Below are 57,671 nucleotides of genomic sequence, written 5' to 3' on the forward strand. Positions count from 1 at the left end.
TCAGTTACCGGGGGATGGAAATATTCCCACGCAGCAGGTGTGGAAACACAAATACTGATTAATACCAGTAATACTATAATACCGGTTCTTTCCTGTTTGGAAAAGTTGAAGTATTCCTTCCATAACGTCTGCTTCATGGGTCAACAGTTAAAGGGCGGCAAGTTATGGCATAAATAAAAAATATGGGGTTAATAAGGCGTTAAAGAATATCAGGCTTTCCTGTGGTCGTTATGGCAGCTCTACTTCCAGTCCGTCATAAGCCAGGGCCATTCCGGGCGGCAGTTCTGCCATTACTTCGTCGTGCAGACCAAGCTGGTGGCTGATATGTGTAAAGTATACCTGGGGAATGTCCAGTTCCTGTGCCAGTGCAATAGCTTCTCCTAATGTAAAATGGGAGATATGTTTTTCCATGCGCAGGGCGTTCAGTACCAGCACTTTGGAACCCCGGATCTTATCCTTTTCCTCTTCGGAGATGAAATTGGCATCCGTGATATAGGTGAAGTCACCAAAACGGAAGCCCAGTACAGGCATCTTATGGTGCATCACCGTTACAGGCATGATGGTAAACCCGTTTACTTCAAAGGGATCACTATCAATTGTTTTAAGGTTTATTTCCGGAATGCCCGGGTATTTATTTTCTGCGAATGCGTAGGCAAACTCCCGCATAATTATTTCCTGGGAGAATTCACTGGCGTATATATCTATGGATTGCTGCTGGAAATAGTTGAATGCACGGATATCGTCCATACCAGCGATATGATCTTTATGAGAGTGGGTGATCAGTACTGCTTCCAGGTGTTTGACCTTTGCTCTCAGCATCTGGTAGCGAAAGTCGGGGGTAGTATCTACCACAATGTTCCCGGCTATTGTTCCGGTAACCATAATACTGCTGCGCAGGCGATTGTCCTTTGTATTTGCAGAAGTACAAACCCTGCAGCCACAGGCAATTACCGGTACACCCTGAGAAGTACCTGTTCCAAGAAAAGTTATTTTCAATTCTCTGATGGTTGTGCTGGTGATGGGTTTTCCTCTTCAGAAGTGCTATCTGAAGGAGATTTTTCTGCTTCTGTGGAGGCTTGTGCTGCTTCAGCGGTTTTGACAGCTTCAGCAGCGGCCGCTTCGGCCTCTGCCACTTCTTCTGCTGCCTCTGCGGCCTGCAATGCATTCCTGTTTTCCACTATCTGCTTGTATAACTTCAGTGATTCAGGTGTCAGCAGCGTATCATCCAGTTGCATGGTAGATAAGATATCCAGCAGGCTGTTGATACGTCCTTCCAAATTCAGGAATTTATTGATCACCACCACTTTCTTGTGTTCCAGAACACAATAGCCAGAGTTGAATGTGCCTTTTTCAAAACGCAATTCATACTTGATTTCGCTGAAAATTTTTTCCAGACGTGTCAGGTTATTGGGTGTGACTTTAAAGTTCATTCCGCAAAAATACTACTTACTCTTCAATAGTACCTACTTGCTCACCATCCTTGCTATAGGTACGATTATTTCTTCCAGGGAAATCCCACCATGCTGGAAGGTATTCCGGTAGAAATTAGCAAAGTAGTTGTAGTTATTCGGATAACAGAGATATCCGTCTTCCTTGGCAAAGATGTAAGAAGAGTTGACGTTCGGCCGGGGCAACCCTGCCTCACGGGGATCGCGGAAAGCCACTACGTCCTTGGCATCGTAGTTCAGGTTACGGCCATGTTTGTAGCGCAGGTTGGTAGTTGTCTGCTTATCCCCTATCACCTTTATTGGTGTTTTCACACGTACATTGCCATGATCGGTGGCCAGTACTATATTAATTTTCTTATCGGCAATACGTTTTAACGCCTGATGTAAAGGAGAGTGTTCGAACCAGCTGGCGGTGATAGAACGGTAAGAGGCTTCATCTCCTGCCAGCTCTTTCAATACTTCCATTTCTGTGCGGGCATGACTCAGCATATCCACAAAGTTGTACACGATCACATTGATCGGATAAGCCATCAGGTTATGGATATTGTTCACCAGGTGTTGTCCGTCACTATGGGTAGTCACTTTTGTATATGAAAAGCGGGTATCCATTTTAAGCCGGTACAGCTGATCTGCAAAGAATGCTTCCTCATGCAGGTTTTTCCCGCCGTCCTCATCATCATTCTTCCATTCCTCCGGGAAATCGTGTTCTATATCTATTGGCAGCATGCCTGCAAAGATGGCATTACGGCTGTACTGAGTGGAAGTAGGTAATATGCTGTAGAAAGTATCTTCATTCACCAGCCTGAAGGATTCCAGGAAGATAGGCATGATCGCCTTCCACTGGTCCAGGCGCAGGTTATCTATGATAATGAAGAAATTGGGGACCTCCGGGTCCAGGTTAGGGACTACCTTCTCCTGGAAGACGGTATGAGACATGACCGGCGCGTCTTTGCTCTTGGGGCCTACCCAGCTGGCATAGTTACGACCTATGTATTTGGCAAACTCGGTATTAGCCTCTGCCTTCTGCATATTCAGGACTTCCAGCATTTCAGGACTGTTCGTCTTGGCCATCTCCATTTCCCAATACACCAGTTTTTTATAGATGTCCATCCATTCGTTATGGTCGGGATTGGAACTAAGCGCCATGAACAGGGTGCGGAACTCCTGCTGATAAGCGGTAGTTGTCTTTTCTGCTACCAGGCGTTTGTTGTCGATGATCCTTTTCAGGGATAATAGTACCTGATTAGGGTTTACCGGTTTTATAAGATAATCGGTGATCTGAGAGCCTATCGCCTCGTCCATCACGTTCTCTGCTTCATTTTTAGTGATCATCACCACGGGAATCTGCTGATCGATCTCTTTGATCTTGGCCAATGTCTCCAGTCCGGTTATCCCCGGCATAGACTCATCCAGCAGTACTACATCTACAACTATCGACTTCTCCTTCAGAAATTCAAGTGCATCATAGCCATTGGTCAGCGCAGACACTTTATATCCCTTGTTTTCGAGGAACATGATCTGTGATTTCAAAGACTCTATTTCATCATCTACCCAGAGTATATTTATCTGACTCATGCAACTTATATGTTTTGATATGGTAAATTTTCAGCTCAATCAGCCCAAGTTAGCATTCTATTCTGTCAAAAACCGTACTCCATAGCCAATTGAGACACAATTAATTGTTAAAAAGTACCCGGTTTCTTTTATAATATTCAAATATTAGTATTTTTAATCATAAAATTACAAAAACGTTAAAAATGGGGAGATATATAGGGGAAGTTTCATCCTCCATCGTCTATACATTAGAAAAAGTTACAGATAATAAATCCTTAACGTAGCTTTGTCTAAGCTAAAGGAGAACGGTAAATGGCAGAACGCAAGCGCAAAATTGTAAATGATCCGGTATATGGCTTTATAACGATAGACCATCCACTGATCTTTACCCTTATTTCTCACCCTTACTACCAGCGTTTACGCAGGATTCATCAAATGGCGTTAGCTCATCTGGTCTATCCCGGCGCTATGCACACCCGTTTTCATCATAGTATGGGCGCTTACCACCTGATGAGTTGCGCGCTGGCGGAATTAAAAAGTAAGGGGGTAGAGATTACGGAAGAGGAAGATATAGCGGCAAGAATGGCCATTCTCCTACACGATATTGGCCATGGGCCCTATTCTCATGCATTGGAAAATGGGATTATAGAGGGCGTATCCCATGAAAAGATCAGTCAATGGCTGATGGAAGAGCTGAACAAGGAGATGGGCGGGGCCCTCAGTTTAACAATAGATATCTTTAACGGGCGTTATCATAAAACCTTTTTGCATCAGCTCGTTTCAAGCCAGCTGGATGTGGACAGGATGGATTACCTGAACAGAGATAGTTTTTATACCGGGGTTTCTGAAGGAGTGATAGGCTACGACCGTATTATAAAGATGCTCACCGTGCATAACGGCGAGCTGATGGTGGAAGAAAAAGGCATTTATTCTATAGAAAAATTCATTGTCGCACGGCGTTTGATGTATTGGCAGGTATACCTTCATAAAACCGTACTGAGTGCGGAAAATATGCTGGTAAATATCCTGCGCAGAGCGAAAGAGCTGGCATCAAAGGGAGTATCACTTTTTGCTTCTCCTGCCCTGCACTACTTTTTATACAATACGATCACCGCTGCCAATTTTGAGGAAGAACCTACCTGTTTACAGAAGTTCTGCCTGCTGGATGACTACGATATCATGGGCGCCATTAAGGTTTGGGTACAACACGAGGACAAAGTGCTGTCTTTACTTTGCAACTGGCTTATAAACAGGCATTTATTGAAATGCACCCTTAGTGATGACGACTTCGATGCAACAAGGATTCAAAGATTTAAACAACTTGTGGAAGAGGAATATGGCATTATCGGAAAGGACCTGGATTACTTCGTTTTTACGGGTACGGCCAGTCTGAGCGCATATAACATGAACACAGAGAAGATCAATATTCTTTTTAAAGACGGAACTGTAAAAGACATTTCCTCTATTGAGAATGCGCTGGTAAGCCATACACTGGCTATACCCGTAAAAAAATTCTACATTTGTCATCCTAAAATCTAAGCGCCGTTAAAGACAAGGCTTAGATAACTATATTAATTAATAACTATGCAGTTTAGCGCATTACAATTGGCTACCATGCTGGATGGTAAGCTGGAAGGCAACCCGGAGGTAAAAGTGAGCAACATCGCCAAGATTGAAGAGGCCGGTGAAGGAATGCTCAGCTTCATTGCTAATCCTAAATACGAAGAGTTCATCTATACCACCAATGCTTCCATACTAATCGTAAATGAGAGTCTGGTAATTGAACGGCCGATAAAATCAACCCTGATAAGGGTAAAGGATGCCTACAGCAGTTTTGCTCTGCTGCTTGAGACATACAAGCAGATGACCAGTAACAAAAGCGGTATACAACAACCGTCTCATATTCCTGCCACTGTTAAAACAGGTCAGAACGTCTTCATTGGCGCTTTTGCATACCTGGGAGAAAATGTGGTGCTGGGAAATAATGTAAAGATATACCCTGGTGTATACCTGGGCGATAATGTGACTGTAAATGATGACAGCACATTGTTCCCTGGTGTAAAGGTGTATGATAACTGTGTGCTCGGCAAACGTGTGATCCTGCATGCAGGTTGCGTGATTGGTGGCGATGGCTTTGGTTTTGCGCCTCAGCCGGACGGTACTTATAAAAAAGTACCCCAGATCGGTAATGTTATTATTCATGATGATGTTGAGATAGGGGCCAATACCACTATAGACCGCGCTACAATGGGTTCTACCATTATCCGCCAGGGCGTTAAACTGGATAACCTGATACAGGTGGCACACAACGTAGATGTAGACACCAATACCGTTATAGCAGCACAGACCGGTGTATCCGGCAGTACTAAAATCGGTAAGAATTGCGTGATTGGCGGCCAGGTTGGCCTTGTAGGCCATATCCATCTGGCAGATGGCACTAAGATTAATGCACAGAGCGGTTTATCCAAATCTGTACCGGAACCTAATACTTCTTTAATGGGTTCACCCGCATTTGATTACAAAAGTTCGTTGAAAAGTCAGGCAATTTTTAGAAATTTGCCCGATCTCGAAAAACGTGTGAAGGAATTGGAGGATATGATAAAACAGCTGCTTTCCGTGCGGGAAGGTGTTTGAAAGGATTTTGTAGGATAAACAGTTATATAAAAATATGGAGAATCAACAGTCGCCAAGTCAACATACGATAAAAGCCCCTGTCACTATATCGGGTGTAGGCTTGCACACAGGAGCCCATGTAAACATGACCCTTAAGCCGGCTCCTCCCGGTTCCGGTATAAAGTTCCAGCGCATAGATATGCCTGATCAGCCTATAGTGAAAGCCGATGTGGATTACGTAGTAGATACCGCCCGTGGTACTACACTGGAACACAATGGCGCACGCGTCAGTACTATTGAACACGTAATGGCTGCCCTTGTAGGTACCGGCGTAGACAACGTGCTGATCGAGATCAACGGCCCTGAAATCCCTATCATGGATGGTAGTTCACAGCCTTTCGTTACAATTATCGACGAAGTGGGTGTGGCCATGCAGGACGCCAAGAAAGTATATTATTCTATAGATACGAATATCAGTTTCTATGATGATAAGAAGAATGTGGAAATGGTAGCATTACCTGCTATTGATTACCGCATTACTACTTTGATTGATTTTAATTCTCCGGTACTGGGTACGCAACATGCGAACCTGAACAGTATACAGGATTTCAAAAAGGAAGTGGCTTCCTGCCGTACCTTCGTATTCCTGCATGAGCTGGAATACCTGATCTCCAATAACCTGATCAAAGGTGGTGATATCAACAATGCCATCGTGATCGTGGATAAACCGGTAAGTGAAGAAGAGCTGAAACGCCTGGCTAAAGTATTTGAACGCGAACATATCAGCGTTGAACAGCGTGAAGGCATCCTCAATAACATCCAACTGCGTTTCCCTAATGAACCGGCCCGTCACAAACTGCTGGACGTTATCGGAGACCTGGCACTGGTAGGCTACCCTATTAAGGCGCATATCATAGCCAACCGCCCGGGACATGCTTCCAACGTGGAGTTTGCCCGTAAGATCAAGCAATATATCAGGAAGAACAAGCACATCAAAGATGTGCCTGTATATGATCCTAACAAACCGCCGATCTTTGATCTGCCACGTATTGAAAGGACCCTGCCTCACCGCTACCCTATGCTGCTGGTAGATAAGATCATTGATCTGAATGACACCACTGTAATCGGTATTAAGAACGTAACCTTCAACGAAGGCTTTTTTCAGGGTCACTTCCCTAACAATCCGGTGATGCCCGGTGTTCTACAGGTAGAAGCCCTCGCACAATGCGGCGGTATCCTGGCACTGAATACAGTACCTGATCCGGAAAATTATGACACCTACTTCATAAAGATTGACAATTGTAAGTTCAAGCAAAAAGTCTTTCCGGGAGATACAATGATCCTGAAGATGGAATTGCTGAACCCTATACGGAGAGGAATAGTAGAAATGCGCGGAACTGTATTTGTAGGGAACAAGGTAGTTACAGAAGGTGACCTGACAGCTCAAATCATTAAAACAAGAGAAGCTAAACAATAGCAATGATCCATCCGCTAACTTACATTCACCCTGACGCCAAAGTGGCGCCCAATGTAAAAATCGATCCGTTTACAGTAATTCACAAAAATGTTGAGATCGGAGATGGCACCTGGATTGGTTCCAATGTAACCATCATGGATGGTGCCCGGATAGGTAAAAATTGCCGCATATTTCCAGGCTCTGTAATATCTGCTATTCCACAGGATCTTAAGTTTGCAGGAGAAGATACTCTTACCATCATAGGCGATAACACGACTATCAGAGAGTATGTAACCGTGAACAGAGGTACGAAAGACAAACAGAAAACAGTGATCGGCAATAACTGCCTGATCATGGCTTACAGTCACATTGCACACGATTGTGAAGTAGGCAACTACTGCGTATTTTCCAACAATACCACACTGGCAGGACATATCACCGTGGGCGACTACGTTGTACTTGCCGGCATGGTAGCCGTTCAGCAATTCTGTAAAATAGGCGCTCACGCCTTTGTTACAGGTGGCTCCCTGGTAAGAAAAGACGTTCCTCCTTATGTTAAGGCTGCACGTGAACCACTGTCTTATGTAGGCGTGAATTCCGTAGGTCTGAAAAGAAGAGGTTTCTCCCTGGAGAAAATCAATCACATACTGGACATCTACCGCGTGATCTTTGTAAAAGGGTACAAGCTGTCTAAAGCGATCAGTATTATTGAAGCAGAATATCCTGCCACAGATGAAAGAGATGAAATATTGTCCTTCATCCGTGAATCAGGACGCGGCATCATGAGAGGATATACCTCTCTATCAAACGACGAATGAAGATTATTCTTGAACAGACAGGTAAGCGTTTCAACTACGACTGGATCTTCCGTCGTGTAACCGCCACCTTCAATGAGGGCGAACGCTATGCTATACTCGGTCCCAATGGTTCAGGGAAATCTACCTTATTACAGGTAATCAGCGGGCATCTTCATCACAATGAAGGGACCATCTCCTATAGCACACCGGAAAAGCTGCTCTCTCCTGATCAGTTTTTCCGGCATTGTGCCATTGCCGCTCCCTATCTTGAACTGGTAGAGGAGTTTACTCTCGCAGAATCCCTGCAATTCCATTTACAGTTTAAACAATTCATCCCTGCGGTGAAACCGAAAGATGCGGTAGGACTGGTTGGACTGGAAAAGTCCATGCATAAGCAGATCCGCTATTTCTCTTCCGGTATGAAACAACGCCTTAAACTGGCCCTGGCCATCTTCTCCGATGTGCCGGTATTGTTACTGGACGAGCCCTGCACCAACCTCGATGCTGCCGGTACCTCCCTTTATCAGCAGCTGATTACCGAATATTGCGGTAACCGCATGGTGATCGTCAGCTCTAACGATGAACAGGAATATTTCATGTGTCCCAACCGTATCAGCATTCAGGATTATAAAAATGCATAACGGCTAAAATTGTATATTCATCCCCAATTAAAGATGCATATGCAAACTGCCAGCAAAAAAGTAATTAATGGTTGGGCTATGTATGACTGGGCTAACTCAGTATACAATCTTGTTATCACCACCACTTTTTTCCCTATTTATTTCCTCAGTTCTACCAAAGCTCATTTCAACAGCGAACGTATTCCCTTCTTCGGAAAATTCTTTGTAAGCTCAGCATTGTATGACTATGCCATGGCTGCTGCGTTCCTTGTTGCGGCAATCTTCTCTCCTATCTTATCTTCTATTGCAGATACAAGAGGGAATAAGAAAAGATACCTGATGATGTTCACCTGGCTGGGTGGGATCAGTTGTAGCGCCCTGTATTTTTTTAATGGCGCAAACGTAGAATTCGGAGTGATCTTTTTCATCCTGGCTACGCTGGGTTATTGCGGAGGACTTGTATTCTATAACTCCTATCTCCCCGAAATAGCCACCCTTGAAGACCGTGACCGTGTGAGTGCCAGGGGCTTCTCCCTTGGTTATATAGGAAGTGTGTTAATGCAACTAATCGGCTTTGCGCTGGTGGTTGTAAAACCATTTGGTATCAGTGACGGACAGGCTGTACTGATTACCTTTTTATTGGTAGGCGTATGGTGGATAGGATTTGCACAGATCACTTTCTTCCGCCTGCCGGCCTCTGTTCCGGCTGTTGAACAGCACAAGGGCAGCGCCTTAACAGAAGGCTTCTCTGAGCTGCGTAAAGTATACGCTCAGGTGAAACAAATGCCGGTGTTAAAAATGTACCTGAGGGGTTTCTTCTTCTATAGCATGGGTGTACAGACTGTGATGATGGCGGCTACCATTTTTGGCAGCGATGAACTACACTTATCTGCCACGCTGCTCATTGTCACCGTGGTGGTCATACAACTTGTGGGTGTGCTTGGTGCATGGGGAATTGCACGTTTATCTGATAAATTCGGCAACTTACCAGTGCTGATTGCTGTTGTTATTCTATGGATAGGGATCTGCATCGCTGGTTACCGTGTTACAACGGCCAACGAGTTTTATGTACTGGCAGCAGGAGTAGGTCTGGTAATGGGTGGGGTACAGTCTCTCAGCCGTTCTACTTACGCCAAACTGATGCCGGAAACAAAAGATACTGCTTCGTTCTTTAGTTATTATGATGTAACGGAGAAGATCTCCATTGTAATAGGCATGAGTACGTTCGGGTTTATTCATGAACAAACGGGAAGCATGCGTAACTCAGTGCTGGCACTGACCGCTTTCTTCATCCTTGGACTGATATGCCTGCTGTTTGCTTTCAAAAAAAATGCAACACTGAAAAATGAAACTATACACAATTGATACGGGCTTTTTTAAATTAGATGGCGGGGCTATGTATGGCGTAGTTCCCAAAAGCATCTGGCAAAAACTGAACCCGGCAGATGAGAACAATATGTGTACCTGGGCCATGCGTTGCCTGCTCATAGAAGATGGCAATAAGTTAATCCTGGTGGATAACGGCATCGGCAATAAACAGGATGAAAAATTCTTCCGGCATTATTACCTGCATGGGGATGCTACCCTGGATAGCTCCCTGGCTAAACATGGTTTTCACCGGGATGATATTACAGATGTATTCTTAACACATCTCCATTTTGATCATTGCGGAGGCAGCATTATCCGTGAAGGTGACAAACTGGTGCCTGCCTTCAAAAATGCTACCTACTGGAGCAATCCGCAACACTGGCAATGGGCTACCCAGCCTAATGACCGGGAAAAGGCCTCCTTTTTAAAGGAAAATATCCTGCCAATACAGGAAAGCGGTCAGTTGAAGTTCATTGAGCAACGGGAAAATATCGCCTTCTGCCCAAATTTCCAGGTGCGTTTTGTACATGGGCATACGGATGCCATGATGCTGCCGCAACTGCGCTACAAAGACAGGACCATCCTGTATATGGCCGATCTTTTGCCCAGTACAGGGCATATACCGATCCCATATGTAATGGCGTATGATATGTTCCCCCTGACCACTTTAGGCGAGAAAAAGCGCTTTTTCCAGGAAGCGGCAGACAATAACTATGTGCTGTTCCTGGAACATGATCCGCTGATAGAATGTTGCACCTTACAGGTGACTGAAAAGGGCATCCGGGCAGGAGACCTGTTTAAACTATCTGAAATATAATAGTGCCATAATGTCATTACAAGGCTGTGCTGCACACATTTTGCACTACCCCCGGCATGGCAATACACTTAACACAAGATAATAAATTGAAGAAGCTGATCGTCGTCGGAGACCGTGTACTGATAAAACCCACTACGCCCAATGAGCGTACGGATAGTGGCCTCTATCTGCCTCCCGGACTGCAGGAGAGGGAAAAGATCCAGCAGGGATATATTATCAAAGCAGGACCGGGATATGCTATTCCCGTACCTTCTGAAGAGACTGAATCCTGGAAACAAGAGGAAGAAAAGGTAAAATACGTGCCTCTGCAGGCGAAAGAAGGGGATCTGGCTATATTCCTGGTGAGCGGGTCTACAGAAGTCATGTACCAGGGCGAAAAATACTTTATAGTACCACAGGGCGCTATCCTGATGCTGGAACGGGAAGAAGATCTATGATTAATTTTTTATCTTCATAAAAAATTAGCATCATGGCAACAAAAGAAGCATTCCTGGAGAGTATTCAGAATGGCTATACTTTTAAAGGAGAGCATTTTAAACTGGGATGTGCCATGCTGGATGGCGAGGTTATAAGTGGTGCGGACATCGTTCTTCCGTTAAAGACATTAAACCGTCATGGATTGATTGCCGGCGCTACCGGTACAGGTAAAACCAAAACATTACAGGTAATAGCGGAAGGCCTCAGCGATGCCAGTGTTCCCGTATTACTCATGGATATTAAAGGGGACCTCAGCGGGATAGCTGCTGCAGGTGTTTCCAATGCCAAAATAGATGAACGCTATCAGAAGATAGGCGGCAGCTGGACACCCTCCGCTTACCCTGTTGAATTATTCTCCCTCAGTAAAGAAAAAGGAGCCCGTTTACGCGCAACAGTTAGTGAGTTCGGTCCAATCCTTCTTTCTAAAATACTTGAATTAAATGATACCCAGGAAGGCCTGGTATCCATGATCTTCAAGTATTGTGATGATAATAAACTCCCCCTCCTCGATCTTAAGGATTTCAAGAAAGTATTACAGTTCGTTAGTGACGAAGGTAAAACTGAGATTGAAAAAGAGTACGGTAAAATCTCTACTACATCTGCAGGTACTATTCTGCGTAAAGTGATAGGATTAGAGCAACAGGGTGCTGATCTCTTTTTCGGTGAAACATCTTTCCAGGTGGAAGATCTGCTGCGTATCAGCGATGATGGTCGTGGTATGATCTCTATTGTGCGTGTAGCGGATTTACAGGACCGTCCTAAGTTATTCTCCACTTTCATGTTAAGCCTGCTGGCTGAGTTATATGCCACTTTACCTGAAGAAGGAGATCTCGATAAACCTAAGCTGGTATTGTTTATAGATGAAGCACATCTTATTTTCCAGGAAGCCAGTTCTGCACTTTTACAACAGATAGAAACGATTATAAAACTGATCCGCTCCAAAGGAGTCGGGATATTCTTCTGTACACAAAACCCGATGGATGTACCTCCGGCGGTATTAGGACAGTTAGGTCTTAAAGTACAGCATGCGCTGCGTGCATTTACTGCGAATGACCGTAAAACTATTAAGCAGACGGCGGAAAATTATCCCCTGTCTGATTTTTATAAAACAGATGATCTGCTTACACAGATAGGTATCGGCGAAGCACTGATAACCTGTCTGAATGAGAAAGGAGTACCTACACCACTGGCAGCGACAATGCTGGTATCTCCACGTTCACGTATGGATATTCTTTCTGCAGAAGAAATGGATAACATCGTAAATTCATCTAAAATGGTGAAGAAATATAACCAGGAGATTGATAACGAAAGTGCTTATGAGATCTTAAATGCCAAACTGAATGAAGCTGCGGAAAAGACTGCTGCTGCTGCCCCTGCGCCTAAAGCCGGTAAACAGGAGAAGAGCATGCTGGAAGAAGTGCTGAGTAGTCCTGTTGCTAAACAGGTAGGACGCACTGCGGCGAACATGATTACACGTAGTTTGTTAGGTGCATTAGGACTTGGTGGAAGAAGCAGTAAAAAAAGCAGCTGGTTTTAATATTCAAATACATTATTTATGGATAAGATTATCAAAGCAGGGATTTGTTCCTATGGCATGTCCGGCAGTATTTTTCATGCACCTTTTATTCATGTGCATCCGGGATTTTCGTTTTCTGCGGTAGTGGAAAGAAGTAAACATACTGCACAGGAACGTTATCCTGATGTAAAAGTATATGCCAGTGTGGAAGAAATGTTGCAGGATGCTTCACTTGATCTCATCATTGTGAACACACCTAACTACACGCATTATGATTACACGAAAGCGGCGTTGAATGCGGGTAAGAATGTGATTGTCGAAAAGCCATTCACGGTACATAACAGCGAAGGACAGGAGTTAATTGAATTAGCTGCTTCCAAAAACCTGTTATTAACTGTTTATCATAACCGCCGCTATGATGGTGATTTTAAAATAGTGAAACAGGTAATTCAAAGCGGCGATCTTGGAGAGGTATTAGAAGCTGAGATCCACTATGATCGTTATCGTGAAGAGCTGAGTTATAAGAAACATAAAGAGGCTGCTTTACCTGGTACAGGTGCCTTGTATGACCTGGGTTCTCACCTGGTGGACCAGGCGCTGATGTTATTTGGTTTGCCGGAATCTGTATGGGCAGATATCCGTATTATCCGTAAAGATTCTTTAGTGGATGATTACTTTGAACTGGTATTGTTCTACGCTAATTTACGTGTGCGTTTAAAAAGCAATTACATTGTAAGAGAGCCATTGCCTTCTTACCAGTTCCACGGACGTAAAGGCTCCTTTATCAAGACCAAAGCGGATATGCAGGAGACAATGCTGCAACAGGGATTGATGCCCGGTGCTCCCGGATGGGGTGTGGAAGCGATTGGTGAATGGGGGTTGCTGCATACAGAGAAAGACGGTCAGGTAATAAAGCAGTATCTGCCTACACCTAAAGGCAACTACCTTGATTTTTACGATGATGTGTATAATGCCCTGACGAAAGGTACGCCAAACCCGGTACTGCCTTCAGATGGATTGAACGTGATAAAGATTATTGAAACAGCGTTTGAAAGTAGTAAATCAGGGAGGGTCATTCCTTTTAAGAAATAATCTCTTCGACCCGCTCCGTCAGGAGCTCCGTGTTTGTAGGAATACCAGGCCCGGACTCCGTTAGGAGTCCCCTGTTATTAGCAATTTTAGGGAATTCCTAAGGGAGTCAGATTAAATTGTTTAATAGGATTTCTATAAACACGGGGCTCATAACGGAGCCTTAATTATAAAACCAGATATACTTTCCCATCTTCATCTCTTCCTGCTTTGCCTTCGGCAATCAGAAACTGGATCACTTCTTTTAGTCTGTCTTCCTTTATATGGGATAAGCGCTGATATAGCAGGTTCCATTCTTCAGGTTCCGGTTGCAGTTGCAATAACAGTTCTGTGGAGAGCTGTTTAAAATCCTGACTGCTAAGAGGCTTTACTTTCTTTTGTAAACAGATATCACAGACACCGCATTCCGTAGCGTCCTTTTCTCCAAAGTAAGTAGCTATCACCTGTGTGCGACAGATACTTTTATTGTTGATGTAGTTTAACAGCGCATCCAGTCTTTCCTTGTAGGTTTTCATACGTTCCCGGATACGGGCCGTATCTACATACAAACGGTCTGCGGATACCCTGTCCTCTACAAAACAAAGTTGCGGTTCGTTCTTGCGTTGGCGATAGTGTATAATTCCACGCTGGTGCAGTTGTATCAGTCCCTTGACGATCTGTTCTTCTGTGAGCCGTAACAGGCGCGCCAGTTGTTTCTCGTAGACAGGAACAGGATTGTCGAAGATACCTTCGTACGTACGTAAGAGTCTTTTTATCAAAGGCTCAAGCGCAGGTTGTGCATCTTCAAATGCGTAGAGTGTTTCTTTATTGGTAACGAATTCTACCATGGAAGGCAGGAATACGCTTTCGCTTAATTGTAATACCCCTTCCTGTTCCAGGATCCGCAGCGCGCTGTAAGTCATGGTGATATTTAACTCAAAGCGACGTGCAAAATCGTTGATATCAAAATCAAAGTATACTCCTTCCGCACTGCCAACTGCTACCTGTAAATAGTTTACAAGGCACTGGAAGACTTCTTTGATCTTTGATAGTTCAGGGAATGAGAGGGCGATATTATCAACCATATGATCCAGTTCCTCTGTATTGTAGAGAAGTACAGCGTATGCTTTCTGTTCATCTCTCCCGGCCCTTCCCGCTTCCTGGTAATATGCTTCCAGGCTGTCCGGGGCATCGTAGTGGATCACGACTCTTACATCCGGTTTATCTATTCCCATACCAAAGGCGTTAGTACAGACCATCACCCTGATATGGTTCTTTAACCATAATTCCTGCCTGGCACTACGTTCATCTCCTGTTAAACCCGCGTGGTAATAACTGGCGGAAACACCCTGTAATTCCAGCTGGTCAGCGATTTCCCGGCATCTTTTACGACTGCGGCAGTATATGATTGCGCTGCCGGTCACCCTTCCCAGTATATATGCAAGTTTTACCTGTTTCTCTTCTTCCTGCATAACGCTGTAGGAAAGGTTGGAACGGGCAAAGCTCTTCGTAAAGATCTGTGGTGTTTTCATCAGCAGCCTGTCGCAGATGTCTTTCTGGACTTTAGGCGTGGCAGATGCGGTTAATGCCAGTACCGGTATACCCGGGAAGTATTCACGGATAGCGGCGATTTCCAGATATGCCGGACGGAAATCATACCCCCATTGAGAGATACAGTGCGCTTCATCTACGGCTATCAGGTTCAGCGGCATACCATCGCAATATTCCAGGAAACGCTTGCTTTGTAAACGCTCCGGTGATACGTAAAGGAATTTGAAAAGTCCCCTGCGGGCATCTTCCAGCAGACGTTCTACATCCTGATAGTACATACCGGCATAGATAGCAGCGGCAGGGATGTTACGCTTTTGCAGGTTGGCTACCTGGTCTTTCATTAAGGCGATCAACGGGGTAACCACCAGGCATACTCCTTTTCTCATTAATGCAGGCACCTGAAAGCAAACGGATTTCCCCCCACCTGTTGGCATTAAAGCGAGTGTATCCTGCCCCTTTAAAATGGACTGGACAATATCTTCCTGCAATGGCCGGAAGTGGGCATAGCCCCAGTATTTTTGAAGTATATCAGCGGGGGTAGACATAATAAAGTGCAACTGCAAAAGTAGTGAAAAGCAGCGGACGCAGGTCAGATCACTTTTTTATATCTCAGCCTTACAGAGTTCACTGCCAGCACTATATCTGAAAGTGCCATCACACCTGCTCCTGAAATAGGGCTTAATACCCCGAAAGCTGCAAAAGGAATAGCCACTATATTATAAATGAACGCCCAGAAGAGGTTCTGTTTGATGGTCATATAGGTATGCCGGCCCAGCCCTAGTGCCAGTGGTAAAGAAGATAAATGGTTACTCAGCAGGATCACATTGGCGCTCTGCATAGCCACATGGGTGGCATCACTTAAAGAGATGCCGATGCTGGCCCTTGCCAGTGCAGGCGCATCGTTGATGCCATCTCCCACCATTGCTACAGGCGCTTCTTTCATCAGGGCATCTATCTTCTGCAGTTTCTGTTCCGGTGTCTGTCCGGCGAATACTTCCGTGATACCAGCCAAATCAGCTATCTCCCGGCATTTGCGTTCTGTATCTCCGCTCAACAGAACAGGAGTAATGCCACGCTTTTTTAACTGAATTACCATCGCCGCTGCATCCGGGCGCAGTTCATCGATGAAGTCTATCCATCCTGCCAGTTGCCCGTTTTTCAACAGATAAATGTTATGACTATCATCCTGGGTAGCCTGCTGTGCCATGATAAAAGAGCCTAACTGCCATTCATTCCCCTGTTTATCATTTGCCTGCATCCCCTTCGCTTTTATCTCCCTTACCTGCTGCAAAGGAAATTCTCCTTCCCCTTTCCAGATAGTTGTAAGGGAACGGGCGATAGGATGTGAGGAATACTTCTCCAGACTGTAGATAACGGATTTAAACTCCTGCTCCGTCATCCCTTTAAAATAATATTTACTCAGCTTTAATTTGCCGGTAGTAAGGGTTCCGGTTTTATCCAGCACCACATATTTAATGTGTTTGAATGCTTCTAATGTATTAGCCCCTTTTATCAGGATACCATTGCGGGCAGCGCGCCCTAACCCCACCATTACAGCAGCAGGAGTTGCTAATCCCATTGCACAGGGACAGGCAATCACCAGCACGGCAATACTGCGCATGATGGATTCGCGTGCTGTTACATGTCCAAAAATGAACCAGCCCAGGAAGGTAAATATAGCGATACCCAATACCAGTGGGACAAAGATGGCGCTGATACGATCAGCCAGTTTCTGCATAGCCGGTTTGTGCGACTGTGCCTGTTTTACGAGGTCTATAATATAAGAGAGAACGGTATCTTTCCCTGTAGCGGTGATAAACATTTTGATACTGCCATCTTCCATGATCGTTCCGCCGATGGCTTTGTCTTTTTCCCTTTTGGCAACCGGTTCACTCTCACCGGTGATCATCGCCTCATTGATATGTCCGCTACCCCAGTAGATCGTACCGTCCATCGGGATTTTATCCCCGGTGTTCACCAGTACACGGTCGCCCGGTTTCAGGACCTGGTTATTCACTTCATGGATATGTTCATGGTCGCCATGGGTCTCTATGAGGCGGGCAGTCGTTACCTGCATCTTAGCCAGCGCAGTGATGGCAGTAGTGGTTTGTTTGACAGAACGCTCTTCCAGCAGATTACCCAGGAATACCAGGGTGATGATCGCTGCCGCTGTTTCGTAGAACATATAATCATGACCCAGGTGCAGGATAGTACCTGTAAGGCTGTACCCATAGGCAGCGGTAGCACCCAGGGTGATCAGCACGTCCATATTGGCCATTTTATTTACCAGTGAGCGCCAGGCACTACACCCGAAATGCCACAGCCCCAGCAGGTATACCGGTGTGGACAGTGCCAGCTGAACAAGCGGGTTGTGCAGCCAGGCCCATTGTACCCACATATGCAGGAGTAAAGGCGCTGTAAATATTGCGCAAAAAATGAATTTGAATGCTAATGTATTGAGAAAGGCAGTTTTGGATACCGGCTGATCCGGTAATATTACCTGGTAACCCATCTGACCAATGCCTGTCAGCACCTCATTCACAGCATGTCCTTCCGGTAATATAAAGCTCAGATCATCTGTGGCAAAGTTCACATTTACATCCTGCATGCCTTTCTGTTCAAGGTATTTGGATACCGTGAGCGCACAGTTGGTGCAATGCATGCCTTTTACTTTCCAGCTAATCGTTTCCATACCCTAACAAAGTTACCCTACCTCCTTTTATGTGAATAAAATATTAATGCAACGGAGTAGCAATGCATTATTTAAATTTACGCTATGGAATGGATCTTTTCTGAAGAAGAATTGCCGGCGACTGCCCTCAGTTTCTGGCAATATTACAGGGAACAACATGTATTTACACTGGAAGGGGCTATGGGAGCGGGTAAAACCACTTTAGTGAAGGCCCTGTGCGCCGTTAAAGGAGTAGCAGATGCTACTGCCAGTCCTACTTTTTCTATCATCAACCAATATATCTCTGCCGATCAGCAGCCCATTTTCCACCTGGACCTGTACCGTCTGCGGGATGAGGAAGAGGCTATTGCTGCCGGTGTAGAGGATACAATTTACCAGCCCGGGGCAATCTGCTTTATAGAATGGCCGGATATCATCGCTTCTTTACTGCCACCAGACACGGTCCGGCTGCAGTTAACCGTTTTACCGGACAAAAAAAGGCTTTTACGTGCCGGATAATTGCTGTGAACAAATATTGTATCTTTGGTGATAAGGTAATAATCACCCGGATCAATCTTGATACTAATATGGAGCAAAGGCAAAAACCTGTTGTGAGTGCTGGCTTTACATATTCACCGTTGGAAGAAACGCTGGATATTCCTCAAAAAAACTCCCGTTTATTTATAGGCATACCAAAAGAAACCTCCTTCCAGGAGAACCGCATCGCGTTGACTCCCGATGCTGTTGGTGTACTGGCTAATAATGGGCATCATATCGTAGTAGAACATAAGGCCGGCGACGGTTCTCACTTCTACGATACCGACTTTTCAGAAGCCGGTGCAGAGATCCTGTATGATAAGAAGGAAGTATTCAAGGCGGAAATCATTGTAAAATCGGCTCCGCTGAGCGATGAGGAAATTGAGTTGCTACGCCCTCACCAGATCGTCATCTCCCCTATTCACCTGGCTGCACTGAAAGCAGAACAGGTACAGAAGATGATGGAGAAACGTATCACCCTTCTTTCTTTCGAGAACCTGAAAGATGATGCAGGCACCTACCCTATTGTACGTGCGATGAGTGAAATTGCCGGTGGAGCAGTGATGCTGCTGGCAGGACAATACCTCAGCAATGGTAATAAAGGAAAGGGCATCCTGTTAGGAGGTATCACTGGTATCCCTCCTACCAAAGTAGTGATCATAGGTGCAGGTATCGTAGGTGAATTTGCTGCCCGCACTGCCCTGGCACTGGGATCTTCCGTAAAAGTATTTGATAATAATATTTATAAGCTGAAGCGCTTACAGAATAATATAGGCGTACGCTTATTCACGTCTGTCATACAACCTAAAGTACTGGGAGAACAATTGCGTAATGCTGATGTGGCAGTTGGTGCACTCTCTTCCCAAAGCGGACGTACTCCCATTATTGTTACAGAGTCTATGGTCAGCAATATGAAAGCCGGCGCTGTAATTGTAGATGTAAGTATAGACCGTGGAGGATGCTTTGAAACATCGGAGATTACCAGTCATGAAAATCCCGTATTCAAGAAATACGATGTGGTACATTACTGCGTACCTAATATTCCATCAGGATTTGCCCGTACTGCCTCACAGGCTATCAGTAATGTACTGATGCCACTGTTGCTGGAAGCCGCAGATGATGGCGGGTTCGAGAACCTGGTATGGATAAAGCGCGGCGTACGCAACGGTATTTATCTTTACAAAGGCGCTCTCACCAATTACCACCTGAGCGAAAAGTTCAAACTGAAATATACAGATCTGGAGTTGTTACTGGCGGTGAAAGGATAACGCTTTAAAAGCGGTATCCTGCAATCAGCTGTATGGAATTAACTTTAGTGCTATTAGTTGCATAAGGAGAGAATCCATTACTGGTCGCATATCTTCCTTCAATACTGAACCTGTACACAAATACACCTGCTCCCGCAAGGATGGATTGTTCATGCTTACGTGGTTCTTCAATAGCCTCATCTGTAATTCCTAATGACGGTCTGTTTCGTATATTATCCTTTGTTGATATCACAAATGAGTTAGCTATTCCTGCATTTACAAACGGCCTTATAATCCCTTTAGGATAAGTATACCGGATCATTGTACTTAGCTGCAAATAAGAAAAACCTATTTTAAATGTGGCTCCCTCGTTCCCATTGGCACTTGTTTTTACCTCTTTATAGAATAACTCATTATGCAGCGCAAATACTCTCCTCTTACGCCCCAGAAGGATATCCATGAAACCGCCAATTAAAGGACTGGAGGAAGAACTATAAGTGGCTCCTTTGAAAGAGGAATAACTTTCTCCTGTAAAATTATAGCTGTTAGCAGAAAAACCGGCCATTACCCCAAACACAAACCTGTTTATCTCCTTCTTCTTTACAAAAGGTTTGTCTGAAGGATGTTTACAATCATCATAAGCCAGGAAAAGATTGAGGAGGTCTATTTCACTGTATGATACGTGCGATGCTTGTTTTGTTATTGAAGAACAATCCTTAAACAATTCAATCAGCTGCTTCTGGTAGGCTTTATTTTCAAAAATTCCATTACCGGCACTATTGGAAACATATGCCTTTACATATTCCAGCTCTGTCATCGTTTCAGGTTTACCGGAAATATCATAGAGGTAATGGTCCCTTACATGTTTATCTTTATAAGTGTACAGATTATAGTTACCTGTAGTAGTTAATACCTTCAGGAAAACAAGGGTATCCTGTATTTCACGCTCAATAACTCTGTCTAATACCTGCGCATCCTGCCGGGTAATATCCATTTTAATCTGGTAGCTGATATAGGTCGCATCAGGTTCAGCGAGGCGAAAACCTTTAATTTCTCCAGGGCCGAAATGCTGGTCGTTCACATCTGCCAGGCTTCTTTTAAACCGGATCTCTGATGGATAAGTATTCCAGTTACGGTAGTCTACAAATCCCCTGAGAGAGTCGCCTTGCAGCGTAGTAATAACAGCGGGCACATAATTACGTTGTGCAGAAAGATCAGAAGCAAAAAAGAGTATTGCCTGAAACAGTAGAATAATTCTCATATTCAAAATATAGGTCGAAAATAAATAGCGATCCGGTAACTTTCTGTTACCGGATCGCTTATAACTCAAAAAATTAAATCAATTGTTTCCTAAACAGACAGTTTATATCCCATACCAATAGCTACCAGGATGGCAATCCCTACTATGATACGGTAATAGCCCCATGCTCTGAAGCCATATTTTTTTAATGTAGTAATAAAGAATTTGATAGCGATCATGGCTACGATGAAAGCCACCACATTTCCTATCAGTAATAACCTGATATTCTCAGGATGAGAGATCAGCAGTTCGCGTTCTTTCAGCAGTTTATAGCCTGTGGCAGCGGCCATGGTAGGTACAGCCAGGAAGAAGGAAAACTCAGCAGCTACATTGCGGGTCAGCTTTTGCTGCATACCACCAATGATAGTGGCGGCGCTGCGGCTTACTCCCGGGATCATGGCAATACATTGCCAGAAACCGATACGGATGGCCTTGAAATAGCTAATTTGCTCATCATGATCTATCTGGGGTTTGGTGAACCAGTTGTCTACAAAAAGCAGGACGATACCGCCCAATAACAACGTGATACCAACAACATAAGGTTTTTCCAGTAAAGCATCGATCTTGTCTGCCAGCAGGAAACCGATGATAAGCGCCGGGAGCACGGCCAGGAATAGCTTGATGTAAAAGTTCAGCCTGTTCTTATCAAATACAAGGAACTTTTTCCAGTATAATACAACTACAGCCAGGATAGCACCTAACTGGATACATACTTCAAACAACTTGGTGAATTCGTCTTTGTTAATTCCCAGCAATGCACTGGTGATAATCATATGCCCGGTAGAAGAGATAGGCAGGAATTCGGTCAGTCCTTCAATAATTGCAATAATGATAGCATCCAGTGTGCCCATGACATCTTTCTTGTTTATCAAAAAAAAAGCGATGAACGTTCATCGCCAGAATTATTTAATAGCTGCAGGTCTATGCTTTCTTAGGCTTACGCATGATCGCGTAAATCTCTACGAGCAAACCGAGTACTATCACTGTAGGAGCAACGGTAATACGGCGGAAGCTGTACACTTCTTCGGGTTTAAAATGATTAGGATCATCAGTATAACCACCCATCATTAACAGGAAACCGATCACAGTGATTACCAGTCCCGCTATCATGATCTTATAGTTATCTTTTGCGAAAACAGGATTACTGTCTATCACTGTTTTTTCGATTTGTTTGGTTTCTTTACTCATAGTATGTTGAAATTATCAATAGAGATCGTCGAGTTTCAGACGCAGGTACTTCATAACAGAACGGTGGGTACTTACCAGCGATATACAGATACCGATGAGGATCATTCCCAGGAATAATACCGTAATCATGAAGTAGTCACGCATGCTGCCAAGCTCAGGCAACAGCTGGTCTGCAAAATATAAAATGCCCACTAAACCCGCAATAGCCAGTATGGCGCTCAGGGCGCCGTTAATAATACTGCGGATATCGAATGGTTTGGCAATGAACCAGCGTGTAGCCCCTACCATCTGCATGGTTTTGATGAGGAAACGGTTGCTGAACATAGCCAGACGGATCGTATTATCTATCAGGAAGATCACGACCAGGGCCAGGAGTAAACTTACGCCCAGTATCACCAGCCCTATCTTTCTTACATTTTCATTCAGTTTGCTTACCAGTACCCGCTGGTAGGAAATCTCCCTTACAATGCTTTGCTGTGTAAGGTTAGCTTCAATAATTTTAAGGCTGTCCGGGTTCACATAACGCGCATTACCCTTAATATTGATACTGGCGTATAGCGGATTGTATTGTAAGAGATTGATGAAATCTTCCCCGAATTCCTTTTTAAAGCGTTGGGCCGCCATATCTTTGGAAACGTACTCGATCGATTTGATATACGGTCTGCGGGCAATGGAGTCTTTCAGGGCAATTGCCTGGTCTTCCTTTACATTATCCCTTAAAATCACCTGTATTTCAATGCTTTCCTTAAAAAACTCACTTAGTTTATTGGCATGTATCACTATCAATCCAAGAATCCCTAACAGGAATAACACCAGCGCTACTCCAATAATGGAATATAAATAGGAAGGTTTGGATTTTTTTGATGATGATTTACCGGGTTGCTGCGCCATTAATCTACCGTTTACAGGCGAAAATAACAAAAATTAGCAGTTATGTTTACTTTTGTCATCCTTTAACGTTATTTTAAGTTAGTCAGATAATCAGAAATATGGAATATAATTTCAGGGCTATTGAGAAAAAATGGCAGGAACACTGGGTAAAGACCCACGCTTACCGGGTAAGCAACAACAGCCCCAAACCTAAATGTTATGTACTGGACATGTTCCCCTACCCCTCGGGAACAGGCCTGCACGTAGGCCATCCGCTGGGATATATCTCATCGGATATCTATGCCCGCTATAAAAGACTGAAAGGCTTTAATGTACTACATCCTATGGGATGGGATGCCTTTGGCCTGCCGGCAGAACAATATGCACTGGAAACAGGACAACATCCTGCGGTGACTACCGCACAGAATACCGCCTTTTTCCGTAAACAATTGGATAATATCGGCTTTAGCTTCGACTGGGAACGCGAAATCAATACCAGCGATCCGAATTATTATAAATGGACGCAATCCATTTTCTTAAAGCTGTTTAACAGCTGGTTCGACCGGTCCCTGCAAAAAGCCGTAGGAATAGATAAACTGATCGCCCTTTTTGAAAGTAATGGTAATGCGGGTCATGAATGCCCCGGCGACCGTACCATATCCTTTACTGCAGCTGAATGGAAACAATACAGTGAAGCACAGCAAAGGGAAATACTGATGCATTACCGCCTGGCCTTCCTGGCTTATGCAGAAGTAAACTGGTGCGCTGCTCTGGGTACCGTACTGGCCAACGATGAAGTAGTGAATGGTGTGAGTGAACGTGGTGGTCATCCCGTGGTCAAAAAGAAAATGCGTCAGTGGTTCCTGCGTATCACTGAATATGCGAACCGCCTGCTGGAAGGACTGGAAACAGTTGCCTACAGCGAAGCCATGAAGGAAATGCAGCGCAACTGGATCGGTAAGAGCCAGGGAGCTGAGATTACTTTTAAAATTGATGGCAACACGGATAACGTTGTGACGGTATATACTACCCGCCCCGATACCATTTTTGGTGTTGACTTTATGGTGGTTGCGCCTGAGCATGAGTTAGTGGCGAAAATTACTACCCCGGACAAAAAAGAGGATATCGAGAAATACCTGGATTATGTACAAAGCCGTTCCGAAAGAGAACGTATGGCCGAAGTAAAATCCATCACAGGAGCCTTTACCGGCGCATACGCTGTAAACCCTTTTAATGGCAAACTCATTCCTGTCTGGATATCTGAATACGTATTGGCAGGTTATGGTACCGGTGCTATTATGGCGGTGCCTTGTGGTGATCAGCGAGATTTCCTTTTTGCCAGACACTTCAATATTCCTATCACCAATATCATAGGCGATGCCTTTACCGGTGAAGAAGCCAATCCTACCAAGGATGCTATCTTACAGCACAGCGACTTCCTCAATGGCGTGAACATGAAGGCTGCAATGGATATTGCTGCAGATAAGATAGAAAGCATGGGCATTGGCAAACGCCAGATCAATTATAAGATGAGAGATTCCGGATTCAGCCGTCAGCGTTACTGGGGAGAGCCCTTCCCTATTGTGTACAAGAACGGGATTCCCTATGCACTGGAAGACAAAGACCTACCGGTAACATTGCCACATGTGGAAAATTATAAACCGGGAGAAGAAGGCGAAGGGCCACTGGCCAACATTACTGACTGGGTAAATATCGATGCGGATACTAAACGTGAAACGAATACCATGCCCGGTTATGCAGGCAGTAGCTGGTACTTCCTCCGTTATGCAGATCCTCATAATACGACCACATTTGCAGACCGCAGCGCTACCGACTACTGGAACCAGGTGGATGTGTATGTAGGTGGTACAGAACATGCGGTAGGACACCTGCTGTATTCCCGTATGTGGACGAAAGCGCTGTATGACCTTGGTGAGATTGGTTTTGATGAGCCTTATAAAAAACTGATCAACCAGGGGATGATAGGCGGAAGTTCCCGCCTGGTATATCGTATACGTGGTACGAATACGTTTGTTTCCCATGGACTGAAAGAACAGTACGAAACAGATGCATTACACGTGGACGTAAACATTGTAGATGGTGTAGAGCTGGATATTGAAGCATTCAGGAATTGGAAACCTGATTACAACAACGCAGAGTTTGTACTGGAAAACGGCAAATACCTGTGTGGTACACAGCTGGAGAAAATGAGTAAGCGTTTATTCAATACCGTTAATCCAAATGATGTTGTAGAGAAATACGGCGCTGATACTTTCCGTATGTACGAGATGTTCCTTGGCCCGGTAGAACAATCCAAACCATGGGAGACCAAAGGCATTGAAGGGGTTCACCGCTTCCTGAAAAAACTCTGGAGATTGTATGCTGATGAGCAGAAAGGATTGATCGTGAAAGATGCCCCGGCTACTCCGGAAGAGCTGAAAGTACTACATAAAACTATTCAGAAGATAGATGCAGATACTGAGCATTTCTCTTACAATACAGCCGTGAGCCAGTTCATGATCTGTGTAAATGAACTGAGTACACTGAAGAGTAACAAACGCAGTATACTGGAACCTTTACTGGTCCTGTTAACGCCTTATGCTCCTCACCTGAGTGAAGAACTCTGGCATTTACTGGGTAATACTTCCAGCATACTGGATGCTCCTTATCCTGTATTTGAAGAGAAATATGTGAAGGAAAGCGCGTTCAATTATCCGATAGCAGTAAATGGTAAAACCCGTACAGAACTTAGCTTTGCATTGGATGTTGAGAATACCGCGATTGAAGAAACAGTGCTGGCAAATGAAACTGTACAGAAGTGGATGGAAGGAAAACCATTGAAGAAGATGGTAATAGTGAAAGGAAGAATGATCAATATTGTGATCTAAATTTCTATAAAGATTGTACCTGAATGATCAGTTGCGACCTTCGTAACTGATCATTCTCATTTTAAAAACTTATGCTTAGTCACCTGTTACAGCGGCACCAGCCCTTTCAGCCAGTAGTATTGTATAATCCTTTGCAGGATAAGCTGCTTCCGATGGACTTCACAGCTGCCAATACCGCGCTTACGCCGGAGATCCTGGATGATGTACGGTTATTCTCGGATTATGTATCTGAAGAGTTAGCACATCATCACTGCCGTTTTGGAGTTGGAGGATATGCGGAACATCGCACTATATATGCCCGCAGTGCACATTTTGATACGGGAGAAGAACCGCGTCGTCTCCACCTGGGCATAGATATATGGGGAGAAGCAGGTACGCCTGTATTTGCACCTTTAAATGGAGAAATTCACAGCTTCCGTTTTAATGACCAGCATGGTGATTACGGGGCTACCATCATTCTCCGGCATCACCTGGAAGGATTCACTTTTCATACTTTATACGGACATCTCTCTTTAGCTGATTTAAAAGATTTACAGGATGGGCAGAAAGTAGTGGCCGGACAACAGATCGCACAATTTGGGAATGTTGAAGAAAACGGTCACTGGCCACCTCATTTACACTTCCAGCTGATCATAGATATGGAAGGGCTGCAGGGCGATTATCCCGGCGTATGCCAGTACAGTAAAAGAGAAAAGTATTTATCAAATTGCCCGGACCCTGATCTGATATTACAGATGATCACACCTTCTTCTTATCCACACGTTTAGGGGTATCTGTTCCGTTTATGATGCTGCGCGCACTGGTAATGATGCCCTTTATTACATTGGTGAGATTAGCTAGATCAAGTGTTCTCACCTCGTCCCTTACGTTGTGATACAATGTATCCGTATCTATACGGGCAGTAGAGATCGTATGCGCAGGTACGCCCAGTTTTGCCAACGCGGCGTTATCCGCGCGATAGAAGAGATGCTGGTCCGGATAAGGATCGGGGTACACATGAAAAGGAGTTTTTTTTACATTACGATTGAGGATATCCCCGAAGTCTGAACGTTCGTAACCAGTGATAAAAATACTGTTCTTCCCGAATTTAGAGACCTTCCCCAGCATGTCTATATTGAACATGGCTATTATCTTCTCAGGAGCAGGATCTCCATGTGCGGCATAATAGTGCGATCCATATTCACCGATCTCTTCCCCGGTAAATGCAATGAACAATATAGTACGGGCCGGCGCTGGCTGTTTCTTATAATGGTTCGCCATGGAAATGACGGCAGTAACCCCGCTGGCATCATCATCTGCACCATTGGCAATGCTATCTCCGGCTTCCGGCACCTGGATGCCCAGGTGATCATAATGTGCAGAGAAGATGACGTATTCTTCCGGTCTGGTAGTGCCACGGATCATGCCTACTATGTTAAACAGGGCCAGCGGAGTTACCTGTTGATCTGCTTTTATGGCCCACGTTTGAATAGCGCTGTCTGCGGCTGTTTTCAGTATCATGACTACCGTTTTCCCACTGTCTGTCAGGTGTCTGCCAGTCTCCTGTATCCCATGATTATAGCTGGTGAATTCTTTGCTATGTGCAGAGTCTACCCATACAATGGTGTTACGTTTCGCTCCACGCAGCAGTTTTTCCAGCTGTTCGTAAAAGTTATCACCGGACTTTACCCGTATACTTTCCAGGGGACTGTCCTGGTTCCATTCCAGATGGGAAGCTGCGCCGAGAACAAGTACCCTGTCGCCTGCCGCTTGTGTATGTCCGTTCAGCCAGAGCTGCTGCATACCTGGTTTTACTTCGTAATGGAAGAATACCTGACGGAAGCCTTTATTCCCCGGAAAGGGTTGCAGTTTTGCTTTGGCGAATTCCTGTTCTATGAAAGTGGCTGCTTTTTCAGCCCCGGGAGTGAATGTTTTCCTTCCCTGCATATCATCGGCGGCTAACGTTGAAATGATTCTTGTCACTTCTTTTTGTTTGATATCCTGTGCAGTGGCGTACATGGAAAAAAAACACAGGACATTTATCAGGATGTATCGTTTTTTCATAATGGAGTTCTTAGCGGTTAACCGTCCTATACAATATATGAAACATTGTTTAACAGACCTACTCAGACAGCCATATTTTTGGTAACTTTCGCCCTGATATGTCTAATCCGCTAAGACCAGAAGAAAACCGCCCGGGTGCGGCAGAAAAGGAGTTTGAGAACAGCATACGGCCGAAAGAAATCGTTGATTTCTCCGGGCAGGACCAGATCATTGATAACCTGAAGATATTTATCAAGGCGGCCAAGCTGCGCGGAGAAGCGCTGGACCATATTCTGTTCCACGGCCCTCCGGGTTTGGGTAAAACCACGCTTTCCCGTATAGTATCTACAGAAATGGGGGTGAACATCCGTGAAACGTCAGGACCGGTAATCGAAAAACCGGGTGACCTGGCAGGATTGCTCACCAACCTGGAAGAAAGAGATGTGCTGTTCATTGATGAAATACACCGCCTGAGCAATGTGGTGGAAGAATACCTGTATTCTGCCATGGAAGACTATCGTATCGATATAATGATCGATACGGGTCCGAGCGCCAGGTCTATACAGATCACTTTACATCCTTTTACACTCATAGGGGCTACTACCCGTTCCGGGCTGCTGACAGCCCCTCTCCTCTCCCGCTTTGGGATTAAATCCAGACTGGAATATTATAACTCTGCTACATTACAGAAGATCATCTGGCGTGCGGCAGGTTTACTGCAAACCAAGATCACTTCGGATGCTGCAATGGAGATTGCACGGCGTTCCCGAGGGACTCCACGTATTGCGAATGGACTGTTACGCCGTGTACGTGATTTTGCACAGGTCATAGGCAATGGGGTGATAGACCTTGATATCGCTCAATACAGCCTCAAAGCGCTGAACGTAGATGAGTATGGGCTGGATGAGATGGATAACCGTATCCTCCTGACTATTATAGAAAACTTTAAAGGCGGCCCTGTAGGGATCACTACTATTGCGACTGCGGTAGGAGAAGAATCCGGTACGATCGAAGAAGTATATGAGCCTTTCCTGATACAGGAAGGGTTTATTAAACGTACCCCCAGGGGAAGAGAGGTGACAGAGAAAGCATATAAACATCTGGGTAAGACTCCCAGGGCAGAAGGTGGATTATTATTCTGATATCTATATAAGCGAAAAGGCTCCTCACGGAGCCTTTTCGCTACAACAACCTTTGATTCAACACTCACTCCGGAGGAGTCCCCTGTTTATAGTAATCCTGTCAAACAAGGGGCCCTCACGAAGATTTATTAACTGTTCCACAGTGCCATTCCATTCGATCCAGCCTGATAACAAGCCTCCTTTTTTACATTACGTAGTATTTATAAACAGCCTCGCTCTCTGGTATCTGGTGATCATTCAGCATTTGCTTCAGATCTCTTTCTATATTCCTTGATATAGCCGTCATGGGTGTATCAGTTGGCTTATTGTCAAACGGGTCCTGTAAGTGGATCGCCATTTTTTCTATCAACAGGAAGGACGCCGAGATAGCGACTACCATCGGAATAGCCAGGACACCGAAATTCTGTATCAATGCAAAAGGTAACAGCAGTATAAAGAAGTTCATAGAGAAATGGATGTAGAGACTGTAAGTAGCCGGGAACACCGTGTTCTTGATCCTTTCACATTTGCCCATTGCATCACACAAACGACTAAGTGTTCTGTCCAGTTCCACCTGCTGATATTCATTCAGCCACTCCTGCTTTAATGCATAGTTCAGATCACGTGCATGCAGTTCCAGTAATGCCATCGGCACACTTGTATATTTAGATACAAAAGCCAGTTCTCTTTTTGAGAGTAATCTTTCAAGTCCTTCTTTTGCATCCAGTCCTCTTAATGACTGACTTAAGGCGTAACACCAGGCTATCTGACGGCGTACCAGTTTTTCTCTGAAAAGCACGGTGTCTTCCTGGTCATCTATAAATGATAATATTTGTCTTGATAAAGAACGTGAATCATTGACGATGGCACCCCAGATGGTACGAGCTTCCCACCAGCGATCATATGCCTGGTTGGAGCGGAAAGCCAGCAGCAGAGAAATGACGGTTCCCATTATCATTGGCACTGCCAATGGGATTTCCATATTTGTTAGCTTAAACTGGCTGTGCAGGAGTACAATAAAAAGCGTATACACTGCCACCAGCAATACCTCATACTTTATTTTCCCGAAAACGTATTTTAAGGGAATATTTTCTTTCAGCAACATATACAACGTTTTTTATGATAAACTTCAAACCTCAAACAGCTCTGACATAGCGGATACCAGGAACTTTTCCTTACGCGGTGTTAATGGTACACGATATACCGGGTACTTGCTTTTGTTTATTAAACCAGCCGGATTATAGCTGTCTTTACCTGCTAACCGGAATTCTTCTGTATCAGGACATACGATGATATCTATGTTCTGATATTGCAGAAAGTTCCTGAATACAGCGCTGGTATTACCGAACAGAAATTCCGTTTTTAATAATTGTATGTTCGATGCATATTTATTTCTAATGATTTCACAGGCGTCTTTATAGTCTTCTGTGATCAGGTCCTGATGGGCCGATCTGCGGGAAAGCATCATCAGGTCTGTAATAGATGTAGGCATGCGCAGTGCGTGCATCATTACGATAGTAATTTTCTCATTACCGAACTTCTCTATAACGCTATGTATTACACGAAGTGACCGGATAGAAAAATCTGTAGGAATCAATACATGTTTCATATGCCTTGTTTTATAACACAAAGCTACCGGCACGAGGTTAGTAAGCCGTAAGGATGGGATAAAAAAGGGGTAAAAATGTGGTAAGAATCCGGTAAGAAACAGTGGTTATATAAGACAGTATTAGATTTAATGCTCTGAGTAGTCTGTCAGTTTGATTATATAATCTTCGCGCCAGATGTTGTTGATCGATAAATACACCTTATCTGACGTGAATATCAGGTGAAGCCAAATTGAAATACAAATCCTGAACCCATATTCCAAAGCTAAATCAGGGAACTAAACAGTGTATTTATCGATCAACAACATCTGTTATAACATTCAAACTGAGTCACTACCCTATTCCGTACTAGTTGGAAGAGTTATCCTGATTTCTGTCCCCTCGTCCTGCTGGCTGTTTACGACCATATTCCCCCCGTGCAGGCGAATGATATTACGGGCCAATGGCAGTCCGATGCCATAGCCTTTATACCGGCCGGTATTAGAGGCCCGGAAAAACGGTTCATAAATAAAGGGGAGGTCCTGGGCAGGGATACCTATCCCGTTATCCTTTATAATAATCACATTGCTTTTGTCTGTAGCCGCCAGCGCAATATAGGCAGGACGGTTATCTGAGTACTTACAGGCATTCTGCACAATATTACTCAGCGCCAGTTGCAGCAACTGGGCATTCCCTTTTATAAAGAGTTTGTCTTCATCTTCCGGTAACATGGTATAATCTATTTCTACTTTGTTATCCGGGTTGATACGGTCGATAGTATTCTTTACGCTGAAGATCAGTTCATCGGTACGGATTTTTTCAAACTGCTGGCGCTTGCCATCAAAGCCTGTCTGAGCAAGGTTTAACAGGCTCCTGGTGATATGTTCCAATCTATCCGCTTCATGCAGGATAACCTGTAATGACTGGCGGTATTCTTCTTCCGGGCGTTGTTTGTTAAGTGCCAGTTCAGCTTCTCCAATGATAGCTGTGAGCGGAGTTCCCAGTTCATGAGAGGCATTACTGACGAAGTTATTCTGTGTTTCGAAGGCGGTTTCCAGGCGGTCCAGCATGTTGTTGAATGTCTGGGCCAGTTCGCTCATCTCGTCATCACTGCTCGGAGCGTTCAAGCGCAGGTGCAGATTATGTGCGCGGATGTTCTTTACCTGGGAAGTGATCTGCCTGACAGGTTGCAGGATGTAACGGGAGAAGAACAGGCCGGCAGTAACTATGCCTACGGCCGCGATAGCAAGGCACAAGATCAGCACTTTACGCAGGTCTTCCAGGTATTGGGAACCGTAGTCGTTACGGGCGGAAACGATCACGATATAAGGTGTTTGATCATTTACGTAACGGACGCCTTCGTAGAAAGTATCTTCATACCGGTGTGTAGCTTTGCCAGCAGCCAGTACCTGGCGATAGAATGAAGCCGGAAGATGCTTTAATGAAGGCGATGTTAATAGTTTATTATCTGCCGGGATCTTTAAAGAGCTGTCTGCTTTAAGGAAATATTCCCGTTCGTGAGGCAGGCGTTCCAGGTGTTCTTCCCTGATCTGTGAATAAGCTTTATCCTTTGTAAAAGCAGCCCTGGCTGCTATATATGCCCTTATTTCCAGCCGTTTGTAGAAGTCGTCAAAGGAATGCCTGTTAGTGAGCAAATAGGCAAATGTGGCCATTAAAAGTATAATAGACACCGTGAGTACGGTAAACAGGATCAATATCTTATAACGGATCTTCATTCTTCTTCTTTCAGCATATAACCCATCCCTACTACCGTCTGGATGAGTGCAGGTTGTGATTTGCGGTTTACCTTCTTACGCAGGTAATTTACATATACGTCCACAACTTTCGTATTCATATTAAAATCCACTCCCCATACATTCTCCAGGATTTCCATGCGGGATAATACCCTGCGTGGGTTCCTCATCATATATTCCAGCAGCCGGTATTCCGTAGCAGTAAGGGCAATCGTCTCATCATATCGGCTGGCACTTTTGGTGTTCAGGTCAAGTTCCAGGTCCGCTATCTTCAAGATACTGGCAGCCGCAGGCGTAGCCTCCGGTTGCCTCCTCAGCAGGGAACGTATGCGCGCCAGTAACTCAGCCTGTTTGAAAGGTTTTACCAGGTAATCGTCCGCACCACTATCCAGGCCCGTGACCACATTTTCTGTAGAGCCCAGCGCGGTGAGCATTAGGATAGGCGTAGTATTCTGCTGTTTACGCAATTGTTTACAAACAGCAATGCCATTCATGCCCGGCAGCATCACATCCAGGATGATCAGCTGGAAAGTATTGTCGGTAGCCATCTCCAGCCCCGACTGCCCGTCAAGGGCCACACTCACATCATATCCTGCTTCTGTAAGGTATCGCCGGATGAAGGATACTACAGATGGCTCATCTTCTATCAGTAAAAGTTTCATCTGCATGGCTATAAATGCAAAGCTCCTGACAATTTTCTTCGCCAGGAGCCTCTTTATGATAAATAAGTTCTATTCTTTTACAACGAGCCGGAAACCGTTACCGTGGATGTTCACGATCTCGATATTGGTATCTTCTTTCAGATACTTACGCAGCTTCGCAATGTATACGTCCATACTGCGTCCGTTGAAATAGGTATCACTGCCCCATATTTTCTTGAGGGCCAGTTCACGCGGCAGGAGGTCGTTCTTGTGCTCGCAGAGCATGCGTAACAACTCGTTCTCTTTGGGAGAAAGTGTATGTGTTTCGCCTTCTTTTGCCAGGGTACGCAGACGGGCATTGAATTCGTACCTGCCTATTTTAAATTCATGGATATCTTCTTCTTTGCTGTTCAGCTCCTGGTTACGTTTCAGGATAGCTTTGATTTTCAGCAACAGTAATTCGCTGTCGAATGGTTTCGCGATGTAATCATCTGCCCCTAATTTATATCCCTGAATGATATCTTCTTTCATTGTTTTAGCAGACAGGAAGAAGAGGGGAATATCAGGATCTACGTCGCGGATCTCTTCTGCCAGTTTAAAACCATCCATATTAGGCATCATAATGTCCAGCAGGCAAATATCAAATTTCTCTCTTCTGAATGCGGCCAGGGCCAGGATACCATCACGGCAGAGTTCTACCTCGTAGTCATTCAGTTCAAGATAATTTTTCAGTACCATACCCAGGTTGGTATCATCTTCGGCCAGTAATATTTTTGGTTTACGATCTTCCATATTCATTAAAGTATTAATGTAGAAACAAATATAGTCTGTCCATTGTTCATAGAACGTTAAGATAAGACTAAAGTCCGGTCGTTACTTACTAATGAGCGAGGTAAAGTTATAGCGCAGGTTCTTATAATCCACCATATCTACCTTGATGCTGCCAACGGAAATAGGGCTGTCAATACGCAGAGGCACCTTATTACCATCATCACTCACCCATACGGTCATTTTTTCTCCACCTTCAAACATAGTACCCTTTATCAGCAGTGGCATAAATTTGATAGCACGAAACTTACCAAATTTGGTTTCCACTGTTTCCTTACCGACGTAGCGGATGTAGATATTGTAGACCTTATCATCCAGGAACATGTTGAAAGGAATCTTATCGCCGGGTTTATATTTATCGAAATTGATATTACGGGCATAGTAGATGGCACTGATCACGTCCTGCGTACAGGGAGGGACTTTGAAAGTACCGTTGGTACTGGTAGCCGTCCCCTGCGGGGCATTGAAGGTAACATTGTTATAGAATTTATAGCCGCCCTCGTCCACGTTGCGCAGAAAGTGAAGGGGCAGCATGGTGGCCGTATCTATAAAGCTCTCGTACTTGTCGCGTACTTTGAAGAACCAGTCGTAGGTGCGAAAGGTTTTGCCGTTACCGGTAACGTGGTATACGTCTTTACCGTTCAGCTTTTCCAGCTGGCAGGTGAACACAGCTTCACCGGCTCCTACGAAGAGTCTTCCGAGGTTGTAGTATACTTTGAAGGTGATGTTCTCACCAGCCCTGAAGCTGGTGTTGTTAATACCGCAAAATTCTGTTTGTGCAATTACAGGGCGGATCATGGCCAGACTGAGTACGATGAGTAAAATAAACCTCATTGGTGAAAGCTATTTTTCCTTAAAAATCTTAATTCCCAGTAACAACACACTGCCAAGTATAGCGGGCAGTAACAGATTAATACACCAGATACCTACGGTGGCAGCAATGATGGCAGGACTATTGGCACTAAGTAAACCCATAAAGTATAGACTCACCTTACCACGGAGACCCAGTTCTGCAATGGCTATCGTGGGCACCAGTGCCATAACAAGGTAAATGACCGCATTCATCAAAAACCCTTGCCACCAATGCATTTCCACGCCCAGAGAATCTAGCAAAATCAAATACTGTGCCGAGAAGACCATGTATCTACAGGCAGAAAGCAGTAATAAACGTTCGAGGTCTCCGGCGGAGTAACGAACAATGATCTGTATGAACACTCTGGCTTTTCTTAGAAACGGGATCTTTTCAAATATAGCCACAATGATCTGTAACCGAAAATATAACAATATGATCAGTACGCAAATAACTGTCAGTACTCCCAGCAGGATTTTTTCCCAGAAGCCGGAGGAAAAATGGTTGTCTCCCTTTACCAGCGTGAATTTGCTGATATAGTACATCAATCCAATTAACCCAAAGATAATAGTGACGATCAGCTGACTGAAACTGCCCACCATAGTGGCGGCAATAGCCTTCAGCTTGCTGCGGTTGTTTTTGAGATAGAGTACGCGGCCTCCATACTCGCCAATACGGTTAGGGGTATTAATGGAGAAAGAAACTCCGGAAAGCACTGCGCTGAATGCACGCAGGAAAGATATTTTCTGCAGGGGTTTAACGAGCATCTGCCATTTGCGGGCTTCCAGCCCCCAGTTGAACAGCATTCCGATCAGCACTACTACCAGGGCTATTCCGCCTTTATTTCTAAGGGTGGAAAGCATCTGCCGCAAAGATGTCTGCAAGTCAGCTTTGGTTAACACCTGGGTGTAGATGGAATAGGCTAACCAGGCAAAAAGCACTGCACCCAGCAGGTAATTGAGAATTATTTTGGTACTTTTGTTCAGACATCAAGATTTTGGCAAAAATAAACTGTGGTTGGCAAACAAGGCAAAAATAATTCTGGGCATTGACCCCGGTACGCTGGTAATGGGCTACGGACTTATACTGGTAGAGGGTACAAAGGCCAGCCTGTTGAAAATGGATGTATTGAAATTGTCCAAATATAAAGACCACTACGAAAGGCTGCAGTTAATACACGCCCGTGTACAAGAGCTGATACAAACGCATAAACCGGTGTCCTGCGCTATTGAAGCCCCATTTTTTGGTAAAAACGTCCAAAGTATGCTGAAACTGGGAAGAGCCCAGGGTGTAGCCATAGCGACGGCCATGCATGCAGGGGTACCGGTGACTGAGTATTCCCCCAAAAAGGTGAAGCAATCTATTACCGGCAATGGAAATGCAGATAAAGAGCAAATCTGGCAAATGTTACAAAGAATCCTCAATTTCCAGGAACGCCCTGATTATCTGGATGCTACGGATGCCCTGGCAGTGGCAGTCTGTCATTTTTTCCAGGAGTCAAGCGTGTTACCGGATACCAGTAAAGGCAAAGGATGGGAGCAGTTCCTGCAGAAGCACCCGGATAGAATAATTGGATAATTCTTGTTTTAGAGCTTGCCGTTTTTCAAGAAGTTAATAAATTGCGTTTACTTTGAAGTAAATTCCTCATAATCGCTCCCAAAATAATGGTACACGGAGCTTTACACACCATAAAGTATGGTATTTGATTATAATCAGCATCACAAGCTATGAAAGCAAGAATCCTATTGGTGGAAGATGATCAGAATGTTGGTGCGGTAACAAAGAAACGACTGGAAGATGCGGGCTACGATGTAGTGCATAGCACAGACGGACAAATGGCCTGGGAGCAATTCCAGATGAGAACCTTTGACATATGTCTGCTGGATGTTGTAATGCCTAAGAAAGACGGGTTTACACTTGCGGAACAGATCAGGAGGAAAAATGATTTCATCCCCATCCTTTTCCTCACCTCAAAAGCGATGGACGAGGATAAGATCAAAGGTTTCAAAACAGGGGCTGATGATTATATCACCAAGCCTTTCAGTATGCAGGAGTTGTTACTGCGTATAGAAGTGTTCCTGAAAAGAAGCAAAAGCACCACAGTCGTAACCACAGAAAAACGCACCCAATACAATATAGGCAAACTTACCTTTGACTATAATGACCTCATTCTGCGCGAAAAAAACGGAGAAGTATCCAGCACCCTCACTCAAAAAGAGGCCGATCTGCTGAAATACCTCTGCGATAACGCAAACAAGACACTCAAACGAGAAGAAATACTGTTTCATGTATGGGGCAAGGACGATTACTTCCTGGGCCGCAGCATGGACGTATTTATCACCAAACTCAGAAAGCATTTCAGAACAGATCCTGCAATAAAGCTGGAAACATTACACGGTGTGGGATTCCGCTTTAATATACCAGCGCAGATATGATCTGTGCCTGTATCTCTTCAAATTCACCTTTTGACAACTTTAGCTTAGGACGGGAAAAATTCATGTCATCTGCCGTATTGATGGGTATCAGATGCATATGGGCATGCGGTACTTCCAGACCAATCACGCTTACACCTATACGATTACACGGAAAAGCTTTCTCTATTGCGTCAGCAATAGGCTTCGCAAACAATAGCCACTCTCCCAGCATATCATCCCTTACATCAAAGAATTTGTCTACTTCTTCCTTAGGCACTATCAACGTATGCCCCTTCATCAGCGGTGATATGTCCAGGAATGCATAAAAACTGTCATTCTCCGCAATACGGTAGCTAGGTATCTCTCCTTTAATGATCTTACTGAAAACAGTCATCGATTTGGGTTTAATGGGAACAAAGTTATGAAAAAGTCCCCTCGTTATCAGCGAGAGGACTTTTTCATAATCATCTTATTACCGTATAGTTCCGCTATATCGTAATATTGTCAATCTTGAATTTCATGCTCCCGTTAGGCGCCACCACTTCTGCCACCTCTCCAATCTGTTTACCCATAATTCCTTTTCCAATGGGAGAAGTAATAGAAATCTTACCCAACTTCAGGTCGGCTTCCTTTTCTGATACGATCTGATACGTAACGGTCTTTTTACTCGCCATATTCGTAATCGTTACCTTACATAATATGGATACTTTAGAGGTATCAATGGAATCTGTTTCCAATACTCTGGCTGTTGCAACCGCATTTTCCAGGGAAGCGAGTTTTGCCTCGTGTAATCCCTGTGCTTCTTTGGCCGCATCATATTCAGCATTTTCTTTGAGGTCACCTTTCTCCCTTGCTTCTGCAATTGCCCTGGCAATTTCTGCCCGGCCTTTTGTTTTCAGGAAGTTGAGCTCTTCCCGCATCTGGTCCAGGGTTGCTTTGGTAACGTAGTTTATACCAGACATAACGTTATGTTTTAGAAATAGTAAAAAAAAATCAACGCTCCCATTTGCACAGAAGCGTTGTATTATTGGTATAATGCAAATATAATTATTTTTTAATTCTGCTCATAAATATTGTCACATGTACAGTATTTATAATATTCATAAGATGTTTAATTTCTCCAGAACAATACGCGGCATTTTAATACTTGCTTCGTGGGAATAACCGGCTATATGAGGGGTTAAAACGACGTTGGGCAACTGTAACAGCCTTTCCAGCTGCTCCTTTTCCACAGCGGAATAAGTGCCCAGTTTCTCGTTTTCCAGCACATCCAGGCACGCGCCCGAAATAGTACCTCTTTCCAGTGCAGTGATCACATCTGCGGTATCGGTGAGCTTGCCCCGGGCCGCATTGATGAACCAGACCGGCTTATGAAATGAGTTGAAAAAGCTGGTATTGGCAATATACTGCGTTTCCGCTGTCAGCGGCAGGTGTATACTTACCACATCAGCCTCTGCAAACAACTGAGCCATAGTGGCCTCTTTCACGTATTCATTGCCGAAGCCTGTCTTATATTTATCGTATGCCAGGATATTCACATCAAACCCACGCAGCTTGCGGGCAAAGGCGCCCCCGGTATTTCCGAAGCCTATAATACCCACCGTCCTGCCATTCAACTCGAAACCACGGTTGCCGTCCCTTTCCCAGATGCCTTTACGCAGTTCCAGGTTACTCTTCAGCACATTGTTCATCAGGCAGAGAAGCATGCCGAGCGCCTGCTCTCCTACTGCGTCACAATTGCCTTCCGGACTGCTTACACATCTGACTCCCTTACTTTCTGCGTATGGAACGTCTATCAGTTCCATCCCGCTTCCCAGACGGCCTATCCATTGTAGCTGGCCGGCACGGTCCAGCATATCTTTATCTACCCGGATACGGGTGGTAACGATCATACCCACGTATTCCGGTATAATGGCTACCGCCTCTTCGTAACTGATGGATGGCTGGTAGGTAACTTCGAACCCCTTCTCTTCCAGCCTGTCTTTTAAATAATTATGCGCTTTCGCTGTAATTAAAACTTTCCTGCTCATATCATCTCATCTTATGGGACAATGCTGCAAAATCGGCGACCGTCAAAGCTTCTGCTCTTTTAGTGAAGATCTCGTCCTGCAGGACTTCCTTATCAAATAAACCTTTTAACGGATTACGTAACTGTTTACGGCGCTGACCGAAAGCCGTTTTTACCAGCACAAAGAACTTACGTTCACTGGCAATATCATACTGCTGCTCCAGCCTGGTAAATCTCACTACGGCAGATTTTACCTTTGGCGGCGGATTAAAGCAGTTCTCATGTACTTCAAAGAGATATTCCACCTTGTAATAAGCCTGTATCAGCACACTTAAAATGCCATACTCCTTATTGCCATGGCCGGCAGCGATACGCTGCGCTACCTCTTTCTGGAACATGCCTACCACCTGCGGTACCTGGTCTCTCCATTCCAGTATCCTGAACATGATCTGAGAGGAGATATTATAGGGGAAATTGCCGATAACACTGAACTGCCCTTCAAAAGGCGCAGGTGTTTCGAGGAAATTCTGATGGATCAGTTTGCCTTTTATGGCGGGGTACGTCTTTTCGAGGTACTGCACCTTCTCGGCATCCAGCTCCACTGCCTTGAAATGGATTCCAGGCAGCTGCAACAGGTATTTGGTAATTGCGCCCGCACCAGGGCCTACTTCCAGTACTTGCTGATCTTGAATTACAGGTAAGGACCCCACAATATCCCTGCAAATATTCTCGTCTTTCAGGAAATGCTGGCCCAGCGATTTTTTGAGTGTATACATTCGTCTGCGAAATTACGTAATTAGCTACAAGCAACAAGGGATGTCCTTTCTGCGTATATTTGCGCATTATTCTCAAACAAGCATGAGTAGCAACACCCATACGAACAAACCGGTAATTGGTATCACTGTCGGAGATATCAACAGCATAGGCGCGGAGATCATTATCAAAACCTTTGCAGACAACAGGATGCTGGAGTTTTGTACCCCGGTGATATTTGCTTCCAACAAAACCATCAACTTCTACCGGAAGCTGATGAATGAGAACAACTTCAACTACCAGAGTATCAAAGACTTTACCCGCCTTAACCATAAGCAGGTGAACGTTTTCAACTGCTGGGAAGAGGAAGTACAGATCACCCCCGGTGTGCTGAACGAATTAGGCGGTAAATATGCTGCCCGTTCACTGGAAGTGGCTATTCAATGCCTGAAAGATGATCATATCGAAGGTCTTGTAACAGCTCCTATCCATAAGAAGAACATACAGAGCGAACAATTCAACTATACCGGCCATACCCCGTACCTCCGTGATGCCTTCGGCGCTAAAGACGTACTGATGTTCATGACGGCGGAGAATATGCGCGTAGGACTGCTCACCGAACATGTGCCGGTAGCTGACGTAGCGAAATATGTGACCAAAGAGAATATCCTGGATAAACTGCAGATGATGAAGGAGAGCCTGATAAAAGACTTTGGGATTGATAGTCCGCGTATCGCCGTGCTGGGTCTTAACCCCCATGCAGGTGATGAAGGACTGATAGGCCGTGAAGAAATTGAACAGATCATACCTGCTATCACCCAGGCCAAGAGCAATGGTATCCTATGCTTTGGTCCTTACAGTGCAGACGCTTTCTTCGCAAGAAGCATGTACAACCAGTTCGATGGAATATTAGCGATGTACCACGACCAGGGTCTTATCCCCTTTAAATCACTGGCTACCGGTGAGGGCATTAACTTTACTGCCGGCCTGCCGATAGTACGTACTTCCCCTGATCATGGTACTGCTTTTGATATTGCCGGTAAGAACCTGGCAGATCCGGAATCTTTCCGTCAGGCTATTTTTTCCTGCCTGGAAATTCTGGAGAAACGTGAAACATATGCGGAGAATACACGTAACCCATTAAAGAAAATACAACTGGCTTCTGAATAGTCAGATACTGAAGGCTGCCATTTCCAGCATTCCTTCTCCTCTTAAATGATACATTTTGTTACGGCCGTTCAGGATATATTCTGCGGCCTGCATATCATATACCTCAAAGATTTCTGCTTCCAGTAAGGATAACAGGTTTAATATCTTTTTACGGCTGAACTGCCTCAGCGGCATTCCAATCGCGTTACCCAATACTTCCAGCATATCATGGGCCCTCGATACGAAATTAAATGGCAGGTCTTCGTTCTGTAGCATATAATCCATTATTACGGCATTGTTCCTTGTTCTTGAACAGAAGGCCCTCATTATACGCAGGAACTGCTCTTCAGAGATGTAATGCATAATACCTTCAAATATGATCAATGTAGGCTCATCGGGGTTGTAACCTGCGTCTATTAATGTTTGCATCAGCAGTGGGATGTTGGTCATATCTGCCTGCAGGTGAAATAACCTGTCATCATCAAAAGAGGTGGCCGCATACAGTTCTTTCTTTTCCTCTACATAGGCATTATCTACTTCATAGATAGCTTTCAGGTGGATGGGGAAGTCTTCAGCTATTTTTAATCCGAGAGGGTCTAATCCTGCCCCTAATATGCATACCTGCTGGCGGGGATGTTCCAGCATCAGTTGCGTTACGAGATGACGTACCATTCTTTTTCTTATCAATAGTACGTCCTGGAATATAGGGGTGATGTTATATAGTTCTTCTGCCAGTTTTTCTACAGCGCTGAAATCTATACGGGAAATGTATTCGCGGCTCCGGCCATCTTCATAAAGGCTTTTTGTGACGGATAAAACTAATGCGGATGTGGACGCAACTGTGAGTTTATTCTCCAGGATTCTCATGGGGTTACATTTACAAGGTTAACAGGGGTAATTACGTGCTTTATAAAGTTAACCGTAACAACTGAAATTGCACAGCAGAGGAAAAATAAGAACTCCGGAAAAGCCCTCTTTTCAGAGGACCGTCCGGAGTCAGGTTTTAGAGGGCGATTTTATAATTATTTGATCTGTGAAATCAGGTGTTGCGCCTGTCTTTCTCCCCAATGAGGAGCAATACTGCTGGCAGGTTTGAAAGTGCTGAACTTCTGTAAAGCAAGTTCGAATTTCTTCTTTGCTTCTGTTTTGCTGCCACCAAACTGCTCTGGTGTGTAAAACAGTGATTGCCCCTGTAAGATATATACGCGAGGGTTCTCACTATTGATCTTTGCAGCTTCGCTCTGCCAGTTAGCTGCTTCCATTCCGTATTGCTTACCCCTGCTCTGAGGATCTACACTGATACGGGAAGAAGCTATCAAAGATTTCACTACATATACTTCGTCGTTCTTAGGGCTCAGGGTATCTGCTATTGCTATATCCGCTGCTGCCTTATCTGCAATCGCATCTACTTTACTCTGATCTTTTTCAAGGAAAGCATTCATCACATTACAATATCCTGCATAATAAAAAGGCAGCCACTGTGTTTTTTCTGCTGCACCAATACGTTCGAAAGTATTAGCCAGTTCCTGCAATTTCTGAGGATTGAAATTGTTGTAATCATCGAGCATTGCGATCTGTTTGGTCATTGCTCCTTCATACTGTGCGCTCTGCGCCATAGAGACCGATGTAATACCGGCAGATAGTAATAAGGCAAATAGTATACGTTTCATAATTGTGAATTTTATAGTTACAAATTGTTGATTACATCTTGTCTTCTGTCTATACCAAAGTTCATGAACATCCCTACATAAATAAAGCGGGGTATGTTAGGTGTGATCTCTTCCCTGCGCAGCTTATCCGTTGAATAACGATAACCATATACCTGTTTGAAATTACCGATGTTACTAACAGATAATACAAAAACAGTGAACGCTTTTTTGATGCTGGTCAGGTAGCTGACAGTAAGCCCCAGTGAATTGTAGTCCATTGTTTTCTGTGTCATGAACTGATTATCCGGCAGGTTTGGATTATAGTAAGGGCGGCCTGTAGAAAAGCTATAGGTAGCGCCGAAGAAGGTAGTGATGGAAGGCACGTAGTATTTGTATACCACACTAAACGTATGCTTCGCTGCAAAATCAGGCTGCACTTCATACGGATATGTAAGGTAGTTACGCTTTGTATCCAGGTAAGAATAAGAGATCCAGTAATCCATATTCTTAAAGGTTTTATGATCGCGCCAGAACAGCTCAATCCCTTTTGCATAACCGGTACCGCCATTGCTTGTATCAGGACTGGTCTTCACCAGGTTGTGGTACTTCTTATAGAATGCTTCTACACGCAGGGTATAATTCCCTGTAATACGCTGAACGCTGGCAATATAATGCGTTGCCTTCATGTAATCCATATTGGGTTTAAAACGCAGGTATTGCTGTTCCGGCTTCTGGTAGTAATCCCCATATGCCAGGGATACCTGACTATAAGCATCCATTTTATACGCCAGTGAAACACGGGGTGCAAAATTGGTTTTTGCCAGTACAGAAGAGTGTTCTACACGACCACCTACACGGCCTACCAGCTGTGGTGTAAGATAGATATCTCCTTCTGCAAAAACCGCAGAATAGTTATCTGTGTAATTTGCGTGATAGCTGTTAAAGGCTCCTTTCTCCACACCATACTGGTATTCTCCTCCCATACGCAGGGATGAATAGTAACCGATAGATTTGGTCAACATTACCCTTGCCTGTGTTAATGAAGACAGATTATTGATTTTTGTGGGGGCAGTTTTTTCCAGTGTATCCGTATGGATATCATCTGTATTACTGCTGAATGAAAGGCCGGAACTGATGCGCCATCCTCTTCCTAATCTTTCCTTATAGGTAAGATTGGTGTAGACGTTCTGATTACGCAGCTCGAATAATTCATTATATCCCGGGTATTCCAGACTTGGATGATAAGTACCCATATGTGTCCAGTTACCGTAGCCATAAAATTTCAGCATACCGGTGGAAGAAGTTTTTCTTCTGAAGTTGGCGGAAGTACCTATGATCTCAGGGTTTACACTGGGCTTGAACTTAGACTTTACCACGTCCAGGTAAGGCCCCAGGTTGGTATAGTCAGCTTCTACCCCATAAGAACCTTTCTTGTCTTTAGACAATTCGTCTACGCCTACGCTGGCACCTATTACAGACAGACCTACAGAAGAGGAAGAACGTTCAGGCAGGTCCTGGGATTCCAGGATCAGCGCAGAGGACAGGCCCTGGCCATATTGGGCAGAGTAACCACCACTACTGAAGGTGGTTCCTTTGAACAGGAAAGGGGAAAAGCGGCCGCGGCCCGGCATATCCGGCAGGCCGGAATAGAAGGGATTACGCACCAGCAATCCGTCTATGAAGGTTTGTGTTTCATATCCGGTACCTCCACGTACAAAGAGCCCTTCACGGTCGTTTGTCTGTTGGGTACCGGGCAGTGTTTTCAGTGCATTCACAATGTCTGCACCAGCGCCGGCGGTGGATACGATATCCAGTGGTTTCAGTACGGTCCCTTTTCTTTCATCACTGGCTTCGAAACTACCCGCGGAGATGGTCACTACGTTCAGCTGACTGATGACTTCCTTTAAAACGATATTATATACCTGTGGGTTACTGAGATTTATCTTTTGTTCGAAGGGGCGGTAACCATTTAAAGTAACACTGATTATTTGTTCTCCTTTAAGATCTGTGGTAAAAGAGAAGGTCCCGTCGGCAGCACTGGAAGCTCCGTCGTATGTATCTTTTATGGCGATGTTTACGCCTGGTAATGGTCTTTTTTTGCTATCAGTGATCTTACCGGTTATTTTCTGCTGTGCCATCAGACAGACCGGTAATAAGATCAATGCGAACAGATTAAGGTTAATTATTTTCCACATAGGGGGTGTCTTGATTTTTAACAAAACTAGTTGGTCAGCGGCCGTTAATCAACTCTAAACAGGCAAACGAGGGGTAGATTACCGGTAAAAACGGGGAAATTGTCGGTTAGAAATTCTACAGATTAAAAAGCATATTGTTCACCGGCAGGTGGAAATAAAAAAGGCAGGTGAATATATAGTCAATCTAATATACTATCCTACAGGCAGAGATTACATACATCTATTTTGATTAAAGAGTAACCTTTTTATGGTGGTGCTTCGCATCATCACAAAAAAATTGAAGGGGTTTTGCAGGGCTTCGCCCTGCGCCCAAAATCAAGTCTAAATAAAGAAGGTCCGACGAATAAGCCGGACCTTCTCACAATAAAATATACTTGCGTTTATGCAAATCTTGGTTTCAGTTCACTTGCCAGAGCGGTCATACGTTTCAGGCCATCATCAGGCAGGTTGCCTTTCTTGAATTCAGCCAGCACATCAGGCAGGCGTACTTCCATTTCATGCAGGAAAGCCTCTTCGAATGCTTTTACATTCTTTACAGGAACTTCGCGCAGTAAACCGTTTGTACCCAGGTAAATCATAGCCACCTGTTTTTCTACGGCATATGGAGAGAACTGTGCCTGTTTCAGGATTTCCACGTTACGGGCACCTTTATCGATTGTTTGTCTTGTAGACGCATCCATGTCACCACCGAATTTAGAGAAAGCCTCCATTTCACGGTATTGAGCCTGGTCAAGTTTCAGGGTACCTGATACTTTCTTCATGGATTTGATCTGTGCGTTACCACCTACGCGGCTTACAGAGATACCTACGTTGATCGCCGGACGGATACCCGCGTTGAACAGGTTTGATTCCAGGAAGATCTGACCATCCGTAATGGAGATCACGTTGGTAGGGATGTAAGCAGATACGTCGGCAGCCTGTGTTTCGATGATTGGCAACGCTGTGAGGGAACCACCACCTTTAACCAGGTGTCTGATAGATTCCGGCAGGTCGTTCATTTGCTGAGCGATTTCATCTTTGCTGATCACTTTCGCTGCACGTTCGAGCAAACGGGAGTGCAGGTAGAATACGTCACCAGGGTATGCTTCACGTCCAGGAGGACGACGCAGTAACAGGGAAACCTCACGGTAAGCAACCGCCTGTTTGGACAGATCATCATAAACGATCAGGGCAGGACGACCGCTATCGCGGAAGAATTCACCGATCGCAGCACCGGCGAAAGGAGCGTAGAACTGTAATGGAGCAGGATCTGCGGCAGTTGCAGCTACAATGATGGTGTAAGCCATAGCGCCGGCTTCCTGCAGGGTTTTCATTACACCTGCAACGGTAGAGGCTTTCTGTCCGATAGCTACATAGATACAATAAACCGGTTTGCCAGCTTCGTAGAACTCTTTCTGATTGATGATAGCATCAATACAGATAGCAGTCTTACCGGTCTGACGGTCACCGATTACCAGCTCACGCTGTCCACGGCCGATAGGGATCATTGCATCGATCGCCTTGATACCTGTTTGCAGTGGTTCTTTTACCGGTTCACGGAAGAGTACACCAGGAGCTTTACGTTCCAGGGGCATTTCATACAGTTCACCAGTGATAGGGCCTTTACCATCGATAGGCTGACCCAGTGTATTTACTACGCGACCAACCATTCCTTCACCTACTTTAATAGATGCGATCTGACCTGTACGGCGTACTTTATTACCTTCTTTGATGTTTCCGGATTCTCCCATCAATACCACACCCACGTTATCTTCTTCCAGGTTCAGTGCGATTGCTTTAACACCATTCTCGAATTCAACCAGTTCACCTGAGCGAACATTGTTCAATCCATAAATACGTGCAATACCATCTCCCACCTGCAATACTGTACCTACCTCTTCCAGGTCGGCAGCAGCATTGAAGTTGCTTAGTTGCTGGCGTAATATCGCCGAAATTTCATCAGGTTTTATCTCCACCATATGTATGCTTTTTAGAAAGAGTCGTTAAATTTTAATGTTATAACGACAACAGCTTTGCGTGTACGCAGCGGCTGCTGTGAATGTTTTTATTTAATAGCAGCTACGTAGATATTCTTCGTAAACTGTTTTTTGATATCGTTCAGATCGCGTAATATAGAGGCATCATACAGGTTACCGTCTGATTCCAGCACAAAACCACCTATCAGGTCAGCATTTACTGCTGATTCCAGGTCTATCTGTTTGTCGGTCCCAGCCTGTACTTTCTTTTTAATTATATCCAGTGTGGCAGCATCTACAGCAATCGCCGTCGTGATCTTCACCTTACTGATATTCTTCAGCACATAGTACTGGCTGATAAATTCAGTAGCTATTTCCGGCAGGTTGCTTTCCCTTCCCTTCGTTACCAGTAAGGTGACAAATGCACTGGTGATTGCGTTTACTCTTTTATCGAATATAGCGGACAGGATCTGTTTTTTCTTTTCTGGTTTGATGATAGGGCTCTTCAGCAAACTTACCACATCGGCGTTCGTTTTCGACAACTGCTGGACGAACAGCATGTCTGCGTATATCGCTTCCAGCTGTCCTTTTTCAGAAGACAGATCTACCAAAGATTTCGCATACCGGGATGCTAAACGGGGATTCTGCATAATTTATATCTTGTTAGCTGTAGGCTCTGTAAACACGTAGCTCCTTATGGGAGCATTGATTCTACCTAAGGAGCGTTGTAGCTTAGTTTAATTTTATTCCTCCTGCCAGTTCTCTGATGTAACCTTCCTGTGCAGTTTTATCTGACAGTTCTTTACGCAGTACTTTCTCAGCAACTTCGATCACCAGTTTACCTACCTGGTTCTTCACGTCTGTTAAAGCGGCCATCTTCTGGTTATCAATAGCGGTATAAGCTTCGCTGATGATTTTCTTGGCTTCTGCCTGTGCCTGTGTTTTGGCTTCGCTAATGATATGATCCTTAGCATCTTTGGCTTCTTTCAGAATCTTGCTTCTTTCCGCTCTTGCTTCTGCAAGTACGTGCTCATGTTCAGCTTTCATCTGCGCCATTTCCTCTTTCACCCTTTCAGCAGTGGCGATAGATTCTGAGATGGAAGTTTCCCTTTCTTTCAATACAGAGAGAATTGGTTTCCACGCGAATTTCTTCAGTATGAGAAATACAATAATGAAAATTAACAACGAGATGGTAAACAAGCCTAACGCTGGCTGTAACAGATCCATGATTATGAATATTTATTTGGTTCGCATGTAATTGAATTACTGCATCCATCGCCCTGTGCTTTGGATGCAGTAATAAGTTTCGCTTAAAGCACAACAGCCAGCAGACCAGCGATAACGCCGAACAGGGCAACACCCTCTACCAGCGCCGCAGCCAGGATCATATTTGCACGGATATCGTTAGCAGCTTCTGGCTGACGAGCGATAGATTCCAGTGCACTTTTACCGATGTTACCAACACCAATACCTGCTGCGATAGCAGCGATACCAGCACCGATTGCACCACCAGCCTTAGCCAGTCCTGAAGCGGCCGCTGCTGCATCTGCAGATGCCTGCAGTAAAACAGTTAAAATTGCCATAATTGAAATGTGTATTTATTGTTATTACGAATAATCTGATTAATGATGTTTTTCATCGTGGCTATGTCCTTCTTCCATCACCTGGCCAATAAATACTGCCGTAAGATTTGCAAAGATGAATGCCTGTATGAATGCTACCAGTAACTCCAGCATCATCATTACAATGTTGAAGAGGATAGTGATCGGTAAGAATCCATAACCTGCAATCTGGTTCAGGGAACCAAAGATGAACACCAGGGAAATGATACTGAGGATGATAATGTGACCAGCCAGTATGTTAGCAAACAGTCGGATCATCAATGATACCGGCTTGGTGAATATACCAATGATTTCCACAGGAACCAGGATTGGCTTTACCCAGCCCGGTACGGGAGGATTCAGCGTGTGCGCCCAGAAATGCTTGTTGGAACTGAACATGGTAGCCAGGAAACTGATCAGGGCCAGCGCTGCAGTTACAGCCAGGTTACCCGTTACGTTGGCAGAGCCAGGTAATAAACCAAGAAGGTTATTGATCAATATAAAGAAGAAGATCGTTAAGATGAAAGGCGTATATCTTTCAAAGTGTTTGCCGGGGATATTAGGCTTTACCACCTCATCACGCATGAAGATGATTACCGGCTCTATCACACCCTGGAAACCTTTAGGCGCCATTTTGGAACCCCTGGTAGTATACGTTTTCGCTACAGACAACATCAGCCAGATCAGCAGGATCGCGCCAATCAGCATAGAGGTGATGTTCTTGGTCATGGAAAGATCGTAGATCACTTCATCGGTAGGCATGTCATTCGCATCAACTGCGATGATCTTGCCATCCATGTATTTGGCGGCACTCAATCCCTTTTCTTCCAGGTAATGCGCATTTACCAGGCGATAGCCTTCGTAAGCAACATGTCCGTGATGGAAATGGGAAGAAGAGAAGACCGTGAACCCTTTTACTTTACTGTAAACGATCACAGGAAGAGGCATAGTTACAGGCGAGCCGGCTATGTCCAGCAGATGCCAGTCATGGGCATCCTTAACGTGACCAAGAATTACCTCCTTGGCGTTAAAACCCTTTTTCTCTTCGTGTCCGGGAGCTGCCGCATGTTCACCATGCTCTTGAGCTGCAGGTTCCTGGGCATACGCAAACGAACAAAATCCACTTATGCTAAGAGCAACAACAAGTGCTACCAGTCTATGTTTGAACAGATTCAAGGAAATCACCGCTTTCTGAAATTTTGCGCAAAGATAGCTGATTTATTATCAAAAAGGTAGGTGACTCACAAAAAAAAGTGAAGGAATGATATTACGAATTTAACACTTTAAAAATAATAAGCATATACAACGTTTATGCTACACCTGCCTGCTTAAATTGCATACTGTGCAGTTTGTAGTAAAATCCGCCCAGTTTCAGCAGTTCTTCATGCGTGCCCATTTCCCGGATCTCCCCTTTATCCAGCACAATGATCTTGCTGGCTTTGCTGATTGTCGATAACCGGTGTGCAATGACAATTGAGGTGCGGTCTGCAATCAGTTTATCTATGGCGTGCTGGATCAGTGTTTCGGACTCGGTGTCTACAGAGGAAGTGGCTTCGTCCAGGATAAGGATAGCCGGATCATACAACAACGCCCTCACAAAAGAGATCAGCTGGCGCTGCCCCAGGGAAAGGGTACTTCCCCGCTCCATCACCTGGTAGTCATAGCCACCCGGCAACTGCATGATGAATTCGTGCATGCCTATCAGCCGGGCTGCCTGCTCTACCTGTTCCCGGGTAATACCCGTATTGCGCAGGGTAATATTCTCATATACAGAGCCGGCAAACAGGAATACATCCTGCAGCACCACGCCTATTTTGCTGCGCAGGGAACGTAAAGAGTAGTCTTTCAGGTCTGTTCCATCCATCAGGATCCGCCCCTTCTGGATTTCATATAACCTGTTTAAAATACTGATGATAGTCGTTTTACCGGAACCGGTATGCCCTACAATGGCAATTGTTTCGCCCTGGCTGGCGTGGAAATTAATATCCTTCAGTACATAATCGGCATCTTTATAGGCAAACCATACATGATCGAAGGTAATAGCGCCTTTCATAGCGGACGCGTCCTTCGTTCCGCTGTCATCAATATGGTCCTCACTGTCCATGATGCGGAACACCCTTTCACTGGCCACCATACCCATCTGCAGTGTGTTGAACTTATCTGCCAGCATACGCAGCGGACGGAATAACATATTGAGGTACATGATGAATGCGATCATCACCCCCTGACTCACCTCATAATTCAATACCTGGTTAGCTCCCCACCAAACCATAAGGCCCAGGGAGATAGCGAGGATGATTTCCACTATAGGGAAGAACACTGAATAGGCGAAAATCGCCTCTACGTTAGCTGTACGGTGTTCTTTATTGATGGTTTTGAACTTGGCGAACTCTCTTTTCTCTGCGGAAAAAGCCTGCACAATGGCTACGCCTGTCAGATGCTCCTGCACAAAAGCGTTCAGGGCGGAAACGGCGTTTCTCACTTTATAGAACGATTTATTCACGCTTTCCTTAAAGACATAAGTAGCAACGATCAGGATAGGGAAAGGGGATAAACTGATCAGCGTCAGCCGCCAGTCTGCCAGGAACATCACCCCTAATATGGCAATGATCATCAGCATATCTGCGACTATGGAAATCAGCCCTTCCGAAAATACATCGTTAATCGCTTCAATATCATTGATGGTACGGGTAGTTAAGGTACCAATGGGAGTTATATCGAAGAATGCCAGGTTCAGGTGTACGATCCTCTTGTATACCGCTACCCGCAGGTCCTTTACCACCGATTGCCCCAGCCAGTTGGTAAGATAGGAGAAATAAAACCGCATCACGGTTTCTATCAGCAATAACAGGATCTGTATGACAGTAACACCTATCAGCATCTCCATCAACTGCCCCGCAATGTATTTATCTACTGTTAACTGTATGAGGTAAGGACGCATGGGCGATATCACTGCCAGCAATACTGTCAGGAACATCGACATATAAAAAGAGCGCCTGTAAGGAACTGCAAAAGTGAATATGCGCCGTAGTAGACTAACGTTAAAAACCTTCTTGACTGCTAAATTTTCCACCGTACTATTTTCGCTATAAGCTTCCGCCTGGCATGTATTTACCGACCACCTGTTTTTACTACTTCCTTATACTTTTCTTGTGCGGAGAACGGATGCTAAGATCTGATCTGTGATCGGTAAGCAAACCTACTGCTTTTTATTTTTACAATAAAAAAACCGTCCGGGAGAAGCTCCGGGACGGTTATATTTTTACTTGTCATCTTTCATTATCTGGCGGTAGGCCTTGATGAAAATGGCTCCCAGATTTTTGTGGGGCGGCACATAGTCACTAAACAGCTCCTTATTCCTCGGATCACCGGCAAAACGTTTGCCTAATCCTGCCCACATCTCTACCCAGTCCACATTTTTACCGGCGCGGATGGTTTCGTCCAGGGCACGGATAATAGGTTCGTTTACAAAACGGGTACCTACCTGTTTAGAGGAGATGATATGTGCTTCAGGCGATTTTTCCAGTACTACCGACATATTGTGGTAACCTCCGCAGGAACCCAGCACTACTATACGGGCAGAGCTTTGCAGATTGTCCAGCGTAGTATTGATGTGATAACTGTGACCACGGTGAATGAATACAGTAGGATGAATATCGTTCTCATCCAGGTACTCACTCAGTTTCTGGATCGCTTCCTTATCATCCGGCTCTTCTATCGGCAGGTTTGCGAATATTGTGACAGGTTTCCCTTTCAGGGAAGTGATGGTAGTCCAGTATTTATTTTTGGTCACTTTCCATTCTCCACCGGGAAAGTTACTCATGAAGCTCATGTATGACTCGTGTCCGTCTTTGTCCCCGTAGAAGAATACCTGCTGATACACCCGTCCGCTATCACTCTGTAAAGAGCTGAAGGATACGAAGTTGATAGGCGGCAGTTGCAGCTTGGCAGACATTTCACTGGCTTTGGAAGAATCGTTACTTTTCTCAGTTTCAGTATCGAACAAGCTACCCAGCAGTTCATAAATCACCGTACCACGTTTTTCTTTCTTTTTAGAAACGTATACATAGTTTTTCCGTACTTCTTCGCGCAGGAAAGCCAGCAACTGAGGATCACGGATGCTGCCAAATGAGTTGGCCACGTCCACCGCATCTTCCAGGTCTTCTGTTTTCTCCAGGGCGCTTACATACTTCTTCATCAGGTAGTTAGAGTTCTCCGGAGCCATGGACTTCAGGAAATTATCCAGGGTGTTGAAACCCGCGGCCATTGCAATGAACTTCTTGAACCGGTCGAATGATACCAGCATCAGTAAGCTGTCGCCACGGGCTGGTTTCATACGGGCCATCATCTGATCGTATAGACCAGCGTTGTTATGGTTGGTATAACTGGAGGTATACAGTTCTTCCTGACCATTGATGATGAGGTAGTACAGTTCTTCCGGTGTAAAATCCTTTACAATGTGGAAACGCACGGGAGCCGGTTCTTCATGCAGGTCGTTTACTTCTCGGATGTATTTCAGTGACTTGGCCTGCATGTTCTCCATCATGGCTTTGAGCCCCATGGGACTCTCTCCGTTGTTCTTACGTTGTTGCAGGATGATGGATGATTTTACCATCTGCTTGTAGTACTGGTCGTCGTCAGCTACGGTGGCAGAGAGTTTATCTATGGTAGTAGTACCAGCCAGCAGTTCATCTATGAAAGGCAGGATACGGGTAGACTGCCCGGAGTTACCGATCTGTACGATCTGCTGTACAAGAGGGTCCTGGTTTCTTTTGATGGCAGTGGCTATGGGCGTATAAGACGTTGCGTAAGTCAGGATCTGGTTAGGATACTTTTTGGCTACGGCAGCTATAATAGAGTCTGTAGCCGGATAATCCAGGTAATTCCCGATTTCGGTCATTACTGTTTCCAGGTGATTGAAGGCATATTTTGCGAACATCACGCCCGTGGCGTCTTTATAACCAGGATTATCCTTGAATGACCCAATCATCTTTTCCCCCGCGTCGAAAGACAAGTTCTGGATGTAGGGCAGGATGCTTTGTCCTTTGATATCGGCATGCATCATATCCCTGTAAGCCTTTACCATACTGGGGGCCTCTTCCGGAGCTATTCTGCGATAGGAACGTTTTACATTATAATCGTGCAGCATAATATACAGACCGGAGAGGTACTTGATCTTTAAACGGTGATCAAGGCTGCTGTCCAGCTCTATTTCATTCTGCATATCGTCTACCTGTTTGATCAGGGCATTGGTCACCTGCAGGTTGATCGTCTGGTCGTCAGACACCTGTACAAGGTCATCCGCTTTGCCGTCAAACTTTTTAGCGGCCAGTTGTTCTTTGTCGATATTATCATGGAAACCAATACGACCGATAGGAATCTCTATCTTTTGAGTTGATGTTTGCGCATGTAAAAGGCTACCCGAAAAAGCAGCCAGCAATAAGATAACTATAAATCTTTTCATTAATATAAATGTGCTTTTCACTTACTTGATAAAGCTATAATAGCAAATTTACTACCAAAATACCAGATAGTTGTAAACAGGCCTTTACAGCTTATTAATACGCTATTAGCATTAAATTGAATTAATTTCGCATTCTCCAAGTTATTCAGTTTATGCAAAGTTTCGTCAGCGACCTCTCTGGTAAAGAGTTTCCTATTTCAGAAAAAGTACATTGCCGTACTATCCGTAAGCCTTTAATGGACATTATCCGGAAAGAGCATCCTCATATCACCCAGAAGTCCAATCTGTCCATTTCTGAGCTCAACCCATACCGGCAGCAGTATTTCGAGGGACTATTCTCCAAGGAAATAGATGAATTGACCCAGTTACAAAAGACCGTGGTGGAAAAACTGAGGGATCATCAGACCCTGACAGACAAACTGGATGCTGGGGAAGATGAAGGCCCCATGACCTTCGGACAACATATTGCGGATAAGATTGCCACTTTTGGCGGTAGCTGGACGTTCATCCTCTCTTTCCTCTTTTTTATCCTGGTATGGATAGGCGCCAATATTTATATATTGATGAATAAAGGCTTCGATCCCTACCCCTTTATCCTGTTGAATCTGATCCTTTCCTGCCTCGCTGCCTTACAGGCACCTGTGATTATGATGAGCCAAAACCGGCAGGAAGAGAAGGACCGTCTCCGTTCAAAGAACGATTATATGATCAATTTGAAGGCAGAACTGGAATTAAGGGTGCTACACGAGAAGATGGACCACCTCCTGATTCATCAGCAGCAAGACATGCTGGAGATGCAGCAAACCCAGATCGAGATGCTGAACGAAATGACAAATGCTTTGAAGAAGATGGCGGGAGACAATGGTAATCACAAGCATACGAATAAGGATCAGGTAGTATAGCTGTTAAGGATGTCATGAAAAAAGCGTAAATTTAGGTACCATACTCCATGTCAGGGTTGTGTCATGTGACCGAATTAACAATTACATAATGTTAAATTTCCATTAATAGCGGAGCCTGCGATATAATTTTGTGTCGTCTTTAAAAAACGTCAAAGTATATGATAGACCAAGCGGTAGTAGGAAAAATTTTAGTGGTGGATGATGAATTGGACATTCTCGAAATTATAAGTTACAATCTCAAATCAGCAGGATATGATACTGTAACCGCTAAAGATGGCAGCGAGGCTATTCAGAAAGCAAAGGTGTTTCGTCCCGACCTGATCATGCTGGATATCATGATGCCGAACAAGAACGGTATTGATACCTGCAGAGAGATCAGAAAGATTCCGGAATTTAAAGATACGATGGTGCTGTTCCTCACAGCCCTCAATGATGAGAAATCAGAAATAGACGGCTTAAACATGGGTGCAGACGATTATATCGCCAAACCTATTAAACCCAAATTACTGGTAAGCCGCATCAATGCCCTCTTCCGCCGCCTTCACAAACCGGAAGAAATGCAGGTACACCTGGGAGACCTGATCATCGATCGTGAGAAATTTACTGTTACATACAAAGGTCTGGAAATCATCCTGGCAAAGAAAGAATTTGAACTGTTACAACTGCTTGCCTCTAAACCGGGCCGCGTATTCCTCCGTAACGAAATACTGAACCAGGTATGGGGTACAGAGGTAATCGTAGGCGATCGTACCATCGATGTGCACATCCGGAAAATACGTCAGAAAATAGGAATCGACCTTATCACCACCGTGAAAGGTGTTGGGTACAAGTTCGAAATGTAGGATGTTCTCTTTTTAAGCAAAATGCCGGAAGCCTAAGGCTTTCCGCAGTGTGAGTTATGTCAAGTGAAAAAATTGGATTAATTTCCCGGTATTATAAGAATTACTCACTATGGAGTATGTTTAAAGCAAAGAACCTTTCCCCACAAAAACTGGCAGGTTTTACTGCCCTGATACTATCAGGTATTATCACGTTAGGTACAGCATTAATTGATGCTGACTGGAAGATAATCCTGACGGCCTTTACCCTTACCTTCCTGGTATCGTACTACCTGTATCTTTATACGTTACAGAACTTTATCTACCGGAAAATAAAACTGATCTACAAATTCATCTATCAAACCAAAGCCTCTAAACGTGAGGATTTCTTTAACAAGAATATCCTTCCTTTAAAGACAATTGAAGAAGTAAGTGAAGATGTGGAGAAATGGGCCAGTCAGAAAAAAGAAGAACTGGATATGCTTCGCAGGAACGAAGAGTTCCGTAAAGAGTTCCTGCTTAACCTCAGCCATGAGCTGAAAACGCCCATTTTTGCGGTACAGGGATACATCCATACCTTGCTGGATGGCGCCCTGGATGATCCCAGTGTGAATAAGCTGTTCCTGAAAAACGCGACCAAAAACATCGACAGGCTTTGCCGCCTGATTGATGATCTGGATGAGATCTCCAAACTGGAAAGCGGGGAAATGACGATCAACAAAGAGAACTTCACTATACAGGAGCTGATCAAAGACGTATTTGATACTTTATCTCTTAAAGCCAATACCAAAGGGATTAAATTCCAGGTAAAGAAGGGCTGTGAGGCACCTATCCATGTACAGGCGGATAAAGAAAAAGTACGGCAGGTACTGATTAACCTGGTAGATAATTCTATTAAGTATGGCCGTCCCGACGGGCATACTGTTGCAAGTATCTATGTGATGGATGATAAACGTGTACTGGTAGAGATCTCCGACGATGGTATCGGGATGTCGGAAGAACACCTCCCACGTGTGTTTGAACGTTTCTATCGCACAGACAGGGCCAGGAGCCGGGATATTGGCGGTACCGGCTTAGGGTTGGCCATCGTTAAACACATCATTGAAGCGCACGACCAGACGATCAATATCCGGAGTAAACCAGAGATCGGTTCCACATTTGGTTTTACACTTGAATCAGGAGAATAGTATTCAGAAGCGGTATTGCAACCTGCAGGTAAATACATTGTCTTTTACATCTGAAGTATAACCGGTTAAGGAAGTACTTTCATTCTTTACGATGTCGTAGTACAACATCAGTTTCATATGTTCATCCAGGTAGTAAATGTAACCGGCGCCAAAGGTATCGTAACGGATATCTCCTTCTGTGAAATCAGCGCCCAGTTGTCTCCCTTTTACTTTTGAATTCGGATCGTACCAGTCATATTTTAATACCAGTTGGTGAAACGGACTGCCTAAGTTCTGTAAAAAATAAAAGTAAGCCCCAGTGAAATTGCGGATGTATAACGGGGCATTCTTTGTGCCTGTCATGGGAATGCTCCCCGGCGTTTCAGTACTGGCGGCGGTAGCGGTTTGTAGTCCTTTTATGAATTCTCCCCTTATCTCTGTAAATCCTTTATCCTTTCCATTCGGGATCTTCAATTGTATATCTGCGCCATAGTAATGACGGGGTGCGATCTTCCCGATGTTAGCGGTGGACGAATCTACTTTGAATACGTTGTTATTCATTGTGTAGATGTATTGGGTAAACTGTTCCATACCACCATACAGACAGGATATAGCACCAGACAGAAGCCAGTTATTGAATATTGTTTGAGGCTTGACAGCTATACGGGAGATGAAATCCTTATGACTGTCAAAGTCGCTGGTAGCCGTAAGTCCCTGGCCATTGAACAATCCTGCATCTATTCTTATGAACCTCAGCGGATGTGTTGCTTCCCTAGGTTCAAAGGAGATCATGGCACCCAAATCCCTTT

At 44.6% G+C, this 57,671-nt stretch carries 54 protein-coding genes (2 of these 54 running past the window's edge); 21 read left to right on the top strand and 33 right to left on the bottom strand.

Annotated features, from left to right (window positions below):
- The 4 genes from GO495_RS23710 to porX all read right to left on the bottom strand — a co-directional run.
- On the bottom strand, nt 1-137 hold the 5' portion of the coding sequence (locus tag GO495_RS23710) for a ComEA family DNA-binding protein (protein ID WP_157302395.1). The gene continues 553 nt to the left of window position 1, outside the view; 137 of the gene's 690 nt are visible here — the first part of the coding sequence; its start codon is at nt 135-137; its stop codon lies beyond the left edge, outside the window.
- A gap of 91 nt (nt 138-228) precedes the next feature.
- A complete protein-coding gene (locus tag GO495_RS23715) occupies nt 229-996 on the bottom strand; it encodes an MBL fold metallo-hydrolase (RefSeq protein ID WP_157302397.1) in 768 nt (255 codons plus the stop codon).
- Nucleotides 993-1,430 (bottom strand): hypothetical protein, encoded by a 438-nt coding sequence (locus GO495_RS32250; protein ID WP_240915312.1) that lies wholly within the window; start codon nt 1,428-1,430, stop codon nt 993-995. The genes GO495_RS23715 and GO495_RS32250 overlap by 4 nt, the downstream gene beginning before the upstream one ends.
- A 33-nt stretch (nt 1,431-1,463) precedes the next feature.
- Nucleotides 1,464-3,023, bottom strand: coding sequence for a T9SS response regulator signal transducer PorX (gene porX / locus GO495_RS23725; protein ID WP_157302399.1), 1,560 nt, complete (start codon nt 3,021-3,023; stop codon nt 1,464-1,466).
- 291 nt (nt 3,024-3,314) lie between these two features.
- Between porX and GO495_RS23730 the strand changes: the two genes are divergently transcribed.
- From GO495_RS23730 to GO495_RS23775, 10 genes are read left to right on the top strand one after another with little or no spacing between them, the layout of a single operon-like run.
- Nucleotides 3,315-4,541: an HD domain-containing protein gene (locus GO495_RS23730; RefSeq protein WP_157302401.1), complete on the top strand. Its 1,227-nt coding sequence runs from the start codon at nt 3,315-3,317 to the stop codon at nt 4,539-4,541.
- Between the two features lie 45 nt (nt 4,542-4,586).
- The gene (gene lpxD / locus GO495_RS23735; RefSeq protein ID WP_157302403.1) at nt 4,587-5,636 is read left to right on the top strand and encodes a UDP-3-O-(3-hydroxymyristoyl)glucosamine N-acyltransferase; all 1,050 of its coding nucleotides are present in this window, start codon (nt 4,587-4,589) and stop codon (nt 5,634-5,636) included.
- A gap of 34 nt (nt 5,637-5,670) precedes the next feature.
- Nucleotides 5,671-7,092, top strand: coding sequence for a bifunctional UDP-3-O-[3-hydroxymyristoyl] N-acetylglucosamine deacetylase/3-hydroxyacyl-ACP dehydratase (locus GO495_RS23740; RefSeq protein WP_157302405.1), 1,422 nt, complete (start codon nt 5,671-5,673; stop codon nt 7,090-7,092).
- A gap of 2 nt (nt 7,093-7,094) precedes the next feature.
- Nucleotides 7,095-7,889 (top strand): acyl-ACP--UDP-N-acetylglucosamine O-acyltransferase, encoded by a 795-nt coding sequence (lpxA, locus tag GO495_RS23745; protein WP_157302407.1) that lies wholly within the window; start codon nt 7,095-7,097, stop codon nt 7,887-7,889.
- Entirely contained in the window at nt 7,886-8,509 is a 624-nt protein-coding gene (locus GO495_RS23750; protein WP_157302408.1) for an ABC transporter ATP-binding protein, read from the top strand. The genes lpxA and GO495_RS23750 overlap by 4 nt, the downstream gene beginning before the upstream one ends.
- Nucleotides 8,510-8,548: 39 nt before the next feature.
- Nucleotides 8,549-9,853, top strand: coding sequence for an MFS transporter (locus GO495_RS23755; protein WP_157302410.1), 1,305 nt, complete (start codon nt 8,549-8,551; stop codon nt 9,851-9,853).
- A complete protein-coding gene (locus GO495_RS23760) occupies nt 9,834-10,673 on the top strand; it encodes an MBL fold metallo-hydrolase (protein ID WP_157302412.1) in 840 nt (279 codons plus the stop codon). The genes GO495_RS23755 and GO495_RS23760 overlap by 20 nt, the downstream gene beginning before the upstream one ends.
- A 56-nt stretch (nt 10,674-10,729) precedes the next feature.
- Complete coding sequence (locus tag GO495_RS23765; protein ID WP_157302415.1) at nt 10,730-11,110, top strand: co-chaperone GroES; 381 nt, start codon at nt 10,730-10,732, stop codon at nt 11,108-11,110.
- A 32-nt stretch (nt 11,111-11,142) separates the two neighbouring features.
- Nucleotides 11,143-12,687, top strand: coding sequence for a helicase HerA-like domain-containing protein (locus GO495_RS23770; protein WP_157302417.1), 1,545 nt, complete (start codon nt 11,143-11,145; stop codon nt 12,685-12,687).
- 18 nt (nt 12,688-12,705) lie between these two features.
- Nucleotides 12,706-13,758 (top strand): Gfo/Idh/MocA family oxidoreductase, encoded by a 1,053-nt coding sequence (locus GO495_RS23775; protein WP_157302419.1) that lies wholly within the window; start codon nt 12,706-12,708, stop codon nt 13,756-13,758.
- 164 nt (nt 13,759-13,922) lie between these two features.
- Here the strand turns inward: GO495_RS23775 and GO495_RS23780 are convergent, their stop codons facing one another.
- Entirely contained in the window at nt 13,923-15,830 is a 1,908-nt protein-coding gene (locus tag GO495_RS23780) for a RecQ family ATP-dependent DNA helicase (RefSeq protein ID WP_157302421.1), read from the bottom strand.
- Between the two features lie 44 nt (nt 15,831-15,874).
- The gene (locus GO495_RS23785) at nt 15,875-17,977 is read right to left on the bottom strand and encodes a heavy metal translocating P-type ATPase (protein WP_157302423.1); all 2,103 of its coding nucleotides are present in this window, start codon (nt 17,975-17,977) and stop codon (nt 15,875-15,877) included.
- Nucleotides 17,978-18,061: 84 nt separating this feature from the next.
- Between GO495_RS23785 and tsaE the strand changes: the two genes are divergently transcribed.
- The gene (gene tsaE / locus GO495_RS23790; protein ID WP_157302425.1) at nt 18,062-18,475 is read left to right on the top strand and encodes a tRNA (adenosine(37)-N6)-threonylcarbamoyltransferase complex ATPase subunit type 1 TsaE; all 414 of its coding nucleotides are present in this window, start codon (nt 18,062-18,064) and stop codon (nt 18,473-18,475) included.
- Nucleotides 18,476-18,543: 68 nt separating this feature from the next.
- The gene (locus tag GO495_RS23795) at nt 18,544-19,761 is read left to right on the top strand and encodes an alanine dehydrogenase (protein ID WP_157302427.1); all 1,218 of its coding nucleotides are present in this window, start codon (nt 18,544-18,546) and stop codon (nt 19,759-19,761) included.
- A 4-nt stretch (nt 19,762-19,765) separates the two neighbouring features.
- On the opposite strand, the gene GO495_RS23800 is transcribed toward GO495_RS23795, so the two are convergent.
- The 4 genes from GO495_RS23800 to GO495_RS23815 form a co-directional block, all read right to left on the bottom strand.
- Complete coding sequence (locus GO495_RS23800; RefSeq protein ID WP_157302429.1) at nt 19,766-21,001, bottom strand: porin family protein; 1,236 nt, start codon at nt 20,999-21,001, stop codon at nt 19,766-19,768.
- 89 nt (nt 21,002-21,090) lie between these two features.
- Nucleotides 21,091-21,891 (bottom strand): undecaprenyl-diphosphate phosphatase, encoded by an 801-nt coding sequence (locus tag GO495_RS23805; protein ID WP_157302431.1) that lies wholly within the window; start codon nt 21,889-21,891, stop codon nt 21,091-21,093.
- Nucleotides 21,892-21,961: 70 nt separating this feature from the next.
- Nucleotides 21,962-22,228 (bottom strand): DUF3098 domain-containing protein, encoded by a 267-nt coding sequence (locus GO495_RS23810; RefSeq protein ID WP_157302432.1) that lies wholly within the window; start codon nt 22,226-22,228, stop codon nt 21,962-21,964.
- Between the two features lie 15 nt (nt 22,229-22,243).
- Nucleotides 22,244-23,119 carry a cell division protein FtsX gene (locus tag GO495_RS23815; protein WP_157302434.1) on the bottom strand — a complete coding sequence of 292 codons (876 nt, stop codon included), beginning with the start codon at nt 23,117-23,119 and terminating at the stop codon, nt 22,244-22,246.
- Nucleotides 23,120-23,217: 98 nt separating this feature from the next.
- Here GO495_RS23815 and leuS point away from each other — a divergent pair, with 98 nt between their 5' ends.
- Nucleotides 23,218-25,986: a leucine--tRNA ligase gene (leuS, locus tag GO495_RS23820; RefSeq protein WP_157302436.1), complete on the top strand. Its 2,769-nt coding sequence runs from the start codon at nt 23,218-23,220 to the stop codon at nt 25,984-25,986.
- A gap of 71 nt (nt 25,987-26,057) precedes the next feature.
- Entirely contained in the window at nt 26,058-26,753 is a 696-nt protein-coding gene (locus GO495_RS23825) for a peptidoglycan DD-metalloendopeptidase family protein (protein WP_157302438.1), read from the top strand.
- On the opposite strand, the gene GO495_RS23830 is transcribed toward GO495_RS23825, so the two are convergent.
- Nucleotides 26,725-28,029: a M20/M25/M40 family metallo-hydrolase gene (locus GO495_RS23830; protein WP_157302440.1), complete on the bottom strand. Its 1,305-nt coding sequence runs from the start codon at nt 28,027-28,029 to the stop codon at nt 26,725-26,727. The two genes, GO495_RS23825 and GO495_RS23830, sit on opposite strands and share 29 nt — an antisense overlap.
- 98 nt (nt 28,030-28,127) lie before the next feature.
- Here GO495_RS23830 and ruvB point away from each other — a divergent pair, with 98 nt between their 5' ends.
- The gene (gene ruvB / locus GO495_RS23835; protein ID WP_157302442.1) at nt 28,128-29,150 is read left to right on the top strand and encodes a Holliday junction branch migration DNA helicase RuvB; all 1,023 of its coding nucleotides are present in this window, start codon (nt 28,128-28,130) and stop codon (nt 29,148-29,150) included.
- Between the two features lie 184 nt (nt 29,151-29,334).
- On the opposite strand, the gene GO495_RS23840 is transcribed toward ruvB, so the two are convergent.
- From GO495_RS23840 to GO495_RS23870, 7 genes are all read right to left on the bottom strand, one after another.
- The gene (locus GO495_RS23840) at nt 29,335-30,234 is read right to left on the bottom strand and encodes a bestrophin family protein (RefSeq protein ID WP_157302444.1); all 900 of its coding nucleotides are present in this window, start codon (nt 30,232-30,234) and stop codon (nt 29,335-29,337) included.
- Nucleotides 30,235-30,258: 24 nt separating this feature from the next.
- Complete coding sequence (locus GO495_RS23845) at nt 30,259-30,738, bottom strand: hypothetical protein (protein ID WP_157302446.1); 480 nt, start codon at nt 30,736-30,738, stop codon at nt 30,259-30,261.
- Nucleotides 30,739-31,074: 336 nt separating this feature from the next.
- Nucleotides 31,075-32,451, bottom strand: coding sequence for a sensor histidine kinase (locus GO495_RS23850; RefSeq protein WP_157302447.1), 1,377 nt, complete (start codon nt 32,449-32,451; stop codon nt 31,075-31,077).
- Nucleotides 32,448-33,131, bottom strand: coding sequence for a response regulator transcription factor (locus GO495_RS23855; RefSeq protein ID WP_157302449.1), 684 nt, complete (start codon nt 33,129-33,131; stop codon nt 32,448-32,450). Before GO495_RS23855 ends, GO495_RS23850 begins: the two co-directional genes overlap by 4 nt.
- 69 nt (nt 33,132-33,200) lie before the next feature.
- Nucleotides 33,201-33,902, bottom strand: a complete 702-nt coding sequence (locus GO495_RS23860) for a response regulator transcription factor (protein ID WP_157302451.1) — start codon at nt 33,900-33,902, stop codon at nt 33,201-33,203.
- Nucleotides 33,903-33,983: 81 nt separating this feature from the next.
- Nucleotides 33,984-34,772, bottom strand: a complete 789-nt coding sequence (locus tag GO495_RS23865; protein WP_157302453.1) for a DUF3108 domain-containing protein — start codon at nt 34,770-34,772, stop codon at nt 33,984-33,986.
- A gap of 9 nt (nt 34,773-34,781) precedes the next feature.
- Nucleotides 34,782-35,774 carry a lysylphosphatidylglycerol synthase transmembrane domain-containing protein gene (locus tag GO495_RS23870; RefSeq protein ID WP_276611838.1) on the bottom strand — a complete coding sequence of 331 codons (993 nt, stop codon included), beginning with the start codon at nt 35,772-35,774 and terminating at the stop codon, nt 34,782-34,784.
- A 31-nt stretch (nt 35,775-35,805) separates the two neighbouring features.
- Here GO495_RS23870 and ruvC point away from each other — a divergent pair, with 31 nt between their 5' ends.
- Nucleotides 35,806-36,366 (top strand): crossover junction endodeoxyribonuclease RuvC, encoded by a 561-nt coding sequence (gene ruvC, locus GO495_RS23875; protein WP_240915313.1) that lies wholly within the window; start codon nt 35,806-35,808, stop codon nt 36,364-36,366.
- Nucleotides 36,367-36,515: 149 nt separating this feature from the next.
- Nucleotides 36,516-37,223 (top strand): response regulator transcription factor, encoded by a 708-nt coding sequence (locus tag GO495_RS23880; RefSeq protein WP_157302458.1) that lies wholly within the window; start codon nt 36,516-36,518, stop codon nt 37,221-37,223.
- Here the strand turns inward: GO495_RS23880 and GO495_RS23885 are convergent.
- The 4 genes from GO495_RS23885 to rsmA all read right to left on the bottom strand — a co-directional run bounded on the left by GO495_RS23885 (nt 37,201) and on the right by rsmA (nt 39,986).
- Nucleotides 37,201-37,596: an HIT family protein gene (locus tag GO495_RS23885; protein ID WP_157302460.1), complete on the bottom strand. Its 396-nt coding sequence runs from the start codon at nt 37,594-37,596 to the stop codon at nt 37,201-37,203. The genes GO495_RS23880 and GO495_RS23885 overlap by 23 nt on opposite strands.
- Before the next feature lie 94 nt (nt 37,597-37,690).
- The gene (gene greA, locus GO495_RS23890) at nt 37,691-38,164 is read right to left on the bottom strand and encodes a transcription elongation factor GreA (protein WP_157302462.1); all 474 of its coding nucleotides are present in this window, start codon (nt 38,162-38,164) and stop codon (nt 37,691-37,693) included.
- A 138-nt stretch (nt 38,165-38,302) separates the two neighbouring features.
- Nucleotides 38,303-39,232 (bottom strand): NAD(P)-dependent oxidoreductase, encoded by a 930-nt coding sequence (locus GO495_RS23895; RefSeq protein WP_157302463.1) that lies wholly within the window; start codon nt 39,230-39,232, stop codon nt 38,303-38,305.
- A gap of 1 nt (nt 39,233) precedes the next feature.
- Nucleotides 39,234-39,986 carry a 16S rRNA (adenine(1518)-N(6)/adenine(1519)-N(6))-dimethyltransferase RsmA gene (rsmA, locus tag GO495_RS23900; RefSeq protein ID WP_157302465.1) on the bottom strand — a complete coding sequence of 251 codons (753 nt, stop codon included), beginning with the start codon at nt 39,984-39,986 and terminating at the stop codon, nt 39,234-39,236.
- 82 nt (nt 39,987-40,068) lie between these two features.
- On the opposite strand from rsmA, the gene pdxA reads away from it, so the two are divergent.
- A complete protein-coding gene (gene pdxA / locus GO495_RS23905) occupies nt 40,069-41,133 on the top strand; it encodes a 4-hydroxythreonine-4-phosphate dehydrogenase PdxA (RefSeq protein WP_157302467.1) in 1,065 nt (354 codons plus the stop codon).
- Here the strand turns inward: pdxA and GO495_RS23910 are convergent, their stop codons facing one another.
- From GO495_RS23910 to GO495_RS23955, 10 genes are all read right to left on the bottom strand, one after another.
- Entirely contained in the window at nt 41,134-41,979 is an 846-nt protein-coding gene (locus GO495_RS23910) for a class I SAM-dependent methyltransferase (protein WP_157302469.1), read from the bottom strand.
- 155 nt (nt 41,980-42,134) lie between these two features.
- Nucleotides 42,135-42,782 carry a hypothetical protein gene (locus GO495_RS23915; RefSeq protein WP_157302471.1) on the bottom strand — a complete coding sequence of 216 codons (648 nt, stop codon included), beginning with the start codon at nt 42,780-42,782 and terminating at the stop codon, nt 42,135-42,137.
- Nucleotides 42,783-42,799: 17 nt separating this feature from the next.
- On the bottom strand, nt 42,800-44,956 hold the full coding sequence (locus GO495_RS23920) for a TonB-dependent receptor (RefSeq protein WP_157302473.1): 2,157 nt from the start codon (nt 44,954-44,956) through the stop codon (nt 42,800-42,802).
- A gap of 380 nt (nt 44,957-45,336) precedes the next feature.
- Nucleotides 45,337-46,914: a F0F1 ATP synthase subunit alpha gene (atpA, locus tag GO495_RS23925; RefSeq protein ID WP_089782155.1), complete on the bottom strand. Its 1,578-nt coding sequence runs from the start codon at nt 46,912-46,914 to the stop codon at nt 45,337-45,339.
- Nucleotides 46,915-47,000: 86 nt separating this feature from the next.
- On the bottom strand, nt 47,001-47,561 hold the full coding sequence (atpH, locus tag GO495_RS23930) for an ATP synthase F1 subunit delta (RefSeq protein ID WP_157302475.1): 561 nt from the start codon (nt 47,559-47,561) through the stop codon (nt 47,001-47,003).
- A gap of 82 nt (nt 47,562-47,643) precedes the next feature.
- A complete protein-coding gene (gene atpF / locus GO495_RS23935) occupies nt 47,644-48,138 on the bottom strand; it encodes a F0F1 ATP synthase subunit B (RefSeq protein WP_157302477.1) in 495 nt (164 codons plus the stop codon).
- A gap of 83 nt (nt 48,139-48,221) precedes the next feature.
- Nucleotides 48,222-48,494: an ATP synthase F0 subunit C gene (atpE, locus tag GO495_RS23940; protein ID WP_089782152.1), complete on the bottom strand. Its 273-nt coding sequence runs from the start codon at nt 48,492-48,494 to the stop codon at nt 48,222-48,224.
- Between the two features lie 39 nt (nt 48,495-48,533).
- On the bottom strand, nt 48,534-49,697 hold the full coding sequence (atpB, locus tag GO495_RS23945) for a F0F1 ATP synthase subunit A (RefSeq protein WP_338075459.1): 1,164 nt from the start codon (nt 49,695-49,697) through the stop codon (nt 48,534-48,536).
- 124 nt (nt 49,698-49,821) lie between these two features.
- Nucleotides 49,822-51,495, bottom strand: a complete 1,674-nt coding sequence (locus GO495_RS23950; RefSeq protein WP_157302479.1) for an ABC transporter ATP-binding protein — start codon at nt 51,493-51,495, stop codon at nt 49,822-49,824.
- 279 nt (nt 51,496-51,774) lie between these two features.
- The gene (locus GO495_RS23955; protein WP_157302480.1) at nt 51,775-53,976 is read right to left on the bottom strand and encodes a hypothetical protein; all 2,202 of its coding nucleotides are present in this window, start codon (nt 53,974-53,976) and stop codon (nt 51,775-51,777) included.
- A gap of 152 nt (nt 53,977-54,128) precedes the next feature.
- Here GO495_RS23955 and GO495_RS23960 point away from each other — a divergent pair, with 152 nt between their 5' ends.
- From GO495_RS23960 to GO495_RS23970, 3 genes are all read left to right on the top strand, one after another.
- A complete protein-coding gene (locus GO495_RS23960) occupies nt 54,129-54,878 on the top strand; it encodes a DUF1003 domain-containing protein (protein ID WP_157302481.1) in 750 nt (249 codons plus the stop codon).
- A gap of 158 nt (nt 54,879-55,036) precedes the next feature.
- Nucleotides 55,037-55,720, top strand: a complete 684-nt coding sequence (locus GO495_RS23965; protein ID WP_157302482.1) for a response regulator transcription factor — start codon at nt 55,037-55,039, stop codon at nt 55,718-55,720.
- Nucleotides 55,721-55,836: 116 nt separating this feature from the next.
- Nucleotides 55,837-56,883: a sensor histidine kinase gene (locus tag GO495_RS23970; protein ID WP_170302715.1), complete on the top strand. Its 1,047-nt coding sequence runs from the start codon at nt 55,837-55,839 to the stop codon at nt 56,881-56,883.
- A gap of 3 nt (nt 56,884-56,886) precedes the next feature.
- On the opposite strand, the gene GO495_RS23975 is transcribed toward GO495_RS23970, so the two are convergent.
- A protein-coding gene (locus tag GO495_RS23975) for a porin (protein WP_205691316.1) crosses the window boundary here: on the bottom strand, nt 56,887-57,671 show its 3' portion. It continues 514 nt past the right edge of the window; 785 of the gene's 1,299 nt are visible here — the last part of the coding sequence; its start codon lies beyond the right edge, outside the window; it ends in the stop codon at nt 56,887-56,889.

The sequence above is a fragment of the Chitinophaga oryziterrae genome, from assembly GCF_009758125.1.
In the GTDB taxonomy this organism is placed as follows: Bacteria; Bacteroidota; Bacteroidia; order Chitinophagales; family Chitinophagaceae; genus Chitinophaga; species Chitinophaga oryziterrae.

Bases quoted from the DNA above. Each gene is read 5' to 3' on its own strand.
- GO495_RS32250 (WP_240915312.1), bottom strand. From the start codon at position 1,430: ATGAACTTTAAAGTCACACCCAATAACCTGACACGTCTGGAAAAAATT.
- porX (WP_157302399.1), bottom strand. From the start codon at position 3,023: ATGAGTCAGATAAATATACTCTGGGTAGATGATGAAATAGAGTCTTTG.
- GO495_RS23730 (WP_157302401.1), top strand. From the start codon at position 3,315: ATGGCAGAACGCAAGCGCAAAATTGTAAATGATCCGGTATATGGCTTT.
- lpxD (WP_157302403.1), top strand. From the start codon at position 4,587: ATGCAGTTTAGCGCATTACAATTGGCTACCATGCTGGATGGTAAGCTG.
- GO495_RS23740 (WP_157302405.1), top strand. From the start codon at position 5,671: ATGGAGAATCAACAGTCGCCAAGTCAACATACGATAAAAGCCCCTGTC.
- lpxA (WP_157302407.1), top strand. From the start codon at position 7,095: ATGATCCATCCGCTAACTTACATTCACCCTGACGCCAAAGTGGCGCCC.
- GO495_RS23750 (WP_157302408.1), top strand. From the start codon at position 7,886: ATGAAGATTATTCTTGAACAGACAGGTAAGCGTTTCAACTACGACTGG.
- GO495_RS23755 (WP_157302410.1), top strand. From the start codon at position 8,549: ATGCAAACTGCCAGCAAAAAAGTAATTAATGGTTGGGCTATGTATGAC.
- GO495_RS23760 (WP_157302412.1), top strand. From the start codon at position 9,834: ATGAAACTATACACAATTGATACGGGCTTTTTTAAATTAGATGGCGGG.
- GO495_RS23765 (WP_157302415.1), top strand. From the start codon at position 10,730: ATGGCAATACACTTAACACAAGATAATAAATTGAAGAAGCTGATCGTC.
- GO495_RS23770 (WP_157302417.1), top strand. From the start codon at position 11,143: ATGGCAACAAAAGAAGCATTCCTGGAGAGTATTCAGAATGGCTATACT.
- GO495_RS23775 (WP_157302419.1), top strand. From the start codon at position 12,706: ATGGATAAGATTATCAAAGCAGGGATTTGTTCCTATGGCATGTCCGGC.
- GO495_RS23780 (WP_157302421.1), bottom strand. From the start codon at position 15,830: ATGTCTACCCCCGCTGATATACTTCAAAAATACTGGGGCTATGCCCAC.
- GO495_RS23785 (WP_157302423.1), bottom strand. From the start codon at position 17,977: ATGGAAACGATTAGCTGGAAAGTAAAAGGCATGCATTGCACCAACTGT.
- tsaE (WP_157302425.1), top strand. From the start codon at position 18,062: ATGGAATGGATCTTTTCTGAAGAAGAATTGCCGGCGACTGCCCTCAGT.
- GO495_RS23795 (WP_157302427.1), top strand. From the start codon at position 18,544: ATGGAGCAAAGGCAAAAACCTGTTGTGAGTGCTGGCTTTACATATTCA.
- GO495_RS23800 (WP_157302429.1), bottom strand. From the start codon at position 21,001: ATGAGAATTATTCTACTGTTTCAGGCAATACTCTTTTTTGCTTCTGAT.
- GO495_RS23805 (WP_157302431.1), bottom strand. From the start codon at position 21,891: ATGGGCACACTGGATGCTATCATTATTGCAATTATTGAAGGACTGACC.
- GO495_RS23810 (WP_157302432.1), bottom strand. From the start codon at position 22,228: ATGAGTAAAGAAACCAAACAAATCGAAAAAACAGTGATAGACAGTAAT.
- GO495_RS23815 (WP_157302434.1), bottom strand. From the start codon at position 23,119: ATGGCGCAGCAACCCGGTAAATCATCATCAAAAAAATCCAAACCTTCC.
- leuS (WP_157302436.1), top strand. From the start codon at position 23,218: ATGGAATATAATTTCAGGGCTATTGAGAAAAAATGGCAGGAACACTGG.
- GO495_RS23825 (WP_157302438.1), top strand. From the start codon at position 26,058: ATGCTTAGTCACCTGTTACAGCGGCACCAGCCCTTTCAGCCAGTAGTA.
- GO495_RS23830 (WP_157302440.1), bottom strand. From the start codon at position 28,029: ATGAAAAAACGATACATCCTGATAAATGTCCTGTGTTTTTTTTCCATG.
- ruvB (WP_157302442.1), top strand. From the start codon at position 28,128: ATGTCTAATCCGCTAAGACCAGAAGAAAACCGCCCGGGTGCGGCAGAA.
- GO495_RS23840 (WP_157302444.1), bottom strand. From the start codon at position 30,234: ATGTTGCTGAAAGAAAATATTCCCTTAAAATACGTTTTCGGGAAAATA.
- GO495_RS23845 (WP_157302446.1), bottom strand. From the start codon at position 30,738: ATGAAACATGTATTGATTCCTACAGATTTTTCTATCCGGTCACTTCGT.
- GO495_RS23850 (WP_157302447.1), bottom strand. From the start codon at position 32,451: ATGAAGATCCGTTATAAGATATTGATCCTGTTTACCGTACTCACGGTG.
- GO495_RS23855 (WP_157302449.1), bottom strand. From the start codon at position 33,131: ATGAAACTTTTACTGATAGAAGATGAGCCATCTGTAGTATCCTTCATC.
- GO495_RS23860 (WP_157302451.1), bottom strand. From the start codon at position 33,902: ATGGAAGATCGTAAACCAAAAATATTACTGGCCGAAGATGATACCAAC.
- GO495_RS23865 (WP_157302453.1), bottom strand. From the start codon at position 34,772: ATGAGGTTTATTTTACTCATCGTACTCAGTCTGGCCATGATCCGCCCT.
- GO495_RS23880 (WP_157302458.1), top strand. From the start codon at position 36,516: ATGAAAGCAAGAATCCTATTGGTGGAAGATGATCAGAATGTTGGTGCG.
- GO495_RS23885 (WP_157302460.1), bottom strand. From the start codon at position 37,596: ATGACTGTTTTCAGTAAGATCATTAAAGGAGAGATACCTAGCTACCGT.
- greA (WP_157302462.1), bottom strand. From the start codon at position 38,164: ATGTCTGGTATAAACTACGTTACCAAAGCAACCCTGGACCAGATGCGG.
- GO495_RS23895 (WP_157302463.1), bottom strand. From the start codon at position 39,232: ATGAGCAGGAAAGTTTTAATTACAGCGAAAGCGCATAATTATTTAAAA.
- rsmA (WP_157302465.1), bottom strand. From the start codon at position 39,986: ATGTATACACTCAAAAAATCGCTGGGCCAGCATTTCCTGAAAGACGAG.
- pdxA (WP_157302467.1), top strand. From the start codon at position 40,069: ATGAGTAGCAACACCCATACGAACAAACCGGTAATTGGTATCACTGTC.
- GO495_RS23910 (WP_157302469.1), bottom strand. From the start codon at position 41,979: ATGAGAATCCTGGAGAATAAACTCACAGTTGCGTCCACATCCGCATTA.
- GO495_RS23915 (WP_157302471.1), bottom strand. From the start codon at position 42,782: ATGAAACGTATACTATTTGCCTTATTACTATCTGCCGGTATTACATCG.
- GO495_RS23920 (WP_157302473.1), bottom strand. From the start codon at position 44,956: ATGTGGAAAATAATTAACCTTAATCTGTTCGCATTGATCTTATTACCG.
- atpA (WP_089782155.1), bottom strand. From the start codon at position 46,914: ATGGTGGAGATAAAACCTGATGAAATTTCGGCGATATTACGCCAGCAA.
- atpH (WP_157302475.1), bottom strand. From the start codon at position 47,561: ATGCAGAATCCCCGTTTAGCATCCCGGTATGCGAAATCTTTGGTAGAT.
- atpF (WP_157302477.1), bottom strand. From the start codon at position 48,138: ATGGATCTGTTACAGCCAGCGTTAGGCTTGTTTACCATCTCGTTGTTA.
- atpE (WP_089782152.1), bottom strand. From the start codon at position 48,494: ATGGCAATTTTAACTGTTTTACTGCAGGCATCTGCAGATGCAGCAGCG.
- GO495_RS23950 (WP_157302479.1), bottom strand. From the start codon at position 51,495: ATGTCGATGTTCCTGACAGTATTGCTGGCAGTGATATCGCCCATGCGT.
- GO495_RS23955 (WP_157302480.1), bottom strand. From the start codon at position 53,976: ATGAAAAGATTTATAGTTATCTTATTGCTGGCTGCTTTTTCGGGTAGC.
- GO495_RS23960 (WP_157302481.1), top strand. From the start codon at position 54,129: ATGCAAAGTTTCGTCAGCGACCTCTCTGGTAAAGAGTTTCCTATTTCA.
- GO495_RS23965 (WP_157302482.1), top strand. From the start codon at position 55,037: ATGATAGACCAAGCGGTAGTAGGAAAAATTTTAGTGGTGGATGATGAA.
- GO495_RS23970 (WP_170302715.1), top strand. From the start codon at position 55,837: ATGTTTAAAGCAAAGAACCTTTCCCCACAAAAACTGGCAGGTTTTACT.